The organism is Chryseobacterium culicis, assembly GCF_900108365.1.
Lineage (GTDB): Bacteria > Bacteroidota > Bacteroidia > Flavobacteriales > Weeksellaceae > Chryseobacterium > Chryseobacterium culicis.
Genome location: NZ_FNWQ01000003.1, coordinates 230,687 through 288,357, shown reverse-complemented (window position 1 = coordinate 288,357; position 57,671 = coordinate 230,687). Strand labels below are relative to the sequence as shown.

50 protein-coding genes (2 of these 50 running past the window's edge) are annotated in these 57,671 nt (G+C 38.0%); 17 read left to right on the top strand and 33 right to left on the bottom strand.

Features of this window, described 5'->3' with window-relative positions:
• The 3 genes from BLW74_RS13010 to BLW74_RS13000 all read left to right on the top strand — a co-directional run.
• Positions 1–299, top strand: partial view of a transposase gene (locus tag BLW74_RS13010; protein WP_089692842.1) — the 3' portion only. 115 nt of this gene lie to the left of the window's left edge; only the last 299 of its 414 coding nucleotides appear in the window; its start codon lies off the left edge, out of view; its stop codon occupies positions 297–299.
• 1 nt (position 300) lies between these two features.
• A complete protein-coding gene (locus BLW74_RS13005; protein ID WP_089692841.1) occupies positions 301–621 on the top strand; it encodes a transposase in 321 nt (106 codons plus the stop codon).
• 280 nt (positions 622–901) lie between these two features.
• Positions 902–2,713 (top strand): autotransporter outer membrane beta-barrel domain-containing protein, encoded by a 1,812-nt coding sequence (locus BLW74_RS13000; RefSeq protein WP_089692840.1) that lies wholly within the window; start codon positions 902–904, stop codon positions 2,711–2,713.
• Positions 2,714–2,761: 48 nt separating this feature from the next.
• Here the strand turns inward: BLW74_RS13000 and BLW74_RS12995 are convergent, their stop codons facing one another.
• The 4 genes from BLW74_RS12995 to BLW74_RS12980 form a co-directional block, all read right to left on the bottom strand.
• Positions 2,762–3,109 carry a DUF1801 domain-containing protein gene (locus BLW74_RS12995; RefSeq protein ID WP_089692839.1) on the bottom strand — a complete coding sequence of 116 codons (348 nt, stop codon included), beginning with the start codon at positions 3,107–3,109 and terminating at the stop codon, positions 2,762–2,764.
• Positions 3,110–3,126: 17 nt separating this feature from the next.
• The gene (locus tag BLW74_RS12990) at positions 3,127–4,965 is read right to left on the bottom strand and encodes an ABC transporter ATP-binding protein (RefSeq protein ID WP_089692838.1); all 1,839 of its coding nucleotides are present in this window, start codon (positions 4,963–4,965) and stop codon (positions 3,127–3,129) included.
• Positions 4,966–5,187: 222 nt separating this feature from the next.
• Positions 5,188–6,108: a M28 family metallopeptidase gene (locus tag BLW74_RS12985; protein WP_089692837.1), complete on the bottom strand. Its 921-nt coding sequence runs from the start codon at positions 6,106–6,108 to the stop codon at positions 5,188–5,190.
• A 166-nt stretch (positions 6,109–6,274) separates the two neighbouring features.
• Complete coding sequence (locus tag BLW74_RS12980) at positions 6,275–6,664, bottom strand: DUF4293 family protein (protein ID WP_089692836.1); 390 nt, start codon at positions 6,662–6,664, stop codon at positions 6,275–6,277.
• A 143-nt stretch (positions 6,665–6,807) separates the two neighbouring features.
• On the opposite strand from BLW74_RS12980, the gene rho reads away from it, so the two are divergent.
• Both rho and BLW74_RS12970 read left to right on the top strand, forming a co-directional pair.
• On the top strand, positions 6,808–8,637 hold the full coding sequence (rho, locus tag BLW74_RS12975) for a transcription termination factor Rho (protein WP_089692835.1): 1,830 nt from the start codon (positions 6,808–6,810) through the stop codon (positions 8,635–8,637).
• Between the two features lie 267 nt (positions 8,638–8,904).
• Entirely contained in the window at positions 8,905–9,501 is a 597-nt protein-coding gene (locus BLW74_RS12970; protein ID WP_089692834.1) for a superoxide dismutase, read from the top strand.
• A 71-nt stretch (positions 9,502–9,572) separates the two neighbouring features.
• Here BLW74_RS12970 and BLW74_RS12965 read toward each other — a convergent pair whose 3' ends face one another.
• Both BLW74_RS12965 and BLW74_RS12960 read right to left on the bottom strand, forming a co-directional pair.
• Positions 9,573–9,992 carry a DUF6146 family protein gene (locus BLW74_RS12965; RefSeq protein ID WP_089692833.1) on the bottom strand — a complete coding sequence of 140 codons (420 nt, stop codon included), beginning with the start codon at positions 9,990–9,992 and terminating at the stop codon, positions 9,573–9,575.
• A gap of 51 nt (positions 9,993–10,043) precedes the next feature.
• Positions 10,044–11,231, bottom strand: coding sequence for an endonuclease/exonuclease/phosphatase family protein (locus BLW74_RS12960; RefSeq protein ID WP_089692832.1), 1,188 nt, complete (start codon positions 11,229–11,231; stop codon positions 10,044–10,046).
• A gap of 250 nt (positions 11,232–11,481) precedes the next feature.
• On the opposite strand from BLW74_RS12960, the gene BLW74_RS12955 reads away from it, so the two are divergent.
• From BLW74_RS12955 to BLW74_RS12945, 3 genes are all read left to right on the top strand, one after another.
• Complete coding sequence (locus tag BLW74_RS12955; protein ID WP_089692831.1) at positions 11,482–14,358, top strand: carboxypeptidase-like regulatory domain-containing protein; 2,877 nt, start codon at positions 11,482–11,484, stop codon at positions 14,356–14,358.
• 26 nt (positions 14,359–14,384) lie between these two features.
• Positions 14,385–15,791, top strand: coding sequence for a DUF5689 domain-containing protein (locus tag BLW74_RS12950; RefSeq protein WP_089692830.1), 1,407 nt, complete (start codon positions 14,385–14,387; stop codon positions 15,789–15,791).
• Between the two features lie 152 nt (positions 15,792–15,943).
• Positions 15,944–16,450: a DUF7336 domain-containing protein gene (locus BLW74_RS12945; RefSeq protein ID WP_089692829.1), complete on the top strand. Its 507-nt coding sequence runs from the start codon at positions 15,944–15,946 to the stop codon at positions 16,448–16,450.
• A 43-nt stretch (positions 16,451–16,493) separates the two neighbouring features.
• On the opposite strand, the gene BLW74_RS12940 is transcribed toward BLW74_RS12945, so the two are convergent.
• The 6 genes from BLW74_RS12940 to BLW74_RS12915 all read right to left on the bottom strand — a co-directional run bounded on the left by BLW74_RS12940 (position 16,494) and on the right by BLW74_RS12915 (position 20,934).
• Positions 16,494–17,045 (bottom strand): inclusion body family protein, encoded by a 552-nt coding sequence (locus tag BLW74_RS12940; RefSeq protein WP_089692828.1) that lies wholly within the window; start codon positions 17,043–17,045, stop codon positions 16,494–16,496.
• Between the two features lie 272 nt (positions 17,046–17,317).
• Complete coding sequence (locus tag BLW74_RS12935) at positions 17,318–17,788, bottom strand: DUF6702 family protein (protein ID WP_228424894.1); 471 nt, start codon at positions 17,786–17,788, stop codon at positions 17,318–17,320.
• Between the two features lie 58 nt (positions 17,789–17,846).
• Positions 17,847–18,599 (bottom strand): LOG family protein, encoded by a 753-nt coding sequence (locus BLW74_RS12930; RefSeq protein WP_051934163.1) that lies wholly within the window; start codon positions 18,597–18,599, stop codon positions 17,847–17,849.
• Positions 18,600–18,607: 8 nt separating this feature from the next.
• Positions 18,608–19,321, bottom strand: coding sequence for a nucleotidyltransferase family protein (locus BLW74_RS12925; RefSeq protein ID WP_089692826.1), 714 nt, complete (start codon positions 19,319–19,321; stop codon positions 18,608–18,610).
• Between the two features lie 70 nt (positions 19,322–19,391).
• Complete coding sequence (locus BLW74_RS12920; RefSeq protein ID WP_089692825.1) at positions 19,392–19,808, bottom strand: RapZ C-terminal domain-containing protein; 417 nt, start codon at positions 19,806–19,808, stop codon at positions 19,392–19,394.
• A 106-nt stretch (positions 19,809–19,914) separates the two neighbouring features.
• Positions 19,915–20,934 carry an aminoglycoside phosphotransferase family protein gene (locus BLW74_RS12915; RefSeq protein ID WP_089692824.1) on the bottom strand — a complete coding sequence of 340 codons (1,020 nt, stop codon included), beginning with the start codon at positions 20,932–20,934 and terminating at the stop codon, positions 19,915–19,917.
• Between the two features lie 226 nt (positions 20,935–21,160).
• Between BLW74_RS12915 and xrtF the strand changes: the two genes are divergently transcribed.
• Positions 21,161–21,691, top strand: coding sequence for an exosortase family protein XrtF (xrtF, locus tag BLW74_RS12910; protein ID WP_089692823.1), 531 nt, complete (start codon positions 21,161–21,163; stop codon positions 21,689–21,691).
• Complete coding sequence (locus tag BLW74_RS12905; RefSeq protein WP_089692822.1) at positions 21,678–22,124, top strand: exosortase F system-associated membrane protein; 447 nt, start codon at positions 21,678–21,680, stop codon at positions 22,122–22,124. Before xrtF ends, BLW74_RS12905 begins: the two co-directional genes overlap by 14 nt.
• Before the next feature lie 30 nt (positions 22,125–22,154).
• Here the strand turns inward: BLW74_RS12905 and BLW74_RS12900 are convergent, their stop codons facing one another.
• The 19 genes from BLW74_RS12900 to BLW74_RS12810 all read right to left on the bottom strand — a co-directional run bounded on the left by BLW74_RS12900 (position 22,155) and on the right by BLW74_RS12810 (position 47,484).
• Complete coding sequence (locus BLW74_RS12900) at positions 22,155–23,153, bottom strand: cation diffusion facilitator family transporter (protein ID WP_089692821.1); 999 nt, start codon at positions 23,151–23,153, stop codon at positions 22,155–22,157.
• A 60-nt stretch (positions 23,154–23,213) separates the two neighbouring features.
• Entirely contained in the window at positions 23,214–24,206 is a 993-nt protein-coding gene (locus tag BLW74_RS12895) for an aspartate-semialdehyde dehydrogenase (protein WP_089692820.1), read from the bottom strand.
• Between the two features lie 66 nt (positions 24,207–24,272).
• Complete coding sequence (locus BLW74_RS12890) at positions 24,273–24,704, bottom strand: hypothetical protein (RefSeq protein ID WP_089692819.1); 432 nt, start codon at positions 24,702–24,704, stop codon at positions 24,273–24,275.
• Positions 24,705–24,790: 86 nt separating this feature from the next.
• On the bottom strand, positions 24,791–27,376 hold the full coding sequence (locus tag BLW74_RS12885; protein WP_089692818.1) for a TonB-dependent receptor: 2,586 nt from the start codon (positions 27,374–27,376) through the stop codon (positions 24,791–24,793).
• Between the two features lie 208 nt (positions 27,377–27,584).
• Positions 27,585–28,445 (bottom strand): carboxylating nicotinate-nucleotide diphosphorylase, encoded by an 861-nt coding sequence (gene nadC, locus BLW74_RS12880; RefSeq protein WP_089692817.1) that lies wholly within the window; start codon positions 28,443–28,445, stop codon positions 27,585–27,587.
• Between the two features lie 12 nt (positions 28,446–28,457).
• Positions 28,458–30,029, bottom strand: a complete 1,572-nt coding sequence (nadB, locus tag BLW74_RS12875; protein WP_089692816.1) for an L-aspartate oxidase — start codon at positions 30,027–30,029, stop codon at positions 28,458–28,460.
• 31 nt (positions 30,030–30,060) lie between these two features.
• A complete protein-coding gene (locus tag BLW74_RS12870; RefSeq protein ID WP_089692815.1) occupies positions 30,061–30,687 on the bottom strand; it encodes an NAD(P)H-dependent oxidoreductase in 627 nt (208 codons plus the stop codon).
• A 123-nt stretch (positions 30,688–30,810) separates the two neighbouring features.
• Positions 30,811–33,069, bottom strand: a complete 2,259-nt coding sequence (locus BLW74_RS12865; protein WP_089692814.1) for a T9SS type B sorting domain-containing protein — start codon at positions 33,067–33,069, stop codon at positions 30,811–30,813.
• A 158-nt stretch (positions 33,070–33,227) separates the two neighbouring features.
• Positions 33,228–35,486 carry a T9SS type B sorting domain-containing protein gene (locus BLW74_RS12860; RefSeq protein ID WP_089692813.1) on the bottom strand — a complete coding sequence of 753 codons (2,259 nt, stop codon included), beginning with the start codon at positions 35,484–35,486 and terminating at the stop codon, positions 33,228–33,230.
• Positions 35,487–35,650: 164 nt separating this feature from the next.
• Positions 35,651–36,127, bottom strand: a complete 477-nt coding sequence (gene rnhA / locus BLW74_RS12855) for a ribonuclease HI (protein ID WP_089692812.1) — start codon at positions 36,125–36,127, stop codon at positions 35,651–35,653.
• Positions 36,128–36,182: 55 nt separating this feature from the next.
• Positions 36,183–37,772 (bottom strand): replicative DNA helicase, encoded by a 1,590-nt coding sequence (dnaB, locus tag BLW74_RS12850; protein WP_089692811.1) that lies wholly within the window; start codon positions 37,770–37,772, stop codon positions 36,183–36,185.
• Positions 37,773–37,927: 155 nt separating this feature from the next.
• On the bottom strand, positions 37,928–40,075 hold the full coding sequence (locus tag BLW74_RS12845) for a T9SS type B sorting domain-containing protein (protein WP_089692810.1): 2,148 nt from the start codon (positions 40,073–40,075) through the stop codon (positions 37,928–37,930).
• Between the two features lie 102 nt (positions 40,076–40,177).
• Positions 40,178–42,274 (bottom strand): T9SS type B sorting domain-containing protein, encoded by a 2,097-nt coding sequence (locus tag BLW74_RS12840; RefSeq protein ID WP_228424892.1) that lies wholly within the window; start codon positions 42,272–42,274, stop codon positions 40,178–40,180.
• A 29-nt stretch (positions 42,275–42,303) separates the two neighbouring features.
• Complete coding sequence (locus BLW74_RS12835) at positions 42,304–42,915, bottom strand: hypothetical protein (RefSeq protein WP_089692808.1); 612 nt, start codon at positions 42,913–42,915, stop codon at positions 42,304–42,306.
• Positions 42,916–43,218: 303 nt separating this feature from the next.
• Positions 43,219–44,454 carry an MFS transporter gene (locus BLW74_RS12830; RefSeq protein WP_089692807.1) on the bottom strand — a complete coding sequence of 412 codons (1,236 nt, stop codon included), beginning with the start codon at positions 44,452–44,454 and terminating at the stop codon, positions 43,219–43,221.
• Between the two features lie 92 nt (positions 44,455–44,546).
• Positions 44,547–44,909 carry a hypothetical protein gene (locus BLW74_RS12825; RefSeq protein ID WP_089692806.1) on the bottom strand — a complete coding sequence of 121 codons (363 nt, stop codon included), beginning with the start codon at positions 44,907–44,909 and terminating at the stop codon, positions 44,547–44,549.
• A gap of 69 nt (positions 44,910–44,978) precedes the next feature.
• Positions 44,979–46,478, bottom strand: a complete 1,500-nt coding sequence (locus BLW74_RS12820; RefSeq protein WP_089692805.1) for a GH3 auxin-responsive promoter family protein — start codon at positions 46,476–46,478, stop codon at positions 44,979–44,981.
• A 134-nt stretch (positions 46,479–46,612) separates the two neighbouring features.
• The gene (locus tag BLW74_RS12815; protein ID WP_089692804.1) at positions 46,613–46,906 is read right to left on the bottom strand and encodes a hypothetical protein; all 294 of its coding nucleotides are present in this window, start codon (positions 46,904–46,906) and stop codon (positions 46,613–46,615) included.
• 182 nt (positions 46,907–47,088) lie between these two features.
• A complete protein-coding gene (locus BLW74_RS12810; RefSeq protein WP_089692803.1) occupies positions 47,089–47,484 on the bottom strand; it encodes a hypothetical protein in 396 nt (131 codons plus the stop codon).
• Positions 47,485–47,735: 251 nt separating this feature from the next.
• Here BLW74_RS12810 and mfd point away from each other — a divergent pair, with 251 nt between their 5' ends.
• The 7 genes from mfd to pth all read left to right on the top strand — a co-directional run bounded on the left by mfd (position 47,736) and on the right by pth (position 56,576).
• Positions 47,736–51,104 (top strand): transcription-repair coupling factor, encoded by a 3,369-nt coding sequence (mfd, locus tag BLW74_RS12805; RefSeq protein WP_089692802.1) that lies wholly within the window; start codon positions 47,736–47,738, stop codon positions 51,102–51,104.
• A 373-nt stretch (positions 51,105–51,477) separates the two neighbouring features.
• Positions 51,478–52,299, top strand: a complete 822-nt coding sequence (locus BLW74_RS12800) for a hypothetical protein (RefSeq protein ID WP_089692801.1) — start codon at positions 51,478–51,480, stop codon at positions 52,297–52,299.
• Positions 52,300–52,301: 2 nt separating this feature from the next.
• On the top strand, positions 52,302–53,120 hold the full coding sequence (locus BLW74_RS12795) for a hypothetical protein (protein ID WP_089692800.1): 819 nt from the start codon (positions 52,302–52,304) through the stop codon (positions 53,118–53,120).
• A gap of 8 nt (positions 53,121–53,128) precedes the next feature.
• Complete coding sequence (locus BLW74_RS12790) at positions 53,129–53,866, top strand: hypothetical protein (protein ID WP_089693572.1); 738 nt, start codon at positions 53,129–53,131, stop codon at positions 53,864–53,866.
• Positions 53,867–54,018: 152 nt separating this feature from the next.
• The gene (locus BLW74_RS12785; protein WP_089692799.1) at positions 54,019–54,894 is read left to right on the top strand and encodes a hypothetical protein; all 876 of its coding nucleotides are present in this window, start codon (positions 54,019–54,021) and stop codon (positions 54,892–54,894) included.
• 99 nt (positions 54,895–54,993) lie between these two features.
• The gene (locus BLW74_RS12780; protein ID WP_089692798.1) at positions 54,994–55,926 is read left to right on the top strand and encodes a hypothetical protein; all 933 of its coding nucleotides are present in this window, start codon (positions 54,994–54,996) and stop codon (positions 55,924–55,926) included.
• A gap of 86 nt (positions 55,927–56,012) precedes the next feature.
• Positions 56,013–56,576, top strand: coding sequence for an aminoacyl-tRNA hydrolase (gene pth, locus BLW74_RS12775; protein WP_089692797.1), 564 nt, complete (start codon positions 56,013–56,015; stop codon positions 56,574–56,576).
• 145 nt (positions 56,577–56,721) lie between these two features.
• Here pth and BLW74_RS12770 read toward each other — a convergent pair whose 3' ends face one another.
• Together BLW74_RS12770 and BLW74_RS12765 are read right to left on the bottom strand one after the other, a co-directional pair.
• Positions 56,722–57,357 carry a carbonic anhydrase gene (locus BLW74_RS12770; RefSeq protein ID WP_089692796.1) on the bottom strand — a complete coding sequence of 212 codons (636 nt, stop codon included), beginning with the start codon at positions 57,355–57,357 and terminating at the stop codon, positions 56,722–56,724.
• 54 nt (positions 57,358–57,411) lie between these two features.
• Positions 57,412–57,671: the end of a SulP family inorganic anion transporter gene (locus BLW74_RS12765; RefSeq protein WP_089692795.1), read on the bottom strand. 1,333 nt of this gene lie beyond the right edge of the window; only the last 260 of its 1,593 coding nucleotides appear in the window; its start codon lies beyond the right edge, outside the window; the stop codon is at positions 57,412–57,414.

Genomic DNA, 57,671 nt, shown 5'->3' with positions numbered 1-57,671 from the left:
AGATGTATCATGCGAACAGTATGGATACCGATATGCTGCTGAAATGGTCTAAACTCTTAAGGTTTGATTTCTTTAGATTTTATACAGGCCATTTGATTTTATATGCTCCGCAGTCCAGGATTGATAATGTATTCAGGCAAAAGGAAAATACTTTAATTTTCAGAAAGAATATCTATACACAGGAAGTGAAGGATTTTATACTGGATAAAATAAAAACCGGAACGATGAGTGCCAATGACGTTGTGGAAAGGTATAAAATTCCTAAAACCACCTTATACAAATGGATGAAAAAAATATAATATGATTCCTGATTATAAACAGATTTATACTGACATTCTGGAAGAGAAATTTCCGGAAAAATTAACAGATACAGCTCTCATACTTAAGCTGGATACACTGCACTCAGCTTTTGATATTCTTAAGTTTAACCAATTGATTTTTGGAGAACCTGAATATACCGTGGGGTTTAATAGCCAAAGGCTTCGATCTTACGATGAAGCCTCCATTTTAAAAATTCTGAGATATCAGAAACAGAATGAACTTACTAATCTTCAGCTGGGCAGACAGTTTAAGATAAGCCGGAATACAATCGCAAAATGGAAAAATATTTTTAAGCTATAATTGTGATTTGTGTAATGTTACTATTTTATTTTTTAAAATAAATAATTCGTAAACTGTTTTGTGTTGTTTTGTCTAATATTTTTCAATTTATGGTTGGATTTTGTTGAATAACTCAACTTTTTCTTTATGTTTTTTTTCAGGTGTAAGATATTGGTATTTTGTGAGTTTTACTACGCGTGAGTAGTATTGAGTAGTAAAAAATTAACCTGTAATTGCTTGTGGTTGATAATTTTGTGGTAGTGAAATACAATGGATTGAAATTTTTAATTATTAAACAATTATGATGGAAACAAAATTTACAATGTCCTCAATGAAAGTCTTGGTCATAGCAATGCTTTTTATTTTTGGAAAATCTTATTCACAAGCCAATAATGGTGCTGTAGGGATTAATACTACTACCCCTAATTCAAATTCTGTTTTGGATGTTGTTTCGGGAAATAACAACAAAGGAATATTGATTCCGAGGTTAACGGAAGCACAGCGAAATGCCATGACCATTGATCCGTCCAAAGATGACGGTCTGACAGTCTACAATACCACAGAAGACTGCTTCAATTACTGGAGTCTTGCGGATAACGAATGGAAAAGTGTCTGCGGACAGATGGGAAAAGCAGTTTTTACCGTAGACTGCTCTGCCTCTAAAGCTGTGGGAAGCTACGTAAAAGGAAAGGAGCTTACCAATTCGAATTACCTGAGCATTGCCGTGAATGTGACAAAGCCGGGTAACTATACTATTTCCGGAACCACTACGAATGGATACAATTTCTTTGGTACAGGAGTATTTCTTAATACCGGTACACAGACAGTACAGATCCCGGGGCAGGGTAACCCTCAGAATATCCAGGTAGATAATGTATCACTGGAAGCCAACGGAACAGCTGTTTCCTGTAGTCCGGCAGTCTCTGTTGCCGTGTTGAGTCCCGCAGGAACATACACCATGGGTTGTGGCTCTGCAACAGTAAATGGCGTCTACAAAGTAGGAACTGCACTTACAGCGTCTAATACAATCACTTTACCTGTGAATGTTGCAGCAATGGGAAGTTATACCATTTCCACCAATACGGTTGATGGCATTTCTTTCAGCGGTTCCGGAACGTTTACAGCTACCGGAAACCAGAATGTGACCCTGCAGGGAACAGGAACTCCTGCTTCCACCACAGTGAAAACAATGACCATTACTTCTGACAGCCAGGGAGGAGTTTCTACTACATGTTCTGTAAATGTAATTGTGGTTGTTCCCAAGAAAAAACTTCTAACCATCGGAACCGCTCCAAATGGTTGTGGATACAACGTATCCGGAACTTCTCCATCCGGGATGGTAACCAAAGCTGCTGCTAATTTTGGAACATTGGCCAACAGTATTGTAAAATACGAAGGATGGGATCAGATCATAGACGGTACAGACAGCCCGAGTGCCGCGCAGCTCACAAGCTGGACAACCGGAACTAATCCTGTAGATATAATTGTAATAGGATATGCATGGGGAATGAATGCTGCAGAGGCACAGGTATTAAGAAATTATCTGGCAAAAGGAGGAGTAATTGTTGCGTATTCTGAAAGTAACAGCGGAATGCAGAATCTTTTAAGAAATGTTTTTGATGGATCAGTAAATACAGGAAGCGTAAACAGCGCAGGTGCTATCTATAAACTGCCAATGACCAATGATGAAATCCTTAATGGACCTTTCGGAGATATCAGAGGATTACAATGGGGAGAAGATGCTTCTGCTACTACATATGCAACCGGATTACCTTCAAGTGAAATTACAGTATATTCGGGAGATACCAACATCTCTACAGCTTCGCCATCGGGAACCGTAGGCCGTGTAACTGCATTTAAGCATAATACATTAAACTTCATCTGGGTAGGAGATGGCGGATTCAACTCTCAGTGTGGAACCGTTACTGCTCCGAATACATCAGATACAATATGCCCATTCTATGCAGATACGAACTATAAGCCCATTCCTAAACCCAACTATGGAAACGGAGCAGCTGCTTATGAGATGAATGTGTACAACTCAATATTCTATGCCAATGCCCTTGCCTGGGCCATTAAAAAGGCAGAATTCAGCGGAATAAACACAAAATGATAAAGTTTTTAAAGAATGCTCCGGTACGATGACTCGTACCGGAGTTTTTTATTTTATATATCTTTTAACCTCTTCTGTAAGGCTTAAGATAAGTTCTACAGGAATATCTTCGTCAGCATCAATAAGAAGGATTTTGAACTTCTTTCTGCCGTCCTGAATCAGTTCGGGATGATCAAGTCTGTCACCGTGATAAAAACTCAGATAATGCTTTTGGTATTTTTTACTGTAATAGAAGTAGCACAGCATTTTCTTTCTGTATTTGATAAACGGAAGCCCGAAACTGAATGTCTCTGTAATGTGTTCCGGATCCGAAGCTAAAATAGCATCACGTAAAAATAAAAGAGTACTTCTTTCAGGCTCTTGAATGCTGTAGAAATACTCTTGTATAGGGTTCATTTAATTCAATTAAAAGATTAGTCGAAGTTTTGAAGTTCAACAAGCTTGTGATACATTCCTCTTTTGGCAATCAGGTCGTGGTGAGTTCCCTGTTCTACAATATCCCCTTTTTCCATCACTACAATCCAGTCTGCTTTCTGGATGGTTGAAAGACGGTGGGCAATCACTAAAGAAGTTCTGTTTTCCATCATTTTCTCCAGTGCATCCTGTACAAATCTTTCAGATTCTGTATCCAGTGCAGAAGTGGCTTCATCCAGAATCATAATGGGCGGGTTTTTCAATACTGCTCTGGCAATAGAAACCCTCTGCTTCTGGCCTCCGGAAAGCTTACCGCCATCATCTCCGATATTGGATTCATATCCTTCAGGAAGTCTTGTAATGAACGCATCTGCATTGGCAATTTTAGCCGCTGCAATTACTTCTTCTCTTGTGGCATCAGGCTTACCCATCAGGATATTATTGTAAACGGAATCATTGAATAATACAGACTCCTGGGTTACCATTCCCAATAGCTTACGGTATTCCTGTAATTTTAAATGCTTGATGTCTGTTCCGTCAATCAGAATTTCTCCTTCCGATACATCATAGAATCTTGCTAAAAGGTTGGCAATCGTAGTTTTACCACTTCCGCTCTGTCCTACAAGAGCAACCGTTTTTCCTTTGGGAATAGAAAGTGAGAAGTTTTTAAGGATGGTATGGTCTTTATCGTAGAAAAAGCCAATATTGTTAAATTCAATGGAATGATTTAATGTAGAGATAGGAACAGGATTAGGGATTTCATCGATCTTCACATCAGCATCCAGAATCGCCAGTACTCTTTCCAGAGAAGCTTCCCCTTTCTGTACATTGGAAATAGACTGGGATAAACTTTTCACCGGAGGTAAAATCTGGAAGAAGATACCCAGGAAAACAAGGAAATCCGCAGGCGAAATACTTTGTTCAACAATAATTTGTTTACCGCCATACCAGGCGATAATTAAGAAGGTTACCGAACCTAAAAATTCGCTCATCGGAGAAGCAAGTTCCTTCTTTCTCCCTAAGCTTATTGAGCTGTTGATCCATTTCTGCATAGACTGCATAAAACGGTTGTCCATTATTTTTTCTGCACTGAAAATCTTGATCACTTTCGTAGACTTCAAGGTTTCGTCTACAATAGAGAAAATATTTCCCATTTCATTCTGCGCTTCGTGAGAATCTTTTTTCAGGCTTTTTCCGATTAATGCGATCATGGTTCCCATTACAGGCAATACTAAAAGAGAGAAAAGCGTCATCTCTGTACTTAAAAAGAAAAGCGTTACCAACGTGCTGATCAGCATGAAAGGTGCGTTGATTAATTCAACCAAACTTCCTAAAATATTACCTTCCACTTCGCCCACATCATTGGACATACGGGACATCAGGTCTCCTTTTCTGCTTTCTGTAAAAAAGGAAACGGGTAAAGACAGAATTTTTCTGTACATCGCTCCACGAAGGTCTTTAGTAACCCCTACACGGTAGTTGATCAGTAAAAATGAACCTAAATACCTGAAAAGGTTTCTCAGCAAGAACATAAAAGCCGTTACCACACAAAGCCAGGCCAAAACGTTAAGTGCACCATGCTCGGTTACTAAACTCTGAACATAATAATTGGCATATTCCTTTGCATAAGAGAAGAAATCAAGAATTTCTCCTGAATAAACAGGCGGGTGGCTGTATTTTTTAGCCTCTATGGTTCCGAAAAGCATCCCCAAAACCGGTAGAATAGTTCCTAAGGAAGCAATCTGAAACACAGAGTACATAAGGTTGAAAAACAAACTTCCGTAGATGTATTTTTGGTGAGGTCTTGCGAACTTTAGTATTTTAATATATTGGTTCATTCAATAAAAAAATTGGATAGCAAAATTACGTAAAATTAAAAGATAAGACGTTCTTAATCCTGTTTTACTTTACAGGATAAGTTCCAAAAAATGTCTTTTTGTTACAACCAGGGGCAGTCAGACTTTGTTTTTTTGAATAAGCAGGCCTGGAAATACATTAATAAGAAGATGACTGGGTAAGAAAAAAACCGCTGAAATAGCGGTTTTGTATCTTTGCTTGACTTAAAACTTCACCTGGTCGTTGTACTTCGGAGCAAAATTTTTCGGACTCAGCTTATCCAGTGTTTTTCCAAAGTTATTGATGATCTGCGTCAAATTATCGAAATCTACGATGTTGATATCATCATTTTCGTGGTGGTAATGAGACGCTTTTGTCATATCTACAGTAGAGAAAGAATGGGCAATAATTTTCTTTTTGACAAAGCTTACATTATCTGAGCGGTAGAACAGCTGCTGTTTTGCATAAGGATCTGCATTTATTTTGAGTCCATTCACTGCATTTTTGTTGAAAAGCTCATCAAGATCAGAGAATCCGTCTCCTGTCATATATAAAGCATTTTTTCCCCATTGGGATTCTGTAGCTACCATTTCAAAATTGAAAAGTGCGGTCATCTTATTATAGATAGGATCTAAATTTTTATCTGTTGAAATAGCTCTTGAACCCAGCATTCCTTTTTCTTCCCCATTAAATGCCATAAACACCATAGAGAATTCCGGTTTTTTATTTTTAAAATAGTCGGCGATACCTACTAAAGTGGTAATTCCGCTGGCATCATCATCTGCTCCGTTATAAATATTGTCTCCGGTTTTATCACTGGTTCCGATATGATCAAAATGCCCCGAAAATCCAAGATACCGATCTGTTTTTCCTTTTTTTAGACCACAAACGTTATAAACTGTTTTTCCATTATAATCAAATGGTACGAGGTAAGATGTTCCGGTGCAGTATTCCAGATTATTTTCTTTGAAAAGCTGAGCAATATACTGGGCAGCATTCTCATTTTCCTGAGTTCCGATTTCCCTGCCTTTCATCTCGTCTGATGCAAGAGTAGACAGAACTGTCTTTACCTTTTCCTTGGAAACTTCCTGCGCAAAGGTAACGATGGAGAAAAGTGATAACGTAAAATAAGTTAGCTTTTTCATTGTCTTTTATTGAGAGTTATATAATCTGTAGCATTTTTAGCTAAAATGTTGCATGAATGTACATAAATTAATTGATTTGAGAGAACAGATGGTATTATAAAGATAGGACAAATAAAAAAACAGCTTCTAAAAAGAAGCTGTTCTCACTCAAAAAATCGTTGTAAGGCTATCGAAGTCTGTCTACAGATTTCACGAGCCTCTCATCTTTACGGATGTAAACGTTTGCTATAAGCAGACAGATTACCGCAATCAATGGGAAAATCGGCTCAATACCCTTCTCAGGAAAATGAATTCCTCCGGATAAGTTTAGTAACCAGTACGCCAATACACCAATCAACAAAACGTTTATAATGATGCTGACAGTATTCAGCAAAATTTGTCTTTTTCTGTTTTTGAAACTAAAAACACTTAATGCTCCAATGATAACAAGCACTATACAGCTTATCGTAAGTAAAGGAAGACTGTCTGAAATGACAACATCCTGACCTGTTATAAAAAGGAAAACAGCAGCTAATACTGCTAATAAAGTCCATATGGTTTGTATTCTCTGTAGCATTGAATATTAAATTCTTGGCAAAAATAACATAAATTTTGCACAATTCAAAAATAAGTGTAGATTTGCATTATACAATGTACTTGAAAACCAAAGTCGCCGGACTTACTTTTCTTACTCACAATTAATTACATTTTTACATAAATATGTTTAACATAGAAACGTTAAGGTCAAAATCCGTAACGGAACTGACTAAAATCTTAAAAGATTTGGGCGTTAAAGTTGCAAGAACCAGCAATGAAAATGACAAGATCTTTGCTATTCTTGACTTTCAGGCTTCTAACCCTAAAGTTGCAAAAGATTATTTCAACGCCACAGAATCTGCCAGTATAACTACTGAAGAGGCTCCAGCAGAAAAACCTGCTAAAGCCCCGGCAAGAAAAGCTGCTCCGAAAAAAACGGCAGCCAAGCCAAAAACAAGCGTAAAAGCTCCGGCAGAAGAACCTAAAGCAGAAGAACCCGCAGAAGAAAAGGTTCCAGTTTCTGAAGAAGCAAAACCGGAAGAACCCAAAGCTGAGCCAGCTGCAGCAACAGAAGAACCCGCAGCAGGCACGCAGGTAAAAAAGAAAAGAAAAAGAGTTTCTACCAATACAGGTAACGCTGAAGTATCCCAGGAAAGAACAGAAACTCCAAAAAACACAGAATCCCAAGAGCCTGCTCAGGCTGAAGAAAAGCCTAACAATCCTCAACAGCAACAGGCTAACAGACCTCAAAAAGGACACAACCATCCACAAAACAGTGGAAACCAGCATAAAAATCAAAATCAAAACCAGCACCAGCAGCATCAAAACCAAAATCAGAATCAAAACAGACATTCTGAAAAGGCAGAGGAGCAGCATGACCATAAAAAAGAATTCAATTTCGATGGATTGGTAAGTATTGAAGGTGTTTTGGAGATCTTACCGGATAACTACGGATTTTTACGTTCTTCAGATTTCAGCTATATCTCTTCTCCGGATGATGTGTATGTATCTACAGCACAAATCAGGAATTACGGTTTAAAAACGGGAGATACCGTGAAAGGAATTGTAAGGCTTCCAAAAGAAGGAGAAAAATACTTTTCACTATTAAAACCCACAGAAGTAAACGGACGTGATCTTGCATTCATCAAAGACCGTGTTGCTTTTGAATACCTTACTCCGCTTTTCCCTGAAGAAAAATTTAATTTGGCAGGAAGCAATTCTACGATTTCTACCAGAATTGTAGATTTATTTGCGCCTATCGGAAAAGGTCAGAGAGCAATGATCGTTGCACAGCCTAAAACAGGTAAGACGATGTTGCTAAAAGATATTGCAAACTCTATTGCAGCCAACCACCCGGAAGTATACATGATGGTTCTTCTGATCGATGAACGTCCGGAAGAGGTAACTGACATGGAAAGAAGTGTAAATGCAGAGGTAATTGCCTCTACATTTGATGAAGCAGCAGAAAAACACGTAAAAGTAGCCAACCTTGTTCTTGCCAAAGCACAAAGAATGGTAGAATGCGGGCATGATGTAGTAATTTTACTGGATTCTATTACAAGACTGGCCAGAGCATACAACACGGTAACGCCTGCATCAGGTAAAGTTCTATCCGGTGGGGTAGATGCTAATGCTCTTCACAAACCGAAAAGATTCTTCGGAGCGGCAAGAAAAATAGAAGGAGGAGGGTCTCTTACCATTATTGCTACGGCACTGATTGATACAGGATCTAAAATGGATGAAGTTATTTTTGAAGAATTCAAAGGTACCGGTAACATGGAACTTCAGTTAGACAGAAAAATTGCAAACAGAAGAATTTATCCTGCTATCGACCTGATTTCTTCCAGCACCCGTAGAGATGATCTGCTTCTGGATGAAGTAACTTCTCAGAGAATGTGGATCTTCAGAAAATATCTTTCTGAAATGAACCCTGTAGAAGCCATGGAATTTGTCAATAAGAACATCAAAGGAACTTTGAATAATGAAGAATTCCTGATGTCTATGAATAAATAAATTTAATTTAATATTGTTAAATGAAAAGCACGAATCATCTTGATTCGTGCTTTTTATTTTTAAATCTGCAACCCAAAGCAAAAGCTTCGGAGGTAAGCATATCCAAATGTAAACGGCTTTCTTCTCTCTTCAAAATTTTTTCTCCGAAAAATTTAATTCATTCTAAATCAATATATCAATGTTAAAGATTTATTAAAGTAATCCACAATCCTTGATAATACCTTAAATATTGGCTATTTTTGGATTATAACATTAAAAATAAAGATTATGTCATTTGAATTACCAAAACTAGGATATGCATATGATGCATTAGAGCCGACTATTGATGCAAAAACTATGGAAATCCACCATACAAAGCATCACCAGGCATACATTGACAATTTAAATAAAGCAATAGAAGGAACTGAGCTGGCAGGAAAAACAATTGAAGAAATCTGCCAGACAGGTACGGACAAGCCAGCGGTAAGAAATAATGGAGGAGGACACTTCAATCACTCTTTATTCTGGGAGATTTTAACGCCTGGAGGAAGCAAAGAGCCTGTAGGAAATGTAAAAGCGGCTATCGAAAACTACGGAGGTCTTGAAAAATTCAAAACTGATTTTTCTGAGGCTGCGAAAACAAGATTCGGTTCAGGATGGGCTTGGTTGGTGAAAAATGCTGACGGTTCAGTATCTGTATCTTCCACACCTAACCAGGATAACCCGTTAATGCCAGTGGCAGACGTTAAAGGAACTCCGGTTTTAGGATTAGACGTTTGGGAGCACGCTTACTATTTAAACTACCAAAACAGAAGACCTGACTATGTTTCTGCTTTCTTCGATGTTGTAAACTGGGATAAAGTAGAAGAATTATTCAATAAATAATTTTCAGCTATTATAAAAATGAAAAGGTTCAGAATTACTCTGAACCTTTTTTATTAGATGTAATGGTGAAACTATCTTATGGCATCGCTTCCGGATAATCCGTTCATTTTTAATTGATACTTCCAGTTCACATACACGAAAACCTGGTATAATTTATATTCAAACTTGATCCCGTAGTTTTCCTTAGGATCGTAATCTATTCCGGATTCTATAACATTTCTGTATCTCCCGGAATTATAATAGCTGTTCCATTCATTCACCAGAAATGTGTTTTTCGTCTTCAGATAAGATTCTGTGTAATGGCTGATGGGTTTGGCAACGGCACTCAGAAAATAATCAAACTGGGTATCAATGACTGTGAGATCCCATTCTCCTTCTTCGTTTTTAGAAGGCTTCATTTCATTTGACTCTTTATTTTTCTTTGTGCCTTCCTGAGAAAAACAGCTGAAAGGGACCAAAGCAATCATTACCAATAAAATTATCTTTTTCATGATATAGATGTTTACACAAAAAAAGCACTCCAATAAGAGTGCCTAACTTTTCTATGGTTCTTTCTGAAGAACTACAAATGCCGGAAAGTGGTCACTGTAGCCTCCGGTAAACTGATCTCCGTTCCACGACCGGAAAGGATACCCTTTATAATTTCCTTCCTTATTCACTAAATAGGCCGGGGCAAAAATTTCTGCTTTATACACGGAATATTCTTTAGTTACCTGATCTGAAATTACATTTTTAGAAACAATAATCTGGTCAAACAGGTTGGGTGCATCCTGATAGGCAAGAGAAGCAACCCCTTTCTTATATAAAGGATACATCAGATTAAGGTAAGGCGTTTCCTCACTTAAATCTTTTGGGTTTGCCTGAGCTTTCAAATGGTTTTTTAAACTTGGACTTACAGGATCATCGTTGAAGTCTCCCATGGCAAAAAGCTTTGTAGTAGGATCCGCAGCTCTTACACTGTCCATCTGCTGTTTCAGTAAAGCAGCGGCAGCATTTCTTTTAGGTAAAGAAATGGCTTCACCACCTCTTCTTGAAGGCCAGTGGTTCATGAAAAATGCTACTTTCTCATTATCTAAAAATCCTGTTACCACAAGGATATCCCTGGTATATTCTCTTCTTCCGTTGTCACCGTAGATTACCAGTTCTTTTTTTAATGAATTGGTAGGGGTAAATCTTCTTTTCTGATAAATTAAGGCAACATCAATTCCTCTGTAGTCATAAGAATTGTAATGAATGATTCCGTAATCGTATTTTTTTAATACAGGTTCGTTCACAAGATCCTGGATCACCTGTCTGTTTTCCACCTCAATAAGGCCCACCACAGCAGGAGCCGTCTTAGTATACTGTGCTCCCATTTCAGCAATTACCTTAGCTTCGTTGGCGAGTTTTGCTTTATAAATTTTAGTTCCGTAGTTCTTGGCACTCTTTGGAGTAAACTCTTCAGAACCACTTTGTTCTCTCACTACTTTTTTCCCTTTCAAAGCACCATCACTCCAAGGACCGTCATATTTTTCAGCTTCCAAAAACTTAATAGAATCAATAGGTATGCTTCTGTGAAAAGCAGGATTCTTAATGTCTTTGGTTCCGTCAATATAATCTGCAGAGCGAATTGTGTCCCAAAGGTTTTCTACATTTAAGAAACCTATGGTAGCAACTTTTCTCAGCTTTCCTTGTTGTGAAAATACCACCATTGAAATAAGGATGGCAAACAGGCTTAAAAATCTCTTCATTTATTTAGAGTTATTATTAATACTATTTAATTTGCAAATTTACGTCTTTTTAATTCACTGTATTTTAAATATTTGTAAATTTAAAAGCAACAATGCTATCATCATTTATATAATGATTCTTAAAAGTTTGCAATGTTAAGAAAAATTTACGTTAAAAAAGTTGTGAATTATAAAATTTAACTAAATTTGTGCCCCCAACTTTTAAACTGTTGAGAATTAACAAGAAAAGTATTAAAAAATTAATATACTCATGATTAAAAAACTATCATTGATCTCTTTATTTACTTTGCTGCCTGCGTCGTACTATTATGCGCAGACAACAGTGTTTGCGTATCTTAAGGATGCGGATGGCAAGCCTGTGGAGCAAGCAAGTGTAGATTTAAAAGGAGCAGGAAATGATGCAAAGGCAGACAAAATCGGTTATTTCCAATTTACCGATTTGATGCCCGGACATTATCAGATTATGGTTACAAAACCCAATTTCGAAACTAAAATTTTTGAATTTGACGTAACTAGTGATGAGAAAAGAAAAGATCTTGGAGTAATTACTCTTTATTCTGCACTGAATGGTGCAGACCAGGGTTTGGCTATTGTAGAGGATTCGGGAGAAAGTGACAGCGGTGGTGCACAGCAGACAGCAACCGTAGGTTTATTACAGTCTTCTCAGGATGTTTTCAACAGAATTGCAAGTTTCGATTTAGGACCATACTGGTTCCGACCGAGAGGAATTGATAGCAGAACAGGTGAGAATATGATCAATGGAGTTTCTATGGCTGCAGCAGATAATGGAGACGTAGACTTCAGTACTTGGGGAGGTTTGAACGAAATTACCCGTTATCCGGAAATTTCTGCTAACCACGCACCTTCAGAATATGCTTTCGGAGGAACTACCGGTGTTTTTTACAAAAATACGAAAGCCAGCGAATACAGAAAAGGAAGCCAGCTGACCTACTCTCTTACCAACAGAAATTATACCAACAGATTGTCTTACAGATTCTCTTCCGGAATGAATAAGAACGGATGGGCATTTACAGGAATGATCGCAAGAAGATGGGCACAGGAAGGGATCCAGGATGGTACAGCATACGATGCGTACAGTGGATATATTGGTATTGAGAAGAAATTCAGCGACAGCCATACCATGACTTTAAATGCTATTGGTTCTAAATATTCAAGAAGCTCTTCCAGTCCAAGTACTCAGGAAGTATATGATTTCAGAGGCGTTCATTACAACTCTTACTGGGGATGGCAAAACGGAGATAAAAGAAATGAAAGAGTGAAAAGAGGTTTCCAGCCGATGATCCAATTACAGGATTTCTGGAAAATCAACAAAAACTCTCAGTTATGGACTTCTGTTTCTTACCAGTTCGGTAAAGAATACAGCTCAAGGTTAGATTGGTACAGAGCCAACAACCCGTCTCCAACCTATTACCGTAACTTGCCAAGTTATTGGCTGAATTATACCAACCCGTCTCCTGAACAGGCTGCGAACATCGGGATTACCAGAGACTGGTGGACAAATGATGATCAGTCCCACACACAGATCAACTGGGATAATCTTTATAATGCCAACAGAAATGTGGAATACAATGCATTTCTTGGCGGAAGAAGAGCCGCTTATTTCCTTGTGGATGATGTAAAAGACGATAAAGTTTGGAATGTAGCTACTCACTATACTTATAACTTTAATGATACTTCCCGATTTATCTTAAACTTATCGTACCAGAACTACAGATCTGAGCAGTACAGAGAAGTAAACGATCTTTTGGGAGCTGATTTTGCCCTGAATATGGACCCGTTTGCATCCAATACTTCTGCAGGAAGCGTCTGGGGAAAATTTAATACCAGAGAAGGAGACAAGGATGTTGCGAAAAAAGAGGGGGATAAAATAGGGTACAGCTATATTTTCAGAAGACAGGAATTTAAAATTAACCCTGCTTTCAAATTCTCTACAGGAAAATTTGATGTCTTCATTTCAGGATTATTCGGTTATACTACAAACAGCAGAGAGGGATTGTTCCAACACTATCTGTATGAGTCTTCTTACGGAAAAGGAGCAGATCAGAACTTCTGGAATGCAGGGGTGAAAGGTCAGGTAACATACAAAATCAATGGTAGAAACTTCCTGGTGTATAACGGAGCTTACTTTTCACAGTCTCCTTTCCTGAATGATATCTATTTTAATACAAGAGTAAGTGGTGTTACCACTCCGGGGATCAAGAACGTGGTTGTTGATGCAAATGACCTGAGCTATGTAATCTCTACTCCGATCTTAAAACTTAGATTGACAGGTTACCTTGTTAATACTCAAAACGAAACAAGTGTACAAAGATATTTTGCACAGGGAGTTAAACTGACAACGCTTACAGAAAGCGGAGATCAGGCTCCTATTCAGGATGGTGCTTTCATTACGCAGGTACTGGCTGGAGCTAATAAGAGAAACATGGGTATTGAGCTTGGTGCACAGCTGAAAGTGACACCTACTTTAACAGCAAGTGGATTACTAAGCGTAGGACAGTACACTTATACAAACAATCCTACAGTTTATTTTGCATCTGATGCTGTTGGAACTTTCAGAGAACTTGACGGAAACGGAAACATTGTATCAAGATCTTATACGAACATGGGGGAAGCTACGCTTAAAAACTACAGGCAGGGTGGAACTCCTCAGGAAGCCTATACTTTAGGCCTTCGTTACAGCAGCCCTAAATACTGGTGGCTGGGAGCAACGTGGAACTATTTCGGACATTCGTTCCTGGATCCTTCTCCGGTTACCAGAACCGCAAGATTCTATACCAATCCTAATACACCGGGCGTACCTTATGACAATGTAAATGAGGAAGAGCTGGCAAGAGTTCTTACCCCTACAAAACTGCCTTCAGCATTCTTCTTCAATGTGAATGCAGGGAAGTCATGGATGATTGGTAAGTATTATGTATTGGTGTCTGCCTCTGTAAATAATATTCTTAATAACAGAAACTTTATTACCGGAGGATTCGAGCAGACGAGAAACGTTAACTATACTGATTATGCTAATGATTATGACAGCGGAAACATGGTATTTGCTCCTAAATATTGGTATAACCAGGGTAGATCTTATTTTGTGAACCTTCAATTCAGATTCTAAAAAATTAAAATTAAAAATCGAAAACAATGAAAAATATATATTTTAAAGCGGCGGTCTTTAGTGCCATTTCAATGCTGGCATTCTCGTCTTGTGTAAAAACTGATGATTATGATGTGCCTGAAATCAAATGTACCAACAAATTTGCAGCCGCTAACCACCAGTTATCTGAGCTTGCAACCATTGCAAAAGTAAAACCTGCTGAAGCTGATATCATTAAAGAAGATTACATTGTTGAAGCTTATGTGTCTTCAAGTGATGAGTCCGGAAACATCTACAAAATGATGTTCCTTCAGGATAAGCCTGAAAACCCAACTCAAGGTATCGAAATTGATATCGATGGAGGGAACCAGTATCTTGATTTCCCGGTAGGAGCTTTAGTAAGAATCAACCTTAAAGGATTAATCGTTCAGGGTGTGAATGGAAATATTAAAGTAGGTTCTTATGATCCTAACTATCCAATCGGTAGAATTAATCCAAATAAAGTTTCAAACTACGTTGCAAGAGTGTGTGACGGACAAAAGCCAGTTGTAGCTGCAATGAAGCCATTGGAGTTCGCTTCTATCTCTGATGCTCTTAAGAACGGTGCTCACATCAACCAGCTTGTAAAAATTAAAAACGTTCAGTTTGAAGACCCGGAATTAACAAAAACTTTTGCTGATGAGTCAGCTACAGGTGACCGTTATATTACAGATAAAAAAGCAGGAAGATTAGACCTTCGTTTCAGTAACTATGCTACTTTTGCAAAGTCTCCGATTTCTCCTAAATATGCAAAAAGTGGTGATATCGTTCTTCTTTTAAGCCGTTACACAGGTACAAGCAACACGACAACTTATACAGAACAGGCTTATATCAGAACTCTTGATGATATCAACTTCCCGAATGACAGATTCAACCCAGGTGAGCCGGAAGCTCCTTCTGCTTCTGCTGTAAACCTTTTTGCAGGATCTGATTTCGAAAACTGGGCAACTTTCTTAACAAGTGTAAACAGCTTCGGACTTAAGCCTTACGCTACACAAGGGGTTGGATTAGGATACAATGGTACAAATTCACTGCAGATCAAAGGAACTCCTACTGCTAACGATTATGTATTTACCTCTATCGCTGCTACAGGAATTCCGGCTGTGCCGAAAAGAATCACCATGTATATCAAAGGTACTGCAACAGGAAAAACACTTTCTTTCAACGTATATAAAGCAGGTGGAGGTTTCTATGTATTTAACTTAGGTACATTCTCTACTGGGGCTACTTTAGGCGTAGAAAGTGCTAACTCTTACACAGGATCCATCAACACCAACGGACAGTGGAGATTAGTTGAACTTACTCTTACAGGTATTGCTGATATTAACACAACAGCTGGAAAAGATATGTTCGCTATCAAAACCGGAACTGGTGGAGTTTACGATGTTCAGATTGATAACATCAAAATTGAGTAATACATTAGGATAAAATATAGTTCTAATACACTTTATAAAAATCCGGCAGCTTTTCAAGCTGCCGGATTTTATTTTTGATAGTTAGGATAAAGCTTAGTCAGCAGAGAATTTATACTTTTATTTCTGAAAATAAATAGTATTAAAAAATTAAAATGGAATATTTTATTTACGCATTGAATCATACTTATACTGATGAAACCCATACAGTTACCAAATTTCTCGGTTTTTCCAATAGTATTGAAGATATAGAAGATTTGAAAGCTAAAGCAGTTATTCTACCCGGATTCAGAGATTATCCGGAATGTTTTGTTACAGATCATTATATTTTAGATAAAGTACACTGGAATGAAGGATTTAAAGAGGTGATAGGAGAGATTGGCCGTGATTACATTGAAAAAGGTGATGACATAGATGAAAATTGTATTTCAGTGAAAGGGCTAGGCTTAAATACTGTTTTCAGCGTAAGCCATTATTATACAATACACACGTTTCTGGATGATGAAAGATATATTGGAGTATTTTCATCTTTAGAAAAAGCAGAAAATGCTATTGAGGAACTGAAAAACAAGCCTGGTTTTAAAGACCATCAAGATGATTTTAATATCAGTGAGCTTGATCTTGCAACACTTTTATGGAATACAGGATTTGGAAGCGCATAAAAAAAGGAGAACCACTGCATTGCAGTGGTTCTTTTATTTGCGTTTATTTAACCGTAATTGTTGGATCCCAGTAAAAGTAACCGTACAGAATCTGTTTGTTACTGTCTTTAGGATCTAAAATATAAAGTCCAAACTGTACGTAGAAGTTCTCTTTTCCTGTAGATCTTACTTTCGAATCAATACTGGCAAAGCTGATATCCGCAGAGGTGGCAGGAAGGCCGTTTAAAGAATTTACATCCGGTACGGCAGCTTGCTTTCTTCGGACAGAATTATATACAAAATTATTAAAAACCTGATCTCCTGACCAGTATTTAATATTGTAAATAATAACAGCATCATCAGAATTCTGATAAATTGAAGTTCCCCGGAAAGAGACTACATCGCCGGCTCTCGCACTGAAGTTGAGGTCAGCAGAACCTTGTCCTGATATGGCATTGGCATTTGAAACAATCATATGCTGGCTGTTATGGTCAATTCCTACAGGCTTATTGGGATCTGTGCTGGGGCTTTTATAATTTGCCCGTATATAATCTGTGTCAATTACGATCAGGACATCTATTGCCTGACTGGATGAACTAAGTTGTATATCTTCCATGATAAGTAGTTTTGTTTTTTTTCTTACTCGTTGGGCTTTTCAGATTCCGCCCCGTGATTAAAGTGATACGGCTTCACCTGTCGGGTTGTAATTACAATACAAATGTACATTGTTGAAAATGAAAATATTAGAGTGAAAATGCTGAAATTTGGAATTACGTATTTGTACTTAATTAATCTCTTTTGGGTGATTTTTTGTCAATACAAAAAAAATACCCTGGAAAGTTTAACTTTTCAGGGTACCCATTTATAATGGTTAAATCTAATTGTAATTTAAAAAGAAACCTCGTTCACTTCTTTTCCTCTCTGGAAGTTCATTGTTTTCTGGCTGCCTTTATAGGCAATATTTACCAGATTGATCTGCTTAGGAAAAGCGTTTAGAAGAATCGTATTTTTAATTCTTAAGGTATTGATATCTGAAACGCCTCCGGTTTCAAAATATACCCATACAGTTTCTCCGCTGACCTGACTTCCGGTGAAGGTAATCGTTTTGGGAGCACCATTGACAAACACATCAAAATTATTGTTCACATATTTTTTGACTTCTGCCTCAAATCCTGCCGTATTAGGGTTGATTTTTATCGCATCAGAGATATGGCTGGTATTCATTTTTGTGGTAAACTTCAATGTCTTGCTTCCATCAATATAATCCACTTTGGTCATTGAAGAGAAAAAGTCTACATACATAAAACTCATTAACACAAAAAATGTTAAAATTCCTGATATATATAAAAGTTTTTTCATCTTAATTAATAGATTTACAATCATAGTTGTTTGTTATAAGTCACAAATAATATGCCAATTAGAAATTTACATTCACAGAATATTTATCATAAAAAGCCTTAATATGTGCTACAGCCTCATCAGCAGTATCTACCACACGATAAAGATCCAGATCATCTTCTGCAATCATACCTTCTTTTAACAGAGTTGCCTTGAACCAATCCAGCAATCCTCCCCAAAATTCACTCCCTACTAAAACAATCGGGAATTTTCCGATTTTATTGGTTTGAATCAGTGTCATTGCCTCCGTAAGCTCATCCAAAGTGCCAAAACCTCCGGGCATTACAACAAATCCCTGAGAATATTTTACAAACATTACTTTTCTTACGAAGAAGTAATCAAAATTCATAGAGTAGGATTTATTGATGTAAGGATTGAAATGCTGCTCAAAAGGAAGGTCAATATTAAGTCCGATAGATTTTCCTTTTGCATTGAAAGCACCTTTATTTCCCGCTTCCATAATCCCAGGTCCTCCTCCGGTAATAATTCCGAAACCTAATTTGGTAATTTTTTCAGCAATATCTACCGCCATTTCATAATATTTGTTCTCCGGCTTCAGTCGGGCAGAACCAAATATAGAGACACATGGGCCTATTTTAGCCAGTTTTTCATAGCCGTCTACAAATTCAGCCATGACCTTGAAGACCATCCAGCTGTCTTTGGTAATCGTTTCGTCCCAGGTTTTTTGTCTGAAACTGTTATGTAGTTTTGTTTCGTTAATGTCAAGTTCCGGGTTTACTAAACTTTCATCCCTCGTTCCATCAATTTCCATTGCAAAATTTATTTAAAATGTTTCTCGGCTTCTGTTACGGATGATGGTCTTCCGACGTCGATAAGAATACTGTCGTGTACAAAACCATGTATATGCTCGGTCTGCATCAGATCCAGATATTCTTCCATAACAGAAAATTTGCCTGTTCTTTTTATTTTTTCGAAAATGACAGGATTGATGCAGTGAATTCCACTGAAAGCGAGAGCTTTAAAGCCTTTGTTGAATTCAGCCAGCCTTTGTTCACCGGTTTGTACATTCAGCCAGCCTCTCAAAACCATATCATCATTGAAAAGGAGTTTTCTCGAACTTTCTCTGTCCGAAACCGCTAAAGTAGCAAAATCTTTTATCTTTTTGTGGTATTCTACCAATGCATTGATGTTCAGGTCTGTAAGAATATCAGCATTCATGATTAAAAAATCTTCTCCATGATCAAGAAATTTTCTTGCAAAAATCAAGCCGCCACCGGTTTCCAGCAGCTCGTTGGTTTCATCAGAAATTTCTATTTTACATCCGAAATTATTGTTCTTATGTAAAAAATCAACAATCTGATCTCCAAAATGATGAATGTTAATCACAAAATCTGTTATTCCGAAATTTTTCAGATAAACAATATTTCTTTCCAGAAGAGGAACTTCATTTACTTTGGCCAGAGCTTTAGGGTGATGATCTGTAAACGGCTTAAGCCTGGTTCCTTTTCCTGCTGCGAAGATGAGAGCTTTCATAATATTATAGAGGTAATGAGTGACTGGTAATGAGTACTATAAGTGTAGATAGAAAATTACTTACTGTTCATTACAGATTACTGATGTTTAATTGCGGCTGTTCATCATGCTGAAGGGTAACAATCGTTCCTTCAGGATATTTTTCCTTGATAAATTCTGCAATTTTTATAGCGGAATATACGGATCTGTGCTGTCCGCCAGTACAACCGAAATTAATCTGAAGGTGTTCAAAACCTCTCGCAAGATAATCGTCAATATTAATAGACACCAGAGATTTTACCAATTCTAAAAACCTAGGCATTTCTGTTTTTGTTTCCAGATATTCCTGCACTCCAATATCATTTCCGGTCTGGATTTTATACTCTTCAATTCTTCCCGGATTTAAAATTCCGCGGCAGTCAAAAGCGAAACCTCCGCCATTTCCTGAACTGTCTTTAGGAATTCCTCCTTTCTTGTATGAAAAACTGTGTATCTCGATGTTTAGCATATTTTCTATATATTTTTTTAAACCATTAAGGTTTATTTATTTATCTTAAAATTGCTTCGTATTTGCTCAGATATTTCGATCTGTCAGTCTGAGCGGAGCCGAAGACTTACTTATGTATTATTTCCTCAATTTTTTGCTTTACTTTTTCTGATGTCAGCTGCTGAATAACCTTTTTGAGCTCCGGATAATGATCCATCTGTTCCCAGGACTCTGCAAATTGGGTGATGTTTTGAATTCCTTTGTCGAGGCTGGCCATGAAATGTCGTTTTCTCTGGATAAGACCCCGGAATCCGTATGCTCCCAAAACCTGCAAAAATCTCATCATCTGAATAGGCATCACCGCATTTTTTAAGTGAGCTCTTGTGTCAGGATTTTCAAACTGCTGAATATAGAATTGCAGCATTTCTTCTTTGAAGTCTTGCGGGAAGCTGGCTTTCGCCTGAAAAAGAAATGAGATCACATCATACATTAATGGTCCCTTCATTGCAGACTGATAATCTATGAATGCAACTTCGTTTTTTTCATTTACCATGATATTTCTTGCCTGGAAATCACGGATCATAATTCCTTTGGGTTCAAGGCTTTCAATAAGTTCTGCAATCTTTTTAAATTCTTTCAGAAGTGTGGATTTGTTGTATTCAAGCTCCAGAAAATCGGCTACAAAGTTTTTAAAATAATAAAGATCATGAATCACAGGAAGTTCATCATACTTTTCATATTCAAAAGTTTTTGAGAAATCAATTTTTCCCTGTGTCTGGATCTGTAGTTGAAAAAGCCTTTCTAATGTCTGTTTTACCAAAGCTTTTACCGTAGGAGACAGCTGTTCTTCTGCAATTACTTCGGAAAGAGTGTGCTGTCCCAGAAACTCCTGAATGTACATTTTTCTGTCATCAGAAACAGCAAGAATAGAAGGCGTATTAAGATGCAGCCTTGAAAATACTTCAGAGTAGTAAAGAAAACTCTCATTTTCCGGAATATTTTCATTGTAGGTGATGATGTATTTTTCAGTGCCGGCAGCTGCCAGAAAGTTGACCCTAGCAGAGCCGCTTTGGGCTAATGTGATGAATTCGGAAGTTTTTTTCCCTAAGTGGGTTTCAAAAAATCGTTTTGCGTTTTCAGAAGTCATAATATGGAAACAAATATACTAAATTAACATGAGTTGAATATAATCATTGGGTGAAGTTAAAAAACTGGTAAGATCTTGATAGTAAAGACGTGCCGAAGATCTGGTTTATCGTGAATCTTTGAGAAGATTATCAGTTTTGTATAGATTATTGTCGGTTTTAGGGGAGAGTTTTTAACTTTCTTTATTCAGATTCAGGATATTAAGGGCTAATTTTTATCTTTGCACTATGCTGAAAGACTTTAAACCTGTTTTAGGTATTTTATTGCGTTTTATCATTATTTATCTGGTGCTGCTTTTTGCTTACCAGCTTTATCTTAATAATGGTAAAGATTCCGGGTTGGATCCTTTTTCAAGAGTTATTGCCAATCAGGTAGCTTCTATACAGAATGTGCTGGGGTATCCTACGCAGCTTTATGATGATGTAAAGAATGAGCAGGTTTGGTTTTATGTAAAAGACCGATACGAGACAAGGATGGTGGAAGGCTGTAATGCTGTTTCTGTCATCATTCTTTTTGTATCATTTGTTTTCGCATTTTATAAAGGAGCAAAAACCTTCATTTTTGTGGGAGTAGGATTGGTTTTACTGTATATTATGAATCTCCTGAGAATTGTGGGATTGAATATTGTAATGTCTGGTTATGAGCAGTATGGAAAAATGTTCCACGATTTTATTTTTCCTGCTGTTATTTATGGAACTGTTGTTTTGCTTTGGCTGGTTTGGATTAAATTTTTTGCTTTACAACATGAAAACTATTAGTTGGCTTCTCATTATAGCAGGAATCTGCGGATTGATAGGAGTGAGGGCTCTGGAAAGTACTCTTTTTTATGATCCATTCCTTGATTACTTCCATGAAGCCAATAAAAATATTGAGTTTCCGGCATTTAAATGGGGGAAACTGATTGCCGGGCATCTGTTTCGGTTTCTTTTGAATCTTATGTTTTCCTGCCTGATTATCTATGGTGTATTTCACAATAAGCGATGGACTCTGCAGGGAGCTGTGATGATTACCATTGTTTTTATCATTGCCCTGCCTATTTATCTGTATTGTATTTCGGAAAGATTTGAAGTAGGATATCTTTTTTCGTTTTACATGAGAAGATTTGTGATTCAGCCACTGATCATACTTTTAATTGTTCCGATGTTTTATTACAGGAAGCAGATGATGGGTAAAGAAAGTTCAGGAAATTAGCAAGATTTTGTTATCTGATTTTCCTGTACGTTATTCTACAGTGTGCTTATCTACACTGGTTACATTTTCCGGTGTCCATTCTATGCGTTTTACAAAATCTTTCTCACGAACAGGGCATTCTTTGATCTGGCAGACCGGGCATGAAATCGGCTTACAGTCGTCCATATGGAAATTGAACTCAATAGTTCGTTTAATATTTTGGGCAAGAAGAATAATGACTTGTTCCATCTCTCCATGAGCATCACGAAGGTCGTAATACCATGGCAATGTAATATGAGCATCAATATGCAGTGAAGAACCGAATTGCTGAATTTTCATATTGTGTACATCTATCCATTCTGCGTGTCTGTTTTCTTCAAGGATTCTAATGACCTGATTGAGTATTTCAGGATCCTGTTCATCCATAATCCCGCTTAAAGATTTTCGGACGATTTTATAGCCTACAAATATGATATAAAGTCCAAAAGTAAGAGCCACTACAGAATCCAGCCAGTAAATTTTAGTAAAATAAACAATAATTAAGCTTCCTACCACTCCCAGTGTTGTGATGGTGTCAGACTGAAGGTGTTTGCCGGATGAAATAAGAACCAGAGAATTTTCTCTCTCTCCTTTTTTTATGGAAATATAACCCAGAAGATAATTGATAATGGCCGTGGCAGCAATAATCCATATTCCCAGATCAATTTTACTCAGTGTTTTCCCCACGATAAGGCTGTGAATACCTTCATAGATGATCATAACCCCTGCTATGGCGATCAAAGCTCCTTCAATACCGGAAGTAACGAATTCTACTTTTCCGTGGCCGTACGGATGGTCTTCATCTTTAGGTTTGGCGGCAAGATGGAGGGAATAAAGCCCCATAAATGCACTGATGACGTTTACGATGCTTTCCATGGCATCGGAAAAGACGGCATCGGAATTGGTGAGTTTCCAGGCAATAATCTTTCCGATAAAAAGGATCACACCAAATACTGCAATGAGCTTTTGAAATCCTATTTTCTCTTTGTGGGTACTTTTCTGGGTATTCATTATGAAGAGTTTGATAAAAAAAAGAATCTCAATTTTGAGACTCTTTTTTATTTTGTTAGTTTATACTAAGTTGTTTGCTACAATGTATTCTGCAATTTGTACAGCGTTTGTTGCTGCTCCTTTCCTCAGGTTATCTGCTACAATCCAGAGATTGAGCGTCTTAGGCTGTGACAGGTCTCGTCTTATTCTTCCTACGAAAACTTCGTCTTTACCTTCAGAATATAATGGCATAGGATAGTGGTTGTTTTTCACATCATCCATGACAATGACTCCCGGAGTTTCGGATAAGATTTTTCTTACTTCATCCAGTTCAAATTCATTTTCAAATTCGATATTTACACTTTCAGAATGTCCTCCCTGAACCGGAACTCTTACCGCAGTTGCTGTTAAGTTGAAGGTGTCATCCCCTAAAATTTTCTTAGGTTCCTTCATCAGTTTAATCTCTTCTTTGGTGTAGTCATCATCTGCAAATACATCACAGTGCGGCAATGCATTTTTGAAGATCTGATAAGGATATACTTTTTCAGTAGAATTATCTCCGCTGATTTCGCCGTTTAACTGGTCTACAGCAGCTTTTCCAGTTCCGGTTACAGACTGGTAGGTAGAAACAATTACTCTTTTTAAATCATATTTCTTGTTCAATGGTCCAAGAACCATTACCAGCTGAATGGTAGAACAATTCGGATTTGCAATGATTTTATCTTCTTTTGTTAAAACATCAGCATTGATCTCCGGAACGACTAGTTTTTTGTCAGGATCCATTCTCCAAGCAGAAGAATTGTCAATTACTGTTGTTCCTGCTTCTGCGAATAAGGGAGCGAATTCAAGAGAGGTAGACCCTCCAGCAGAGAAGATTGCAATATCCGGTTTGGCAGCTATAGCGTCCTTCATGCTTACGATGGTAAATTCCTTCTGTTTATACTTCACCTTCTTGCCTACAGATCTTTCGGATGCTACCGGGATTAATTCTGTTACAGGGAAGTTTCTCTCCTCCAAAACTTTAAGCATAACTTGTCCAACCATTCCTGTTGAACCTACTACAGCTACTTTCATTGATTTAATTAAAAATTTAAGATTAAACTATTTATAAATTATAACGCATATAATTTCTTTATCTTTTTAAGCCCCGAAGACTCTTGTCCAAGGAAACGCGAATGCAAATAAACCTACTGCAATCAGCCCCATAATTACTACCCCTAAAGAAATAGTATCGTTGGATTTTACTTTTTTGTTAACAATAGTCATCAAAACAGCTGCAATAAGCATAGAGAAAGGATGTTCAACATATTGGAATCTCAATGCTGCATTTTTCATTACTTCTCCCATATTTAATCCTTTGCTGAAAGTGGTGATCAGCATAATGATTCCCAATAAAAACTGAACATGGAAGAAAATCATTGTAAATAGTGTTGTTTTCTTCAAAAATTTGTTCACTTTTCCACTGAAACCGAACATGGTAGCTAAAAGGGCAATGATAAATAATGTTACCAAAAGAATTTCAAGATACCCGAAACCTTTATGGGCATTAAGTAAAATGTTGTAAAAATCCATACTTTCTATTTTTTGTACACAAAGATAACAAAAATCCCGGCTCAAAGCCGGGATTGATATTTATAAAATCTAATATTGTGATATTATTAGAAGTTGAATGATAGGTTAGCTGCCCATGTTCTTCCGAATCCGAAAAGTACACGGTTAGTAGGATCAATTCCTTTGTACAGAGTAGATTGATAAGCCTCATATTGAGCTGCTGTCGCAAACTGATCACTAGTTTTCGTGAATACGTTTGTAGAAGCATCAGAAATATAAGTAGTATCAAACAAGTTGTATACGTTTGCACCAATCGTGAAATATTGAGAAGCATCTCTTAATCTGATTTTGTAAGAGAATCCTACATCAAAAAGGTTGAAATCCGGTAACTTCATAACTCCTTTATCCTGTGCTGCCTGATTAGAGAATGTAGCGATATCAATTGAAGAATACAATTTACCTACATATCTCCAAGTTCCGAAGATGCTAAGGTCTTTAACTGGTTTTACAGTAGCTCCTAATGATGCTGTCATCTGAGGAATACTGTTATTACTTGTTCCTCCTACTTTTACTTTATCTAAATAAAGTGTGGTAGATGTAGAAGTTCCAGCTAAAGTAAGAGGATTGTTGTTATCATCAAAAGCAGCACCAGTAGCATTACCTTTATAATAATAATCACCCCATGAGAACATACCCTGGAATTCAAGGTAACTAGTTGGTCTGTAAGTAGCATCTACTTCAACTCCCTGGTGGATTTCAGTAATACCACTAATTTCTGCATATCCAGTAGTAGTTGTATTATCAGGTAGAGTAAATGTCTGATTTGTTCTTCTTAACCATCTGTCTCCCCATGAAGTTCTGTAAAGGTTTACGTTCGCACTAAGTTTTTGCGATCTGAAACCATATCCAACTTCGGCAGAGAATATTTTTTCGTTAGTTAAAGTTGGGTTAACTACTTGGAAGTTACTTGGATATACAGAATTGAAGAATGGCTGCTTGCTATAGTATCCGATATTAGCAAAAACATTATGATTTGCATTAATGTTATAGTTAGCACCTCCTTTGATGTTATATCCAAAAAGATTTTTGAATCCAGTTTTTGTGTTAACAACCTGACCTTGCTGTTTAGTTACACCATCTTGAATGAAGTTATCAATTCTTTGGTATCCTTGGTTAGAAACCGATCCCTGTAAGAATGCAGAGAAGTTGTTTTTATTAAACTCAACCTGACCGAAACCGCTATACCAGATAACTTCTCCGTCGTTACTGTAACCAATTTGATCCTGGATAGGAGCTGTTTTTCCTCCGAAAGGATTCCAGGTTAGCTGTTGGTAATTATAAGTTTTGTTTACAATATTCGGAGCAATATTTTTGTTGTTGCTATCCTTGTATCCTGAAGCTCCATATAAGTCAGAAGCTACCTGATAATGGTAACCATAATAATATCTGTCATCTGTACCGATTGAGAAATTCCAGTTATCATTAAGTTTGTGCTGGAAGTTAGCCAAGATACCATACCAGTTGTGAGAGTTGATACTTGATCTACGGATCAAAGTGCTGCCGGCATTTGCTGTATTTACATTGACAGCCTTGTTTGCTGCGAAAATAGCGTCATAGTTGAAGTGACCGCCTCCATCAATAAAAGAAGGATCAGTGATTCCTTTTCCTCCAACTCTACCGATTTCACCAGTTCCACCACCTCTACCATTAGACATGTATAAAACAGTACTTAACTTGGATTTTTCGCTCATTGTCCAATCCCAGTTTAACATCATTACAGGCTTAGAGTAATAGTTTGCTCTGTTAGCCAATGATACTTTGTTCCCATTGGCATCAGTGTAGTAACCATAATCAGAGTTATACTGTCTGTACGGTGTTCCATCTTGATCCGGATTGTACTTGATGTAGTTTTGGATTGTTGGAGAGAATGTTCTCTGGTTATGCCATTGAGGTGCAGAAGTTAGGGTAAACTGGAAATTGTGTTTCTTATTGGGCTCCCAACCTAATGCAAAATAATAAGCATAAGATTCGTATTGTGTGTTTTCTATATAAGTGCTACCAGCTTGTCTGCTCATTAAGATGGAAGATGACCATCCGTTTTCAGATTTTCCTGTGTTGTAAGCGAAGGAAGTTTTAAGATAGTCATTGTTACCAACTCCGAATCTTAGAATCCCACCTCTTTTCATATCAGCTGATTTTGTCAGGAAGTTCATTGTACCTCCTACCGATGCAATGGCAAGTTTAGAAGAACCTAAACCTCTTTGTACCTGCATTGTACTTGTAACATCTGATAAACCGGTCCAGTTTGAGAAATAAACAGTACCACCCTCCATATCATTTACAGGCATACCATTTACCATTACTGCGATGTTTCTTGATTCAAAACCACGCATAGTGATCTGAGAATCTCCAAATCCACCACCTCCTTTTGTAGCATATACGGATGGTGTTGTGTTTAGCAATTCTACCAACTCCTGGTTTCCTTGTCTTTCAAGGATTTGAGCAGCTTTGATTGTAGATACTGCAACTGGTGTCTTTCTATCTTTAGCGATATCCGTTACACCTCTTAAGATTACCTCATCAATATCTTTAGACTTAGCTTGCGCTGTATCCTGAACTTGTTGAGCGTAATAAACACTAGCTGTAGATAAAGTAATAACCGCAGTTAGTATCGATTTGTTGATTAATTTCATAATCGTTAGTAATAATTAGATTTAATTTTCTGCAAAATTCGCAAAATAAAATTTAACTATTATTAACTCAATGTTAATTTTTAATCAATCTTAATAATATTAAAATGTTGAAAATCAGCAATATGACTAAAAATTGAATTTTTGCATGAAAAAAGTCATGTTATTGAATTTTTAACAAAGAGGGTGTGTTTTTATTAAAAATATAAAGCTATTTCACTGCTTTGAGACTCAAATCTATATTCTCCGCAGAGTGTGTAAGGGCTCCAGCAGAGATAAATGTAACTCCTGTTGAGGCAATTTCTTTAAGCATATCGCGGCTGATTCCGCCTGAAGCTTCAGACTCACATGAACCATTAATCATCTTTACAGCCTGTTTCATGGTTTTAACATCCATGTTATCAAGCATGATTCTGTCTACTTTTGCATTAATTGCTTCCTGAACTTCTTCCAGGTTTCTTGTTTCAACCTCTATTTTTAACTTTTTCTTATTCTTTTTAACGTAGTCCTTTGCCATTGCCACTGCATTGGTAATACTTCCGTTGTAATCAATATGGTTGTCTTTCAGCATGATCATATCATAAAGTCCATATCTGTGATTAGTTCCACCTCCAATGGCAACCGCCCATTTTTCGCATATCCTGAAATTTGGGGTCGTTTTTCTTGTATCTAAAAGCTTGGTTTTTGTTCCTACCAATCTTGAATCCCAGTCGTGGGTAAGGGTTGCAATCCCACTCATTCTTTGCATGCAGTTCAGAACAAATCTTTCGGTAGAAAGGATAGATCTTGCGCTTCCCGTTACAATAAGAGCCACATCTCCGAATTTACAGGGAGTTCCATCTTTAATGAAAACTTCAACTTTCAGATTTTTATCAAACGTTTTAAAAATAATTTCTGCCAGCTCCACCCCTGCAAGAATACAGTCCTGTTTTACCAAAAGCTTTGCACTTTGCACAAGATCCTGCGGAATGGTAGAAAGGGTAGAGTGGTCACCATCCTGAATATCTTCTTCAAGGGCACTTTTTATAAATGTTTTTAATGCTTTATCGGTTACGTATGCTGGTCTTTTCATTTTGTACTGCTTTTAGGCTAAATCTTTATTATAAAATGCTCCCTTGTTCTCTGTCATTTCCATAGACTGGCTAATGATGAGGTGGGCAACGGTTGTTAGGTTTCTTAATTCTGAAAGTTGTGGCGAAAGAATGGAGTAGTGATAGATTTCATCCACTGCAGCTGCGATCTCCTGGTGCTTTTGTAAAGCCATATTCAGACGTCTGTTGCTTCTTACGATACCTACCAGATCACTCATCATTTCCTGGAGCTGCTTTCTCAGGTAGCTTACGATAACCATTTCATCCATGATCTTCATTCCTTCCTCATTCCATTCCGGAACAGCTTTAAGATCATCAAAGTTAAAATTGTTTTCATTCAGAAGATCTACTGTTTTCATAGCAGCATTATGTCCGAAAACCAATCCTTCAAGTAATGAGTTGGAGGCCAGTCTGTTGGCTCCGTGAAGTCCGGAGTTGGTACATTCTCCTACAGCAAAAAGATTTCTGATGGAAGACTGTCCGTCCCTGTCTACTTCAATACCACCCATCAAATAGTGACAGGCAGGAACAACGGGAATTAACTGGGTGAAAGGATCTATTCCTTCGTCTTTGCACTTTTTATAGATATTCGGGAAATGTTCTAAGAATTTTTCATGATTCATTTCCTTACAATCTAACCCTACAAATTCGTCTCCGGTAATTTTCATTTCAGCATCAATAGCTCTTGCGACAATATCTCTTGAGGCAAGTTCTTCTCGTTCATCATATTTATGCATGAATTTTTCACCCCTCTTTGTTCTCAATTTTGCTCCGTCTCCACGGACGGCTTCGGAAATTAAAAACAGCATTCCATCCATTTTGCTGTATAAAGCTGTTGGGTGGAACTGATAGTACTGCATATTGGAAACTTTTCCTTTGGCCCTGGCTACAAAAGCAATTCCGTCTCCAGTGGCAATCGTAGGATTGGTCGTATTTTTATAAACATGCCCGGCTCCTCCTGTGGCAGCCAGGGTTATTTTAGAAGTGATTTTTTTGATCGTTTTGGATTTTTCATCCAGAATATAAGCGCCATAACAGTGGATGTCCCCTTCATTAAGTTCTTTTCCCGGAACGTGGTGCTGGGTAATGATATCAATCACATAATGATGATCCAGGATTTCAATATTCGGGCTGTTTTTGGCGGTTTCCAGTAATGCCCTTTCAATCTCAAAACCTGTAATATCTTTGTGATGGACGATTCTGTTTTCGGTATGGCCTCCTTCTCTTCCTAAAGCAAATTTGCCATTTTTCATGTCGAACTGGGCACCCCATTCTACAATTTCATTGAATCTTGCCGGGGCTTCTCTTACTACCATTTCTACAACATCACGTTTGTTTTCACCGTCACCGGCACGCATGGTATCGTCAATGTGTTTTTGAAAATTATCATTTTGAAAATCTGTAACAACAGCCAGACCGCCCTGGGCATATTTTGTATTGCTTTCGTCTTCGTCAGATTTTGTTACGATAATGATTTTGGCATCAGGGAGCTGTTCAGAAACTTTAATGGCATAGGAAAGTCCGGAAATGCCGGAACCGATTACTAATACATCCGCTTTTATCATATGCTTGCTTTAGGTACAATCGTTTAAAATATTAAATAAATTTAAACAATTTTTCGTTTGGTTTTCTTACTTTTTTCATGTGCTGGAAGTAGTCTTCTTCAGAACGGTAGCCTAAAGCGAGGGTAACGGTTACTTTTTCTGTTTCCGGATCTATACTGAGAATCTCTTCTATAATATCCTGGCGGAAGCCTTCCATAGGACAGGAGTCTATATTTTCGATAGCCGCAGCATACATAAGATTGGCCAATACGATGTAAGACTGCTTTTCTGCCCAGTTGAAAATTTCATCCTGTGTTTTTTGTGTGATATGCTGGTTAATGCTCTTTCTGAATGGATCCAGCTGTTCAAGAGGAGTATCTCTTACTTCAGAAATATGATTAAAATATCCCCGGATATAGTGCTCTTCAATAACTTTCTTTGAAATAATAACAACAAGATGAGAACAGGTGGAGATCTGAGAAGGATTATAGAAAGCAGGGATCAGTTTCTTCTTCATTTCCTCACTTTCAACAATCACCATTTTATAGGGCTGAAGCCCCAGTGAACTTGCAGACAGCTTTCCTGACTCAAGAATGTTGTGAAGGGTTTCCTGAGGAATAATCTGATGATTGAATTTTTTTACAGAATATCTTCTGCTTAAAGCTTCCAAATAATGCATAGGACAAATTTAAGAATTGAATATGAATAAAGGGTCTTTAAAATGAAATATCTCCTGCCTGTTAATGCAAAAAAATCACCCCGGCATGCAGGGTGATTCTTTTTGATGGGTTGGAAAGTGTAATTATTCTCTGTTTTTTACAACAATCCAGCCTGAGAATTTTATCGGAGTACTGTTTTTATTATTTTCATTCCATGAAACAGAGTACCAGTAATTTCCTGTAGGAACTTTTTTACTTCCGTTGGTGGTACCTGTCCATTTGTAGCCATTTGTTTTATCTGCCTGGAACATCTTATAGCCGTATCTGTCAAAGATAGCTATTTCCAGATTTTGTTTGTTGGCTAATGCTGAGTAGTCTACAAAATCATTAATTCCGTCATCATTAGGCGTAATTACGTTAATCAGATTGGGTACGGTGATATTGACTTCAACAGGAACGCACTTATAGCCGTCTCTTACATACACTTTAGCTTCTCCTCTTGCAATATTGGTAAAGACATTAGAATCCTGCCAGTTAATATTATCCATAGAATACTGATAAGGAGGAGTTCCGCCGTTAGCATATATGGTGACTGTGCTTCCGGAAATGTCAACAGTGGTAATAACAGGATTGTCAGAAGGATATACAGTTACTTTCTGTGTAGCAATACAGTCTCCTGTTTTAAGTTTAACCCAATAAGTACCTACTCCTACATTCTTGATAGACTGCGTGGTAGCTCCTGTACTCCATTCATAGCTTTTGAAGCCTGCGCCTGCATCTAACGTTGTGGTGTTTTCAATACAAATGGTCTGGTCATGCAAAGTTCTTGAGAAGACAGGTGGTATCACTGTTAAGGTAACTTTAGCAATAGAATAACAGCCGTTTGCATCGAATACTTTAATATAAGCTACTCCATTAGGAGCGATATATGCCGTTGGAGTCGAGATTGCATTGGTTCCGCTGATCGCATCGGTCAGTGATGGGTAATACTCTTTTGTAAGCCCGCCCTGAGAAACTACAGCTGCTACCAGATTGAAGGAGGCCATAGAAGGATTGGCTTCAATAAAGCATGATTTTATCTCAACATCATTGACAACAACAACGGGATAAATATTCAGCGTAATTTTAGATGTACTTACACAGCCTTGAGGAGTGGTTACCTTCACATATATTGTGGCCGCTGCAGATGCATAGGAAGAAGGATTTGTTATTTGATTTGTGCCATTGTTGAGATCATATAAGGTAGGATAGAACTCCTTGGTTACTCCGGCAACGGTGGTTACTGCTGCAGTGTTGAGATCAAAGGTTGCTGTTCCGGCATTATTGTTATTACATCCGGTGAGTGTGGCATCAGTTGCCGCAAAGGGAGTTGGATTAAGCTGTATCACGCCGTCACCATTATCGCATAGCGTAGAACTAGGATCTTTTACAATCACCTTAATTGTAGTATTTCCTGAGTACTGGAAAGCAGTAGGATTAGCAATAGGAGTAGAGCTTCCCAACAGATAATAGGTGAAAATATAGTTTCCGGGATTAGTTACAAATTGAGAATTATAAGAAGTAAGATCTACTGTGCCATTTCCTGTAGCAGGGTTTGTACATACGAATGGACTAATCGTATTGCTCAGAATAGGAACTTTATCTACATATACTTTAACATCTTTAATGGAATGTCTTGCACTGGCACCCCCGGTGGCTGCAGAGAAACCAAAATATCCCTGTGACATTCCTACTGCACCTCCCGACGGAGCAAATGACTGATCTACAATTAATACACCGTTGATTCTTACCTTGATAATCCAGTTGGTAGGATTGGTAAGATCTGTTTCTCCATTTACTTCAACATGTCTGTAAGTGTCTCCTACAAATGGCTGAGTGGCAATAAGGTCCGGAGAGTGGAATGTGCTTCCCGGGGTGGTATTGTATTCGATATTATTACCTGCGGTGTTATTTGTACCATAAAGGATATGAACTTTACTCATCTGACCTTCTGTAGTGTTGTTGAAAATATCAAAACCAACCATCAGCCCTGAAGCATTGGCCGGAATACCTAATCCTCCTCCGGATACGAAACCTGTTGGCGGATTGGCAAGGTACCAGAATGTAAAGCCGTCCCCTTTTCCAAACTGTGCAGTTCCGTTGCCGTCAATTCTGAAGTCGAATTCTACTTTCCATTTGTCGCAATAGCTAAGGGTGATTGGCGTGGATAATTTTACTGCTCCATATTTGCTGGTCTGATCGGTGGTCAATCTTACAAAGTCTCCGCTTACGACAGCATCAGAGACAAGATCCCAGCCGGTTGTATTTACGGGGTTTCCGGTAAGCTGGTAGGTTTGTGAAAATAGTTTTCCCGGCACGCATAATAAGATAGTCAGTACAAAAATGAGTATATCTTTTTTCATAGTGGATGGATTGTGATGTTATACTTAATCTTAGAAATAAAATTGTTTTTTAACGTTGAATTGGTAATTAGGGAATAAAAAAGTTCCCATCTCAGATTGGGCAGTTTCTTTTTTTAATACCGAAACTACCCCCAAGGAGGTAGTTTCTGATCATAAGTTTATTCTCTGTTTTTAACCAATACCCAGCCTGAGTATTTGGTTTCAGTATTGTCTTTGTTATTTTCTGTCCATGAGATGGTGTACCAGTAAGTCCCTGTAAGAACTTTTTTACCGGAAGCTGTTCCGTCCCAGGTAAAGTTTCTCATTTTTCCTGCTTCATACAGTTTATTGCCATATCTGTCATAAACAATGAAAACCAGGTTTTTCTTGTAAGCGAGTGCAGAGTAGTCAATAAAGTCGTTTACATTATCTCCGTTTGGAGTGATGGCATTAATCAGATTCGGTACGGTGATCTGAATTTCAACAGGAGTACAGTTATAGAAGTCCTTTACATACACCCTTACTTCTCCTCTTGCCAGTCCTGTAAATACATTGCTGGTCTGCCAATTAACACCATCCAGCGAAAACTGATAGGCTGGTTTTCCCCCTGCTACATTTACAGTAATTGTATTGTTGTCAATATCAATGCTTGAGATAACAGGATTTGCAGATGCTTTTACATTAACAATCTGTGTAGTGATACAGTTTCCTGTTTTCAGTTTTACCCAGTAACTCCCTACTCCCACATCCTTAATAGATGAGGTTGTTGCTCCTGTGCTCCATTCGTAGCCATCAAATCCTGGACCTGCATCCAGATCTGTTTTCTCACCAATACAAATCGTTTTATCTTTCAGAACAGAAGATGGTGTAGGAGGTAATACAATAAGATTGATTTTAGCAATGTTAAAACACCCGTTAGCATCTGTTACTTTTGCATATACGGCAGTGCTCGGAGACAGGTACTGAAGAGGGTTCATGATTTCATTCACGCCGTCTAAAGCATTGGCCGCAGAAGTGTAATATTTTTTGGCGGCACCTGACCCTAAAGAGGTTACGTCTGCGGAAGTTAAATTAAAGATAGCACTTGTGATATTATTTTCAATGAAACATGATCTCAGAGTAGCTTCTTTCACGGGCGTATCCGCATAGAATGCCAGTGTGATTTTTGCGTTACCTGTACATCCCTGTGGAGTGGTTACCTTTACATAAACCACCCCGGGAACGGATATGTAATTTCCGGGATTTTGAATTTCATTTATGTCCGCATTGAGATCTGCTAATGTTTTATAATATTTTTTAGTAACTCCGGGAACACTCGTAACAGGAGCGGTATTTAAATTGAAAACGGCACTTCCTGCTTTATTATTATTGCATACCGTAATGGTTTTATCTTCCGCTTTGAAAGGAGCCAGAACCAATAAGATCTTACCATCCGGATTGTCACAAAGTAAACCTGCATTGTCTTTAATAACGACTGTAACCGTTGCATTGGCATTAAACTGATAATTGGCAGGGTTGGCAATAGGTGTTGAACTTCCAAAGGGATAATAGGTAAATGTATAATTGGATGGATTGCTCACAAATTGCGAATTGAACGTCGTCAGGTTCACAGATCCGTATCCGGTAGTAGGATTTGGACAGAAAGACTGAGTGGCTGAATTCTGTAAAATGGGAACCTTATCCGTATAAATTTTTACATTTTTAATGGAATGTCTGGATCTTGCCCCTCCGGTAGAGGCTGAAAACCCAAAATATCCAACAGTCATAGCAGCGGCTGTGCCTGACGGAGCAAAAGACTGGTTGCAAATTACATTGCCGTCTATTGTTATTTTAATGATCCAGCTGGTGGGAGCCGCAGGGTCTACCTGAGCTGTAACTTCTACGTGCTTAAAGGTGGTTCCTTGGAAAGGTTGAGTAGTATTCAGATCTGGTGAATGAAAGGAGCTTCCCGGTACGTTGAAGAATTCTACATTATTGGTATCGGTGGTGTTTTGAACCTGCCCGTAAGCAACGTGAACTTTACTCATTGTCGCTGTTGTTGTATTATTGTAGGTGTCAAGTCCTACAACAAGCCCTACTGCATTCTGAGATACACCAAGGCCGGATCCCAATACGCTTGCAACAGGTGGATTAGCGAGATACCAGAATGCAATTCCATCTCCGTTAGAGGTTTGATTGGAATCCATTCTGAAATCGAATTCCACCCTCCATTTATCACAATATTTTAAGTTAATAGGGTCATTCAGTCTGATAGAGCCGGATTGGTTGTTAGTGTCCGGGGTGAGCTGAATAAAATCTGTGTTTACCTGCGTAGGCGAAACCATCGTCCATCCAGTAGTGTTTACTGGGTTGCCGATAAGCTGATAAGTCTGGGCAAAGGACTTCCCGGCTATACAGAGTAAAAAAACAGATAAATACAAAAATAGATTTTTATTCATGTAGATGGGACTTTTATTAATGTGTAAAGATATTAAATCCCGTTTGAATAATATGTATTTAATGTTAATTTTGTTAAAAAATTTAATTATTTTTTAATAAATTAAGCTTCTTCTGATGAAATGGTAAATATTAGGAAGAGGGTTTAGATTGTTTTTAATTAAGCTTACAATAGAGAATTACTATCAAGCCCCTCAAAATAGGTGTCAACTTCAAGATCAGGGGAGTTTGCTGCAGCCACAGCTAGTTTGTCGCAGAGCTCGTTTTCAAAATGTCCTGCGTGCCCTTTTATCCAATGCATCTTAGGGGTGTGCTTATTGTAGAGCTCAACAAATTTTTTCCAGAGATCCGGATTTTTAACATTTTTCCAGCCTCTTTTAATCCATCCGGCAATCCAGTTTTGGTTAATAGCATCAGATACATACTTGCTGTCAGTGTACACATGGATCTCGTTTTCTGTGGATTTCAGTTTTTCCAAGGCGGTAATAACCGCCAGAAGTTCCATCCTGTTGTTAGTCGTTTTTCGAAAACCTTTTGAAAATGTTTTCTGGTAATTTTTTTCAGGAACACGCATGAGAATTCCATATCCGCCTTTTCCCGGATTTCCGCTGCAAGCTCCGTCGGTATAAATTTCGATTTTCAAATCTGCTTTTTAAAAATGATAGATTGACAGTAAATTAATCTAAGTGAAGAATATCTTAAAACGGGAAATCATCATCATCATCAAAGTCATTCATAGAAGAACCGGAAAGTTTTGAGCTGTCCGGCAGGTCAAATGCAGCTCCCGGCTGAATAGTCGTTTTGATTTTGTCGAAGCCGCTTGGTTCTCCAAAGTTGGAAGGATATCCGCCTCCGGCACCACCATCAAATGCTGCTTCAATATCCCCGAATTTTGCAAAATGTTTTAAGAAAGATAATCTTACATCTGCCGTAGCACCATTTCTATGTTTAGCAATGATCAGCTCTGCCTGGTTTTCCGTAGAAGTTTCCTGTCCTTCCTCATCATTATCCCAAACCGTAATTTTATAATATTCAGGACGGAAGATGAAAGATACAATATCGGCATCCTGCTCAATTGCTCCGGATTCCCTCAAATCTGAAAGCTGAGGTCTTTTCCCTGGACGTGCCTCCACACTTCTGGAAAGCTGGGAAAGTGCAATCACCGGAACATTAAGCTCTTTAGCAATTGCCTTCAATGAACGGGAAATCATGGAGATCTCCTGTTCACGGTTTCCGACTCCTTTTCCGCCGCTGCTTCCTGCTGTCATCAGCTGAAGGTAGTCGACCATGATAATTCTTACTCCATGCTGCATTACCAGTCTTCGGCATTTTGCACGGAAGTCGAATATCGAAAGGGAAGGGGTTTCGTCAATATATAAAGGAGCATTTTCCAATTCAGACACATTGGAGAACAGTCTCTGCCATTCTTCGTCATCCAAAGTTCCTTTTCTGAGTTTCTCAGAAGAAATCCTTGTTTCAGAAGCGATCATTCTGGTAATCAGCTGTACAGAGGCCATCTCGAGAGAGAAAAGAGCCATAGGGACCTTATGTCCTACCGCAATATTTCTTGCCATAGAAAGAAGGAATGCCGTTTTACCCATCGCGGGACGTGCGGCAATAATGATAAGGTCAGAATTCTGCCATCCCCCGGTTTCCTTATCTACATCCCGGAATCCTGAAGGAACTCCTGAAAGCCCCTCTTTATCTTTTAAAGATTTAATTGTATCAATAGCCTGTTTTACCAATGAGTTGGCAGTATCAAATCCCTTTTTTATCGTTCCGTTGGTAATTTCGAAGAAGGACTGTTCTGCTTTATCAAGAAGTTCAAAAACATCGGTTGACTCTTTGTAAGAAGAGTCGATAACATTGGCTGAAACATTAATAAGGCTTCTTAGAATATATTTTTCGAGAATAACACGTACGTGATATTCAATGTGGGCAGAAGAGCTTACTCCCATGGTCAGATCAATGATATAGTGATCACCGCCTGCCTGGCTTAGCTTATCTTCTTTTTTTAAATTCTGAATAATGGTCATTAAGTCTACCGGCTGGTTTCCTTCATAAAGTTTCAGGATCGTAGCAAAGATGACCTGATGTCTCGGATCATAAAATACTTCTGGAGTAAGAAGGTCAATGGAATGGTCAAGACCTTTTTTGTCAATCAAAAAAGTTCCGATCACAAGTCTTTCAAAGTCCACTGCATTGGGAGGCATTTTTCCATCCGCAATAGACAATTCTTTTGCAAAGTTTCCGTGTGTCAGGGATGATAATGTTTCTTTCTGCGCCATAATGCAAAGATAGTTTATTTAAAAAATAATAGAAAAATAGTATTCAACAAATTATTAGCAGTCTTACGGAAAATGCTGTAAACAGGAGGTTGAACCTGTTGATAAAAAAAATCACCTCAATCTGAGGTGATTTTTTCAAAAAGATTTCGTAAAACCTATTCTTTATTTTTTACCAATACCCATCCGGAGTATTTGGTTTCCGTACTGTTTTTGTTATTTTCGTTCCATGAAATTGTATACCAGTAAGTTCCTGTTGGGATTTTCTTGCCGAAAGCAGTTCCGTCCCATGTAAAGTTTCTCATTTTGTCGGCTTCATGAAGTTTGTTTCCGTATCTGTCGTACACAATGAAGACCAGATTTTTCTTATATGCAAGTGCTGAGTAGTCAATCACATCATTTACATTATCTCCATTCGGAGTAATAGCATTGATAAGGTTAGGAACTGTTACCGTCACCTGAATAGGGGTACAGTTATAAGTATCCTTTACATAGATCGTATTTTCACCTCTTGGAAGTCCGGTGAAGATGTTGGAATCCTGCCATTTGATGCCGTCTATAGAGTATTTATAAGGAGGAACTCCGCCTGTAGCCGTTACAGTAATGTTGTTGTTTGATATTTCTATTCCTGAAACTACAGGTTGAAGGCTTGCATGTACCCGTACTTCCTGAAGCGTAAAACATTTTCCGGTCTGGAGTTTTACCCAGTAAACTCCTACTGGAACATTGTTGATAGACTGGGTTGTTTCTCCGGTGCTCCATTCATAGCTTACAAACCCCGGGCCTGCATCCAGGCTTGTTTTGCCTTCAGCGCAAATTGTTTTATCTTTTAATACCGCAGATTTCACAGGAGGCAATACTACCAGCTCAATCTTGGCAATAGAATAACACTGTTTGTCATTATCCACTCTTACATATACTGTCTTACTTTCTGAAAGATAGTTAAATGCAGCTGTAATAGGGTTCGTCTGTGCTTTTGCATCAGCTACGGAAGTGTAATATTTAATTATAGTTCCCGTAGGGGTTGGAACAGGTACGCCAATATCAGCTTTGGATAGATCAAATGTTGAACGGGTAACATCATTATCAATATAGCAGTTTTGAAGTACTGCATCTTTTAATACTACCGTTGGGTAGAATAATAGTCTGATGGTTGTTGTTGCAATACATCCGAAAGTGGAAATTACTTTTGCATAGATCGTTGCTTCCGGAGAAATGTAGTTAACAGGGTCTGTAATTTCGTTAATGCCCGCGTTCATATCGGCAGTAGTCGCATAATATTTGATTGTTGCGCCTGTTCCGCCAAAGATATTAGCTGTTGTTAAATCATATTTTGCAGTGCCGGCTCCATTATTATTACAAGAATATAGAGTGGCTGTATTGGCTGTAATGCCTGCATTTACAAACTTGAATTTCCCGGTTATAAAGCATCCGTTGATCGGATTGTTCGGGTTGGTGGGATCTTTATAGACAATTCTGTAATAGTAGGTGGTTGTTCCGTCTACAGTGGCAATTGTAAGAGGGTTTTCTCCGGTAAGAGCATCGTTGGTTGTTTTGTGATAAGTAACCTTGAAGTTGGTGCTGTTACCATTAATGATTGCTGCGGTAAGTGTTGTAAAATCAAATTGTGTTGGAAGTGCACAAACCATTACCTGACTTGGATCATTAGGATTAACACCTGGAATTCCCGGAGGAATAAAAGGATAAGGAGAAAGAACAGGATCGTTAAATGCAGAACTTAAGCTTGCAGTACCTGACCATTCCAAAGAAAATCCGTTGGTAGATCTACTGAAGTTGTCAATAACCAGATAATAAGTCTGGCCTACCAATACATTCATATATGGGCTCCATTTACCGTTGTTCATACTGGCTGTAACGCCGGGAGGATTGGTAGGAAATACCGCAGGCGGAGCAAGAGTAAGATCCAGACCTGTGTCTCCAGGAGTTCCGCTGTAGTTACATCTTATCGGTTGTACGAAAACATGATCCGCATTCTGTAAAGATGTACAGCCGTTTAAGGTAGGTCCATACACCGCAAAATCATAATCATCACTTTGATCGTTAGGTTTTATTTTGAAGGCAAGCGTACCTGGTGTAGATACGGTGAAAGTATACCAAACAGTATATCTCTCATTGGTACTAAGACATCCGCCGTTCTGGTTGAGGATTTCTATGATATTCCCTGGGCCTGAAGGGGTGTAAGAAATGTCAGAGTTACCACAAATAGGAATGGCTGTGACACAGTCTGACTGTGCGTAAGCCAATTGTGTTATCAGTAAAATAAAAAGAAGTAGTATTTTTTTCATTGTTAAAAGTTTTTGTTAAACCAAACTGAAATCAATAATTTTTTTTTCTGTAATTTGTAAAAGAGAAAGCCGCCAAAGCGGCTTTCTCTTATCATATGATGATTATTCTCTGTTTTTTACAACAATCCATCCTGAAAACTTGAAAGGAGTATTTTTCTTGTCATTCTCATTCCATGTTACAGAATACCAGTAGGTACCAGTTGGTATTTTTTTTCCTGCAATAGTTCCGTCCCATTTGTATCCGTTGGATTTATCTCCCTGGTGGATTTTTGTTCCGTATCTGTCAAAGATACTCAATACAAGGTTCTGTTTGTCTGCTATGGCAGAATAATCCACCACATCATTCACACCATCACCATTTGGAGTAATCATATTGATAAGGTTAGGAACCACTACCGTTACTTCAATAGGATCACAATCATAAGCATCTTTTACATATACTTTGTAAGTTCCTCTTGCGATATTCGAGAATGTATTAGAGGTCTGCCACAGAATTTTATCCATAGAATACTGGTAATCTGGTGTTCCTCCTATTACATTGATCGTTAAAGTGGTGTTGGAAACATCAACGCCTGTTACCACGGGCTGTTCAGAAGGATACACTGTTACTTTTTGAGTCGTGATACATTCTCCCGTTTTTAATTTCACCCAATAATTACCTACTCCCACATTTTTAATGGATTGCGTAGTTGCTCCCGTGCTCCACTCATAACTGCTGAATCCGGGACCTGCATCAAGAGTTGTGGTATCTTCCATACAAATGATCTTATCTTTCAGAACACTTGAGGTTACAGGGGCAATTACCGTTAGGGTAATTTTTGCCACCGTATAGCATCCGCGGGTATCTGATACTCTAACATATACAAATCCATTGGGAGCAATATAATTATTAACTGTTAATATCTCGTTTGTGGCATCTATTGCATCTGTAAGTGATGGGAAATATCTTTTGGTTGTAGTTCCCGTAGGACTTGTAACAGGAGCGTTGGCAAGATTAAACAAAGCTGTAGATGGGTTTGATTCTATGAAACAAGATCTGATAGACGCATCTGTTGCGGTCACCAAAGGATAGAACTTAAGGGTAATTTCAGCAGATGCTGTACATCCGAATTCGTTGATTGCCTTTACAAAAACTGAACCTTCTGCAGAAACAAATACGTAAGGATTGGTAATCTCATTGGTTCCATTGGTAAGATCATACATAGAAGGATAATACTTTAATATATGATTAGGAGCAGCTCCTACAGTTGCAGTAGACAGATCGTACGTTGCTGTTCCAGAGCCGTTGTTACTACAGGAAGTAAGGGTGGCAGGATTTAAGGTAAAAGACTTATCAAGGAATTTGATCTGTCCAAAATCTCTACACTGATTTAAAAAGCTCGTTGGGCTGTTGGGATCAACGTAGCTTATTGCATATGTATAAGTATTAGCTACATTAATATTGGTAGGTGCAGTAATAGGATTGTTATCATCTAATGCATCCGTTGCCGAAGCGTAATATTTTACGATGAAATTAGGATTGGCATTTAAAATCTGTGCAGAAAATGTAGAAAAATCATAGTTTACAATTTTACCGCAAACAGGCACTTCCCCGTTTTGGGTAGGGCCAGGCTGTAAAAAGGGGTGTGGCTGATAAATCTGCGCTGAATTATTGTCAAATGGAGTAAGAAGCTTAGCTGTTCCTCCAAAAGTTAAAGTAAATGGGGCAACCAGCGGCGAATAGTTATTTAAAAGCAGGTGATATACCTGTCCCGGTAATACATCAATGTATTTTACATAGCCATCTCCACCACCGCCTTCTGTGGTATCGGTAGAGGTCATATTAAGACCGGTAGGGTTGATGATACTTGCATTTACGCCGGCATAAGAACATCTTAACGGAGTCGCTGTCGTATTGGCGCAGTTAAAGTTAGGGCCATATAACGCAAAATCATAGTCAATTCCTACTGCGGTAGGACCTGTAGGAGTCACTAAAAAAGTAAGTGTTCCTGCAGTTTCTATACTGAAAGTAAGCCATATCGAGTTACTCTCACCATTAGGACCCAGACATCCTACCTGGCCTTCTTTCACATTTCCCCATCCGTTAGGCGTAAGAGAAATAGCTGCATCGCTGCATATCGGGATGGCAGAAGTACAGTCTTGCTGTCCAAAAGCCACTTGAGCTAAGAAAAATAGAAAAACGAGTAGATATTTTTTCATGTTGATCATTTTAATTTTTTATTTCCAGATTATTGGATATTGGGTACCAATTGTTTTCCCCATGAAGGAGACTTACTGTCTGAAGAATTTTGGTTAGAAAACTCACGTAAAGCTTTACGGTATAAAATGTCAGCATTGGATTTATCTCCTGATTTTTCTTTAATTTTTGCCTGAAGAACAGCCAGTCTCGGATTATTGGCAGAGTTGGCTTCAGCCTTCGCTACACTTTGGGTAATAACGTTCTGATCCAGCTGATTGCTTTGAGATCCTTCAATCTGCATTTTCTGAAAATGCAATAAACCTAATAAAAGGTTCACCTCTGCATTCTCTTTTTGTATCGTCCATATTCCGGTTGCTATTTTTCTTGCTAAAGCGTTATCGTCTATAAGGCTTGCTCCTGAAGCTTTATTTAGCAGGGTTTCATTTTTAAGGTATAAAGCAACAGCAGCATAATAGTTAGCCTGCCATGTTTCAGTAGTTTTTGCTGCTGAAAATTTATTGAAAAGACTGTCGTAATCATTGGCTGTCCTGGAGCTGTTGAGCTGCAAGACACTTTGTGATAGCGCTTTGTCAGTGACAGCCTGGGCTTCAGCCCAGCAGCTTACAATGATAAAGCTTAAAGTTAGTAAAAGTTTAGTCATAGGGGGATATTTTATCAAGCAAATATAAAAAATTATTAACGTTAAATTAAAGATTTTGAGATATATTTAATGAAAGTAAGATATTGGTTTTTAATATTGTATTTTGTTTTTCCGCTTCAATTATATGGAGATCGTAAAGATATTGGCAGTTTGGCTAAAAAAATGTGGTATAAATCTCTGATTAACCAGAGAAAAACAGCTATAAAAGAAAAATCAGAATAGAAAATGATCTACTCTGATTTTAAGTATTTCGAATTACGGTTTCTTCCGTAAGGAATTTTAAAGGAATTGATAAATAATAAGTTAATATTGCATTTTTCTTAGTTTTGGATTGGTGCTTCCTACAATTAAAGCTACTAAAACAGTCATACAGCCTCCAAATACCACAGAGCGGACCACCCCTAATAATTTGGCCATAACACCGCTTTCAAACTGACCCATTTCATTGCTGGACATAATGAAAATTGAGTTCACACTCAAAACACGGCCTCTGATGTGATCAGGTGTTTTCAATTGTACAATTGTCCCTCTGATAACTACCGAAATTCCATCAAGCATTCCGCTCATCACAAGGAACATAAAAGACAGCCAGTACAATTTGGACAAACCGAATCCAACGATGCAAAGTCCAAATCCCGTAACAACGGCAAGAAGTATTTTTCCCTGATTTTTTCGAAGAGGGACAATGGATAAAATAGTAATTATACACATTGAACCGATATCCGAGGCCGCATTCAGCAAGCCGAATCCTTCTGCTCCGGAATTCAAAATATCGGTGGCAAATACCGGAATCATGGCTACCGCACCTCCGAAAAGCACTGCAAACATATCCAGGCATAATGCTCCCAGGATTTCTTTGGTTTTAAAAATATAAGAGATTCCTTCGCGCATGCTTTCCACAACGTTTACTGTTTCTTTTTTGTATTCTGAATGCTGTTTTTTAAGCTGCCAGAAAAATAAGGAAGCAACAAATATTAAGGATAAAATAGCAACCAAAGTCCATTTTACACCGATAAACCCTATAAGAACGCCGCCTACGGCATGTCCGCAGACAGAAGAAATCAGGAAAGTTGCCTGGTTAAGTGTAACAGCATTCGGAAGATTTTCCTTCTTTACAATTTTAGGAATCATCGAAGGGACAATAGGACCGATAAAAGCTCTTGCTATTCCCGTAAAAAAGATAACGCCATAAATATAATAAGTAATCTGATGTCCTGTGAAGTGCATTTCCACATTAAGGAATGCAGGAACCAGCAAAAGTCCGATGAGGAAAATATAAGCATAGTTGCAGATAAGCAGCAGCCGCTTTTTCTCATTCATATCAATAACGTGTCCTGCATACAAAGCACAGCTCACTGCAGGTATTACTTCAGAAAGTCCGATAAGACCTATGGAAAAAGGATCTTTTGTTAATTGATACACCCACCATCCTAATAAAGTGGCAAGCATTCTGAAAGCTAAAACAATAAAAAATCTTCCGGTGAGAAGATTTCTGAACTCAACATTTTGTAATGTCTGTAACGGGGTAAAGGAAATCATGAACAAAAATAGCCCTAAAAATTTATTTAGGACTATCCATATGACAATTTTTGAAAGATATATTAAATATATCCCAAAAGATAAAATCTATTTTAGTCAGCTCTTGAAGAGCTCAGTACGATGGCTGCAACCCCCGCCGCTCCAATAATCGTAGCGCCTGCTGCAATTCTTGCTTTTCTTCTGTCTTTTACGGCAGCTACATTGGATTTAGGAATAATTACTTCAGTACTGTCTTTCTTACCTGCGGTACCTACAAGATTGTCGCCCACCACGTTTCTGAACAGAATCGTTTTCTTTGGAGAGCCATCTCTCATCGTTACTTTGTATATTTTTCCGGCTTCAAGATTGGAGTAGTTGTTTTTTGAAATATCTTCGCTGTATTTTGTAGTAGCACAAGATGTAATAACAAATAAAGAGGTTAGTAAAGACGATTTCAACAGTACAGATGCTTTCATTATTTTCTTTTAGTTTTTCAAATTTATAATTTTTTTCGAATATACGTTTTTGGAATTGAAAAAATATGATTAAAGTTTGTAAATTTCTAAGAGATCTGCAATGTTTCTGTCATTGGCTAATCTTGGTGTTTTGTTTTGGCCTCCCAGTTTTCCCTGTGATTTAGCATATTCCTGAAAGGCATTTTTTTTAAGCCTGGTGATTTGCAGTTCCTGTAAAATATTTCCTGAAATCAAATCATTATAGTAAGTATTTCTCGCTCTGAGCTGCTGATCCAGGGCATTTCTGAACAATTCAAGGTTTTCAGGCTCTTTTTCGAATTCAATCAGCCATTCGTGATAGGGAAGGCCTTCTGCCGGATTTACCTGCGGGGCAAGATGGAATTCTGTGATCTGTGCCGGATATTTTTCAAGAGTGGCTTTCATCGCTTCTTCCACTTCAAAAGCAATCACGTGTTCTCCGAAAGCTGAAGTAAAATGTTTTGTTCTGCCACTCACCAGCACTCTGTATGGAGATTTGCTGATGAATCTTACTACATCTCCTATGGAATAAGCCCATAAGCCGGAATTGGTAGTGAGAATAAGTGCGTAGTCTCTATTAAGTTCTATATCTTTTAAAGTCAGTCTCCGTGCGTTGGGTTTACCATACTCTTCCAAAGGAATAAATTCATAGAAAATTCCATGGTTGGTTAAAAGCAGTAATCCCTCCTTTGTGTAGTCATCCTGAAATGCAAAAAAGCCTTCCGAAGCTGGAAATGTCTGAATAATATCCACTTTTCCGCCCAGTAAATCTTCCATTTTATCACGGTAAGGTTCGTAATTAACCCCTCCTGTAACGATAAGCTGTAGATTAGGAAAAAGCTGCTTGATCTTTTTATGATGCTTTTCAGTAAGTTTCTCAAAATACATGATCAGCCACGGCGGAATTCCCGAAATCAAGGTCATGTTCTGATGCTCTGTTTCCTCAATAATTTGATCTACTTTCGCTTCCCAGTCTTCCATAATATTGGTTTCCCAGCTTGGCAGACGGTTCTTTTGCAGATAATTCGGAATGTGGTGAGCTACAATGCCTGATAATCTTCCTGTCTTGATGCCAAAGACTTCTTCCATTTCCGGACTGCCCTGCAGAAAAATCATTTTTCCGTTTACAAAATCAGCATTATTCTTCTGGCTGATGTAATGAAATAAGGCGCTTTGGGCTCCTGCAATCTGAAATGGCATTCCTTCCTTAGAAATAGGAATATATTTAGATCCGGAAGTAGTTCCGGAAGTTTTTGCAAAATATTCCGGGATGTCTGTCCACAGAATATTGGCCTGACCTCTTTTTACTCTTTCAATATACGGTTTCAGATCTTCGTAATCAGCTACAGGAACCCGTTCCTGAAATTCTTTGACAGAATGAATGTTTTCAAAATCATGTTCACGGCCAAAAAGTGTTTTTTGAGCCGTATTCACCAGAGAAATTAATAAGTCTTCCTGATTTTTCTCAGCGTTTTTTTTGAAATCTTCCGCTTTTTGAACATGTTTTTTTGCCCAGATAAGCGCTGCATTTTTCTTGAAGAAGTTTAACATGGGTCAAATTTATAAATAAGTCGAGAATCTGGAGTCATTTTTTAGAAGCATCACATAAAAAAACCGATAGAACACGTTCCACCGGCTTTTTCGAAATTTGATTATGAAAATAACAACTATATGTTAATGTTGTACTATTTGTTTGCTTTGTATCTCTTATCCGGAGTACCGTCTTTTTTCAGATGTTTGTTCTCTTTATATCTCTTATCAGGAGTACCATCTTTTTTCATTTTGGCAGCGGGTTGTGCAGGCTTTGCTGCTTTTGCATCCATTGCCGGTTTTGCAGCTTTTACTTCTGCAGGCTTAGCCGCCTTCACCGTAGTTTTTGCAGGTTGATGAGGCTGAGCGCCTGTAGCGGGAGCAGTCTGCTGAGCAGTTGCAAGTCCTAATCCAAGGATCAGTGACATTGCTGATAAGAATTTTTTCATAAGAATTATTGTTTGTTTTTTTATTGAATAAAGATATGCAAAAAGCAGGCTGGAAAAACGGGATTTTCAAACTTAACTAAAGTTTATTACAGCTTAAAAAAAAATTAAAACCCTTCATTTACAATGGAAAAGCCTGTTTCTGAAAATAGAAACAGGCTTGCATAATATATAAATAGACATGGCTAGCGCGTACAGTTGGCTGTCCACGTTTTGCCATCCTTAACGTACAGGATTTTCAGAACATTATTGTCAATTCTGATATAAGAAGTTGCTGTAGAACCAATCATCACAAGGGTATGATCTCCTTCCTGATTAAATTCAATTCCGTTAAGATCCGGAATACTGTTCGAGAAAGCAAAATTGTACTTGGTACCGCTGGCGATCTTCGTTACAAATACACTTCCGTTGTCTGTGCTGATGTTGGTAGAGCCGCCGTCCTTATAAGAAACGCTTCCTTTATACGTTCCTGCAAAGAACTCGTTGTTTACCGGATCATCATCCTTGCTGCACGACGAAAAAGATACCGCTGTAAATACCAACAGCATCATCACTCCTAAAATTTTAATTGCTTTTTTCATAATATTATTCTTAATGTTTGGTTAGACTATACGTCCCAAACACTATGCCACGGGGGTCTTACGTGAATTTTTTTAACAGGTTATTAAATAAAATTGTAAAAAATTAAGATTTATGCTGTTAATTCATTCATATCAATTTAGAAGTTTTTCCGTTTTCCGGGGGAAGAAAAAAATATACGTATCTTTGTAGGGCAATAAACGGTTTCGGAAAACTCCCGAAATCGCTTTTGTCGTTTACACTAACACTATTTATGCAGTTAAAATCCATCAATGAAAAGTTTCTTCCAGATCTTTTGCAGAAAGAGTTTGGGAAAGAAATTTTTACTCAGCTAGAAAGTAACCGGCATATTTCTGTAAGAGGGAGTGCGGGATCTTCAGTTTCCATTTTTGTGGCAGAGCTTTTTTTAGTTCAGAAGAAAAATATTCTTTATCTGATAGATGATAAAGAGGATGCTTTGTATGCCAACACAGAGATGGAAGATCTCCTGGGTAAAGATAAAGTGCTTTATTTTCCGGCCACCCATCTGGAACCCTATCAGGTAGAAAAAACACAAAATGCCAATCTGGTTTTGAGAACTGAAGTTCTCCATAAAATAAACTCCGGAAGATCTCCGAAAGTGATTGTGGCTTACGCAGGAGCCCTGTCTGAAAAGGTGTTGAAAAAAGAAGACTTTAAAGCAATTTCTCATCATATTAAAGTTGGTGACCAGCTTGATTTTGATTTTGTAGACGAATTGCTCAATCATTACCATTTTCAGCAGGCTGATTTTGTTTCAGAACCGGGAGAGTTTTCTGTAAGAGGAGGAATTGTGGATGTTTTTTCCTATTCCTACGAAAAACCTTACAGAATTACGTTCTTCGGTAATGAAGTGGAAAGTATTAAAACCTTTGATATCGAAACCCAGCTTTCTGTAGATAAAGTAAAAGATTTTCAGCTGGTATCTAATATGAACTTCTCTGTTACTGGAAGCAGGGTGTCATTACTGCAGCTATTACCGGATGAAAGCTTAGTGGTGTCTAAAAATGGTATGATAGGAATGCAGAAGATCAGGACATTCTATGAAAAGTCTCTTGAGAAATATGATACCTTAAGTAAAGACATTGCACACAGAACTCCTCAGGAGCTTTTTATTTCAGATCAGGAGTTTTTATTTGATTATAAAAAATTTAAGACGATAGATTTCGGAGGGGCAGCCATTGAAGGGTTAAAGGAAATCAGGGAAGTTAGAATGGAGCAGGTTCCGCAGCCTTCTTTTCATAAAAACTTTGAACTGCTGATTGAAGATATTGAAGAAAAACAGAAGAACGGATTTGATACCTGGATCTCATTTTCAACCGAAAAGCAGAAAGAAAGATTAGAATCTATTTTTGAAGAACTTGAACATGAGCTTCCTTTCAAAAGTTTCAAATCTGAACTGCATGAAGGTTTTGTAGATAATGGCCACCAACTACTTGTGTATACGGATCACCAGATTTTTGACCGCTACCAGAGATATAAAGCTAAAAATACTTTTGCTAAATCTGAGCAGCTTACCCTAAAAGACCTGATGTCTTTAAAAATAGGGGATTATATTGCTCATATCGACCATGGAATCGGGAAATTTATGGGACTGGTAAAAGTAAATAATGACGGTAAAATTCAGGAATGCTTTAAACTGACTTATAAAAACGGCGACTTATTATACGTAAGTATTCATTCATTACACAAGATATCAAAATATAACGGCCCCGATGGAAAAGAGATTGTATTGAGCAAACTCGGTTCTCCAACCTGGAAATCCTTAAAGCAGAAAACAAAGGCGAAGGTAAAACAGATTGCTTTTGACCTTATTCAATTGTATGCACAGAGAAAAACAGCGAAAGGTTTTGCCTATACGCCGGATTCTTATCTGCAGAATGAGCTCGAAGCCAGTTTTATCTATGAAGATACTCCGGATCAGGAAAAAGCCACCATAGATGTGAAAAAGGATATGGAGGCTGATACGGTTATGGACAGGCTTGTTTGTGGGGATGTAGGTTTCGGAAAAACAGAGGTGGCTATCCGTGCTGCATTTAAAGCCGCTACTGACGGCAAGCAGGTTGCGGTTTTGGTTCCTACTACCATTCTCGCGTTTCAGCACTACAGAAGCTTTAAAGAAAGGCTGAAGGATTTTCCTGTGAATGTGGCATATGTCAACAGATTCAGAACAGCTAAACAAAAATCAGAAACTTTAGATGCTTTAAAAAACGGAAAAGTCGATATCATTATCGGAACCCATCAGCTGGTAAGCAGTTCGGTGAAGTTTAAAGACCTGGGCTTACTGATTATTGATGAAGAGCATAAGTTTGGTGTTTCTGTAAAGGATAAATTGAAGACGCTTAAAAATAATGTCGATACGCTTACCCTTACAGCTACGCCTATTCCAAGAACTCTGCAGTTTTCTTTGATGGCCGCAAGAGATTTATCCGTAATTAAAACTCCACCTCCAAACAGGCAGCCTGTAGAGACACAGCTTATCGGGTTCAATGAAGAAACGCTTCGTGATGCCGTTTCCTACGAGCTTCAGAGAGACGGGCAGGTATATTTTATTAATAACAGAATTGAAAATTTAAAAGATATTGCCGGGCTTATCCAGAGACTGGTTCCGGATGCGAGAGTGATCACAGGACATGGCCAGATGGAAGGAAAACAACTGGAAAAGAATGTTCTGGATTTTATGGAAGGAAAATATGATGTTCTTGTATCTACTACCATTGTAGAAAGTGGGGTAGATGTTCCGAATGCCAATACAATTTTCATCAATGATGCCCAAAGATTTGGAATGGCAGATCTCCACCAGATGAGAGGAAGGGTAGGACGAAGCAATAGAAAAGCTTTCTGTTATCTGATTACGCCGCCTTATGATATGATGACTTCGGATGCAAGAAAGCGTTTGGAAGCTATTGAACAGTTTTCTGACTTGGGAAGCGGTTTCCAGATTGCCATGAAAGACCTTGAAATCCGTGGAGCAGGTGATCTTCTGGGAGCGGAACAGAGCGGGTTTATTAATGAAATGGGATTTGAGACCTACCAGAAACTCATGCAGGAAGCTCTTGAAGAATTAAAGGATGATGCCGATTTTGAAAATCTTTTTGACAATGAAGAAGACAGACAGAAGCTTTTCAAATCAGTAAAAGATGTCAATATTGATACTGATCTTGAATTAATGCTTCCTGATTTCTATATTTCCAATACCGAGGAAAGGCTGTTGTTATATCAGAAAATTGCAGAAATCAATAATGAAGCAGATCTTCATCAGTTTGAACTTGAATTAATTGACCGTTTCGGGCCGCTGCCAAAAGAAGCAGTGAACCTGCTGAAGAGTGTCTCACTGAAATGGCTGGCGGCAGATATTGGTTTTGAGAAAATTGTTATGAAAAACGGTGTGTTTCTGGGATATTTTCCCGGAAATCCTCAGGATAAGTTCTATCAGACCGACAGGTTCAGACACATTATTAACTATTTGACCCGAAATCCTGCTGAAGCTCAGCTCAAGGAAAAATCAGGAAAAGAAGGTAATCAGCTGATGATGAGAAAAGAGAAGGTTAAGAATGTAGATGAGGTCAATTTATTATTAAAAGCGATCATTGAACACAATTAAATTTTATTTTGATTTTTTTTAAAATGAATTTATAAAAATTGCTAAAACGTATAAAAAGGTTAAATTTTTTATACGTTTTTTTGTGATTATTATCATGTTTTTATCGCGTAATATTCCTGTTCAGGAGAATTAACTCCATTTTCAGGGGGGGTGAAATCACCTTTTAATGATTAAAAATGTCCTGTAAATCCCCACGGAATAATGGTTTGAGTGCCTTATTTGCTTTTTTATTATATGAAAAGTAGAGTTATGTAGTAATAATTCTACTTTTATGTGTGATTAATTCTATGGCATAATATGTTTATTTCTATAGGCTTACGGATTTATAACTGGAATTTTAAGGACTTCATTGCGTACCTTTGCAGTCCTTATTATGAAAAAAATTATATATTGCTGCGCGGCTGGATTTCTTTCTTTCTACGCCAACGCACAGGTGGGCATCGGTACTGCGAAACCGAAATCTGTTCTTGATGTGAACGGAAAAACCACCTTAAGAAAAGAGCTTAGAGTGGGCGGTGCTTCTACAGATGTTGGAAATGCCGGTTTGAATGGCCAGGTATTGGTTTCTCAGGGCGAGGGCTTGCCTCCTGTGTGGAAATCTTTGAACGTTTCCTTCATGGAAGAGGGACAGTATAAGTTAATCAATTCTTATCTGTCGTCAGATCAGTTGGGAGTAACTTCTCTTTCCAACGGTGTTGCCGGTGATAATATCTACACAAACAAGGTGGGAGATAATGTTACGGATGCAACAAAAGGAAACTGGAAAAAGATTAACGGCCTCATCAATAGCTTTACTATCAAAAACGGGAAAAACAGAATCACTTATCAGTTCCAGACAGGAATTGAGATAAAGGCACAGTCTTCTACAACGATAGAAAGTATCAGATTTGCCTGCGGTGTTTTCAGAAACGGCCTATTGGTTGCTGTGCGCCCGGATAGAATCTCTTCTAACAATAATTCCGGAAAGAATGGCCTTCAGGATTATATTTTTACCCTTAATTATACCGAACAAAACGTTCCTATAGGTGTTCACAATATTGAAATTGCATGCCGAAAAATTGATACTTCAAATGCTGCTTCGGAATTTGCCATCGGGCGTAATGTGCAGACCTCAAGCGGTGTATCCAGTGCCTTTACGCTGGAATCTACCATGAAGGTGGATGTGATCGAATATGTGAGCTATAAAAATAACTAAGGATGAAAAAACTATTATCAACACTGCTTTTTACCACAGGATTTTTGGTGGCAGCTCAAGTGGGAATAAAAACCAGCACTCCGAATGCAAAACTGGACGTAAACGGAGATGTGAATTTCAGAAATAAAATTGGCGTTTTTAATGCCGCAGACAACACTGTATTTCAAGGAAATAATGATCAGCTTCTGGTTTCCAGAGGAGAAGGGTTTCCGCCGATCTGGAAATCGCTTCGTATTCCGGAATATGAACCGAATAAATTTTATCTGATTTATAATAACTCTTTTTCCGATAAAGTAGGAACTTCATTTACATCTTCTGATGATTCTACAGTAACATTCTCCTCAAGAGGTGCAACTTTTACGAAAGGAAAAGAACTCAGCACCCTTCCGAATTTTAAAAAAATAGATGGTCTTTCTAAAACGATCAGTGTATTCAGTAGTCAGAGTAAAGCTTACTTTCAGTTTGAAACAGTTGTTCAGGCAGACTTTGGAGCTGTAGGAACTACCGATACTTCCATAGATTATGCCTGTGGTATTTTTGTAGATGGAAAATTGGTCAACCTGAGACAAAGAAATTTAAAGGCAATTACTACTTCATATCCTTTTCTTACTCATACCCAGATCGGGATTGTAGATAACCTTGGCACCGGAAATCATTCTGTAGATGTTGCCTGCACGAGGCTGGGCTCTTATGGCGCATCCACCAATAAGCTTACAATTGGTACTAACGTGTATACTAACATTAATGGCTTTATTTCCCAGTCTTCCCTAAAGGTAGATGTGTATGAGGTTCCTGAAGTCTTTAACTCTATTATAAACTAATGCAGATTATGAAAAAAATACTATTTGCAGCAACAATTTTTCTAACTGTTATCGTAAATGCACAAGTGGGTATTAATACTCCTACACCAACCAATATGCTGGATGTAAACGGAGATATTAGCATCAGAAAAGAATTAAGGACAGCAGGTACAGATGTTCTGAAAGGATCTGCCGGATCTGCCGGGGATATCCTGCATAATAATACAGATCTAAATGTTAATGACTGGAAAGCAATAAAAATTGCAGACGGGATGGGAAGTATGTCTGTATTTTCCATTAATACGGTTGCCGATAAAACAGGGGTTATTTTTACCGGAAGTAACGGATCCACGAATCCTTACAGTGATGGCGCAGCTCTGACCTCCGACTGGTCTGTACTGACCGGAACAATAGATAGTTTCTCCGTAACCAGCCAAACGAATAAAGCTACTTTTTCGTTTCAGACTACGATACAGAAAACAGGTGCCAGTTCTGCTAGTTTTGCCTGTGGAGTGTTTGTTGATGATGAGTTGAGAGCAGTAAGAACAGATGTACTGCTTGGAGATGCAGGCGCATATAAAATTTTTAATCTGAATGCGACACTTACCAATCTTATGCCGAAAAATGACTATAAAGTAAAGGTAGCATGTACCAAAAGAGCCATTTCAGGATCTACGGTTGGGGTAGGAACAGCGGTAAATACAACCTTTCTCAATAGTGACATGTCTCAGTCTGTGTTGACAACATCCATATTACAGCCTTATTAATTTTGATCATAATGCAATAATAATAAATCTAAAAACGTTATGTTTTTAGATTTTTTTTGTTTATTAACTCTATTTCTTGTGAATTTGTTCAGATAAATTGAAGTGTATTATCGAAAATTGAATTATATTTGGACAAGCTAAAAATATTCTATATGGTAAAAAACTATTTTCTTAAAATGTTTGCCGGTATTGCTTTTCTTGGGCTGCTGGCAGCATGCAATACGACTTCAGATCCTACAGAATCTATTCCGAATCCGGATGACGGACCGCCTCCTAAAAAGGTTTTAGCAAAAGTAAGCTCAAATAATGTTTCTCAGGAAGAATACACTACTTTAGCCGTAACCGGAGACTTGCAGGCTGCAGTATCTAAAGATGAATTTGCTTCCGGAAATGCTTATTTTACAGGTACAGTAACGTACACCAACAAGAATATTACAAAGATTAAGTACGTAAGCTCAGCTTCATCCAGCCTAGTCTATGAATTTAATATTGTTCCGGATGCCACAGGGAAAAAGATTTATAATGCAACTTCTACAGCCACAGGAGCTACTCCGTCTGTATCTGTTGTGAGTGACTATGCTTTTACCTATGATTCGGTAACCAGTAAGCTAACCAAAATTCTTGAGAAAAGAAAAGAGGGAGGCATAAGTGCCTATAACAGGTTTATAGATTATTCTTTTGTGTATAACGGAAACAATGTTATCCAGGTAGTTTGTTCCAAAGGAATATTGGATATCAACGGAAACCCGAATATGTCTACAGCGGTAATCAGCAAATACAGCTTTCAGAACTATGACGCTCAGAAAAGCCCGTATTCTACATTGTCACCCGTTTATTTTATTACACGAGGTCTGATCAGTCCGGTTAATTTCTACAAAATATCTCCGAACAATCCTACTTCTATGTTTATAGAATTGCCATCACCGGCTGCACCTGTAAATACTTCCCAAAGTTATTCTTATGACAATCAGGGGTATGTGGTTCTAGAGAAAAACCAGAATATGACTTTTACCTATAAAAATTTATAGAAGAAATATAGTCATTAATCTTACCAGAATATAAATAATAATACAATTTTTAGGCAAAAAAAAATTATATTTGTCAAAAAAATAATCAATTACAAGGAAATGAAACAAATTTTCTATTTTATTTTACTCATCGCAGGTTTTTCCTCAATACATTCCTGCAAGAATTTACAGGATGAGGATGGAAATCCTCTTTTGGATCTTAATAATACAGGAGGACTAAGCGGTCCCAGAGCATTATACAGAGAAATTACAGATAAAGATACGATCGCAGAATATCAGTACAGCGGACTTCTTGTGACCAAAGTAATCACAGACAGTGCATCAGTTACCAATATTATGTACAGCGGTGATAAAATCAGCCAGATCAACTTCAATGGCTTCCTGGATCTTGACGGAAACGGCAAACTGGATAAGGATAGTGTATCTTACACTCAATTATTCACTTACGCTAATAACAGCAGACTTCAGACAATTTCTGAAAACCGTTCCACTTTCAGAAGACCTCCGCCTGTACCACCGGCAACTACTCCGGGGCCGCAGACCCTTCTTAAAAAAGAGAAGACCTCTTATAGAATAGTGTATAGCAACTCAACAGGAAAACTGGATTCTATCATCATGAGAAATGGTCCGGATGTACCGGGAGCTCCACTTGTTTTTACAGACTATTCAAGAACAGCATATACCTATGTAGGAGATAACGTTTCTAAAGTAGTGAGATTTTACGGAACTATGTCGGGTGGTGCACCTGGGCCTGTTACAAACAAATACAGCTACGAATACTATGCATATGATGATCAGGTGAGCCCATTCACATTATTGCCACATGTATATAAAATTTCAAGACTTTTATCAACGGTTATCAATGACAAAGAAAGTCTTATTTTATCTCCAAACAATCCTAAGAGATGGTCGGTGACAGATCTTACACCACCTATTCCAACCCCGATTGTAAAGAGTACGAACTACGTTTACGACCCTCAAACTTATATGACGAAAGGATACGGTGTTAATTACATCTATAAACCACAATAAAATCCTTTCTTAACAATATTTGAACTCAATCTTTCCTAAGATTGAGTTTTTTATTTTTTATCTCTTAATTTTGCAAAAAATTTCCGATGAAATATTTAATCGTAGGGCTGGGTAACAAAGGCTCAGAATATGAAAATACACGACACAATATAGGCTTTAAAGTAGCCGAAAAAATAGCAGAAACTCTTGAAGTATCATTTAATACTTCCAACTTTGGCTGGCTGGCAGAAGGAAAGCACAAAGGAAGAAAAGTTTTTGTCCTTAAGCCGGACACCTATATGAATCTTTCCGGAAATGCCGTGAAATACTGGATGCAGAAAGAGAATATTCCTCTGGAAAATGTCCTGATCGTTACGGATGATCTTGCGCTTCCTTTTGGGACTTTAAGATTGAAAGGGAAAGGCTCAGATGCGGGACATAACGGGCTAAAAAATATCAATGAAGTATTGCAGACTCAAAACTATGCAAGACTTCGTTTCGGGATTTCTGCTGACTTTTCTGCCGGAAAACAGGTAGATTATGTATTAGGAACCTGGAATGAGGAAGAAGCAGAAAAGCTTACCGAAAGAATTGAAACGTTTTCCAAGGCCAGTCTTTCTTTCGTCTTTGCAGGTTTGAATAATACGATGTCTGCCTTTAACGGGAAATAGATGATAGATAGTCGGTTCCACATGGAAGGTATGAGGGTACCCCGAACTTTTATTTGTATGGATCTCAATCATGTTAAAAATAAATGCCACCGAAATTCGATGGCATTTTGTGTAAAATATAATTGAAATTTAATAAGTTTATTGCTTATAACCAGGTTACAACCCCTGTTTCAACATCATAGTTGGCTCCTACAATTTTAATTTTCCCTTCTGCTTCAAGGTTTTTAAGGGTTGAGCTTTGCTTACGGATGTCATCAATAGCACTTCTAACGTTCTGGTGGTTAAGTCTTTCCAGAAGAGAGCTGTTTTTTGATGAACGTTCTTCATTCTCTTCAATAATATCGTTGATGATAGGGTTGAAGTGATTGATCAGGTGGTTCAGGTTATCCATTCCCATTCCTTCAATCTGTGCAGCGTCAAGACCTCCTTTCAATGCCCCGCATTTTGTGTGTCCTAATACTACAATGAGTTTAGAACCTGCAACGTTACATCCGAATTCCATAGATCCGAGAATATCCTGGTTTACAAAATTACCTGCAATTCTGATACTGAAAACGTCTCCTAATCCCTGGTCAAAGATAAGCTCAGCAGAAGTACGGCTGTCGATACAGCTTAAAACTACTGCAAACGGCCATTGCCCCTCACGGGTAGCATTCACCTGTTCAAGAAGGTCTCTGTTCGCTTTAAGATTGTTGACAAACCTTTGGTTTCCTTCTTTTAAGAATTCTAACGCTTTCTCCGGAGTAATTGTTGATTGGGTTTCGTATGTATGTGCTTTCATATTTTATTTATTATTTTAGAATTTAAAGTTAAAAAAATTAATTGATGTTTGAGATTACATGGCTCTTTTATGGGTAACCAAGATGTGAGAATCTTCACTTCTTTCGTAATCTCTGTATGAGGTTTTAAAGCCTAAAAGCTCTACGTTGATATCCTGTTCCTTTGCGCGGATATTGGCAAAGTCCTGAATCATCTCCAGTACATCTGTTGCAATGTAGGAAGTATTCCTTGCATCAATGATTACGGTAGAATTAGGCTTAATATTTTTAAGTGTTTTTTTGATGGCAGCTTTATTTAAAAATGAGACTTCTTCAG

What these genes read in the sequence shown, in the direction of transcription:
- BLW74_RS13005 (WP_089692841.1), top strand. Translation starts at nt 301, where the DNA reads ATGATTCCTGATTATAAACAGATTTATACTGACATTCTGGAAGAGAAA.
- BLW74_RS13000 (WP_089692840.1), top strand. Translation starts at nt 902, where the DNA reads ATGATGGAAACAAAATTTACAATGTCCTCAATGAAAGTCTTGGTCATA.
- BLW74_RS12995 (WP_089692839.1), bottom strand. Translation starts at nt 3,109, where the DNA reads ATGAACCCTATACAAGAGTATTTCTACAGCATTCAAGAGCCTGAAAGA.
- BLW74_RS12990 (WP_089692838.1), bottom strand. Translation starts at nt 4,965, where the DNA reads ATGAACCAATATATTAAAATACTAAAGTTCGCAAGACCTCACCAAAAA.
- BLW74_RS12985 (WP_089692837.1), bottom strand. Translation starts at nt 6,108, where the DNA reads ATGAAAAAGCTAACTTATTTTACGTTATCACTTTTCTCCATCGTTACC.
- BLW74_RS12980 (WP_089692836.1), bottom strand. Translation starts at nt 6,664, where the DNA reads ATGCTACAGAGAATACAAACCATATGGACTTTATTAGCAGTATTAGCT.
- rho (WP_089692835.1), top strand. Translation starts at nt 6,808, where the DNA reads ATGTTTAACATAGAAACGTTAAGGTCAAAATCCGTAACGGAACTGACT.
- BLW74_RS12970 (WP_089692834.1), top strand. Translation starts at nt 8,905, where the DNA reads ATGTCATTTGAATTACCAAAACTAGGATATGCATATGATGCATTAGAG.
- BLW74_RS12965 (WP_089692833.1), bottom strand. Translation starts at nt 9,992, where the DNA reads ATGAAAAAGATAATTTTATTGGTAATGATTGCTTTGGTCCCTTTCAGC.
- BLW74_RS12960 (WP_089692832.1), bottom strand. Translation starts at nt 11,231, where the DNA reads ATGAAGAGATTTTTAAGCCTGTTTGCCATCCTTATTTCAATGGTGGTA.
- BLW74_RS12955 (WP_089692831.1), top strand. Translation starts at nt 11,482, where the DNA reads ATGATTAAAAAACTATCATTGATCTCTTTATTTACTTTGCTGCCTGCG.
- BLW74_RS12950 (WP_089692830.1), top strand. Translation starts at nt 14,385, where the DNA reads ATGAAAAATATATATTTTAAAGCGGCGGTCTTTAGTGCCATTTCAATG.
- BLW74_RS12945 (WP_089692829.1), top strand. Translation starts at nt 15,944, where the DNA reads ATGGAATATTTTATTTACGCATTGAATCATACTTATACTGATGAAACC.
- BLW74_RS12940 (WP_089692828.1), bottom strand. Translation starts at nt 17,045, where the DNA reads ATGGAAGATATACAACTTAGTTCATCCAGTCAGGCAATAGATGTCCTG.
- BLW74_RS12935 (WP_228424894.1), bottom strand. Translation starts at nt 17,788, where the DNA reads ATGAAAAAACTTTTATATATATCAGGAATTTTAACATTTTTTGTGTTA.
- BLW74_RS12930 (WP_051934163.1), bottom strand. Translation starts at nt 18,599, where the DNA reads ATGGAAATTGATGGAACGAGGGATGAAAGTTTAGTAAACCCGGAACTT.
- BLW74_RS12925 (WP_089692826.1), bottom strand. Translation starts at nt 19,321, where the DNA reads ATGAAAGCTCTCATCTTCGCAGCAGGAAAAGGAACCAGGCTTAAGCCG.
- BLW74_RS12920 (WP_089692825.1), bottom strand. Translation starts at nt 19,808, where the DNA reads ATGCTAAACATCGAGATACACAGTTTTTCATACAAGAAAGGAGGAATT.
- BLW74_RS12915 (WP_089692824.1), bottom strand. Translation starts at nt 20,934, where the DNA reads ATGACTTCTGAAAACGCAAAACGATTTTTTGAAACCCACTTAGGGAAA.
- xrtF (WP_089692823.1), top strand. Translation starts at nt 21,161, where the DNA reads ATGCTGAAAGACTTTAAACCTGTTTTAGGTATTTTATTGCGTTTTATC.
- BLW74_RS12905 (WP_089692822.1), top strand. Translation starts at nt 21,678, where the DNA reads ATGAAAACTATTAGTTGGCTTCTCATTATAGCAGGAATCTGCGGATTG.
- BLW74_RS12900 (WP_089692821.1), bottom strand. Translation starts at nt 23,153, where the DNA reads ATGAATACCCAGAAAAGTACCCACAAAGAGAAAATAGGATTTCAAAAG.
- BLW74_RS12895 (WP_089692820.1), bottom strand. Translation starts at nt 24,206, where the DNA reads ATGAAAGTAGCTGTAGTAGGTTCAACAGGAATGGTTGGACAAGTTATG.
- BLW74_RS12890 (WP_089692819.1), bottom strand. Translation starts at nt 24,704, where the DNA reads ATGGATTTTTACAACATTTTACTTAATGCCCATAAAGGTTTCGGGTAT.
- BLW74_RS12885 (WP_089692818.1), bottom strand. Translation starts at nt 27,376, where the DNA reads ATGAAATTAATCAACAAATCGATACTAACTGCGGTTATTACTTTATCT.
- nadC (WP_089692817.1), bottom strand. Translation starts at nt 28,445, where the DNA reads ATGAAAAGACCAGCATACGTAACCGATAAAGCATTAAAAACATTTATA.
- nadB (WP_089692816.1), bottom strand. Translation starts at nt 30,029, where the DNA reads ATGATAAAAGCGGATGTATTAGTAATCGGTTCCGGCATTTCCGGACTT.
- BLW74_RS12870 (WP_089692815.1), bottom strand. Translation starts at nt 30,687, where the DNA reads ATGCATTATTTGGAAGCTTTAAGCAGAAGATATTCTGTAAAAAAATTC.
- BLW74_RS12865 (WP_089692814.1), bottom strand. Translation starts at nt 33,069, where the DNA reads ATGAAAAAAGATATACTCATTTTTGTACTGACTATCTTATTATGCGTG.
- BLW74_RS12860 (WP_089692813.1), bottom strand. Translation starts at nt 35,486, where the DNA reads ATGAATAAAAATCTATTTTTGTATTTATCTGTTTTTTTACTCTGTATA.
- dnaB (WP_089692811.1), bottom strand. Translation starts at nt 37,772, where the DNA reads ATGGCGCAGAAAGAAACATTATCATCCCTGACACACGGAAACTTTGCA.
- BLW74_RS12845 (WP_089692810.1), bottom strand. Translation starts at nt 40,075, where the DNA reads ATGAAAAAAATACTACTTCTTTTTATTTTACTGATAACACAATTGGCT.
- BLW74_RS12840 (WP_228424892.1), bottom strand. Translation starts at nt 42,274, where the DNA reads ATGAAAAAATATCTACTCGTTTTTCTATTTTTCTTAGCTCAAGTGGCT.
- BLW74_RS12835 (WP_089692808.1), bottom strand. Translation starts at nt 42,915, where the DNA reads ATGACTAAACTTTTACTAACTTTAAGCTTTATCATTGTAAGCTGCTGG.
- BLW74_RS12830 (WP_089692807.1), bottom strand. Translation starts at nt 44,454, where the DNA reads ATGATTTCCTTTACCCCGTTACAGACATTACAAAATGTTGAGTTCAGA.
- BLW74_RS12825 (WP_089692806.1), bottom strand. Translation starts at nt 44,909, where the DNA reads ATGAAAGCATCTGTACTGTTGAAATCGTCTTTACTAACCTCTTTATTT.
- BLW74_RS12820 (WP_089692805.1), bottom strand. Translation starts at nt 46,478, where the DNA reads ATGTTAAACTTCTTCAAGAAAAATGCAGCGCTTATCTGGGCAAAAAAA.
- BLW74_RS12815 (WP_089692804.1), bottom strand. Translation starts at nt 46,906, where the DNA reads ATGAAAAAATTCTTATCAGCAATGTCACTGATCCTTGGATTAGGACTT.
- BLW74_RS12810 (WP_089692803.1), bottom strand. Translation starts at nt 47,484, where the DNA reads ATGAAAAAAGCAATTAAAATTTTAGGAGTGATGATGCTGTTGGTATTT.
- mfd (WP_089692802.1), top strand. Translation starts at nt 47,736, where the DNA reads ATGCAGTTAAAATCCATCAATGAAAAGTTTCTTCCAGATCTTTTGCAG.
- BLW74_RS12800 (WP_089692801.1), top strand. Translation starts at nt 51,478, where the DNA reads ATGAAAAAAATTATATATTGCTGCGCGGCTGGATTTCTTTCTTTCTAC.
- BLW74_RS12795 (WP_089692800.1), top strand. Translation starts at nt 52,302, where the DNA reads ATGAAAAAACTATTATCAACACTGCTTTTTACCACAGGATTTTTGGTG.
- BLW74_RS12790 (WP_089693572.1), top strand. Translation starts at nt 53,129, where the DNA reads ATGAAAAAAATACTATTTGCAGCAACAATTTTTCTAACTGTTATCGTA.
- BLW74_RS12785 (WP_089692799.1), top strand. Translation starts at nt 54,019, where the DNA reads ATGGTAAAAAACTATTTTCTTAAAATGTTTGCCGGTATTGCTTTTCTT.
- BLW74_RS12780 (WP_089692798.1), top strand. Translation starts at nt 54,994, where the DNA reads ATGAAACAAATTTTCTATTTTATTTTACTCATCGCAGGTTTTTCCTCA.
- pth (WP_089692797.1), top strand. Translation starts at nt 56,013, where the DNA reads ATGAAATATTTAATCGTAGGGCTGGGTAACAAAGGCTCAGAATATGAA.
- BLW74_RS12770 (WP_089692796.1), bottom strand. Translation starts at nt 57,357, where the DNA reads ATGAAAGCACATACATACGAAACCCAATCAACAATTACTCCGGAGAAA.